The following is a 57,671-nucleotide window of genomic DNA, read 5'->3' as shown; positions in this document are numbered from 1 at the left end:
TTAGACTTGGAATTGCTAGAGCTTTATTATCTGCTTCAGAAGATTATAAAGCTAAATTAAAAGAGTTTAAAATGCTTACAAGAGATGCAAGAAGCAAAGAACGTAAAAAATACGGACTTAGAAAAGCTCGTAGAGCAAGACAATTTTCAAAACGTTAATTTTAAAAAATATACAATATTTTTTTATTTTTTTGTTATAATATTAAAGCAATTTTATTTTTGCTTTAATTATTTAAGGGAGCGTAGCTCAGATGGTTAGAGCACACGACTGATAATCGTGAGGTCGATGGTTCGATCCCATTCGTTCCCACCATTTCAATTTATTGACCAACACAATTTATTTAAATTGTGTTTTTTCTTTATTTTTTTTAAAAAAAAGTTATAATTTAAAAGCAAATAAAAATTGCAGAAAGTAGATTCACTTCTCACCTAAGGGATCATTCCCTGGGTTTACTACAATTATTATTCAGTATATTTTGAAAATTAATCTTATTATTTTTTAAATATATTATTTTATTTATAATTAATTGTTGGTTTAAAGAAGTGGAAAAATCCACTTTTTTTAGTATATTTAATTTTTTAAGGAGTAAATATTAATAAACTAAATAATAAAAAGAAACCGCAACCAGAACATATGGTTAATGATGCTATTCCTTTCAAAAAAATGTTTGTTCTTAGTCAAGAAAATGAACAAATAGGTGTATTAAACAAAGAAGATGCAATTAAATTAGCTAAAGAAGAAAGATTAGATTTAGTTATTATAAACATTGATAATTCAAGCGGAACACCAAGACCTATTGCAAAAATGATGGATTATGGCAAATTTAAATACGAAAGAAAGAAAAAGCAAAAACAACAAAAAGAAAAGCAAACTTTTGTTAATAATAAAGAAATAAGATTATCAGCAAGAATTAATATTAATGATATCGAAACAAAAGCTAAAAAAGCAAGAGAATTTCTTTTAGATGGTGATAGGGTTAAGGTTTCATTAAAATTTAAAGGTCGTGAAATGTCACGTCCTGAATTAGGTAAAAATATTCTTGATAAATTTTTTGAATTTGTTGAAGATATCGCTAAAATCACTAAAGATAGTCAACCTAATGAGAGATTTTTAGATATGTATATCGAAAGAGATAAAAAGAAAAAACCAAATTTAACAAGTTCAAAACAAGAAAAACAAGAATTACAAAAAGAGAAAGGGACTATTGATTCAAATGCCAAAAATGAAAACTAAATCATCTTTGAAAAAAAGATTGAAAAAAACTGGAACTGGTAAAGTAAAAAGAGGTAAAGCATATACTTCGCACTTAGCACAAAATAAGTCTACTAAACAAAAAAGACAATCTAGAAAAGCAACCTTATTATCAAAATCAGATTTCAAAAGATTAAAAGGACTTTTTTAAAATATATTAATTAACATAAATATATTTTAAAAAAGATAAATTATTAAAAATTATAATAAAAAGGAAAAATTATGAGAGTAAAAGGCGGAACTGTCACAAGACAAAGAAGAAAAAAATGAATAAAATTAGCTAAAGGTTATTGAGGACATAAATCAATCGGTTTTAAAGTAGCTAAACAAGCAGTTGTTAAATCTTGAACTTATGCTTTTAGAGATAGAAAACAATTAAAAAGAGAATTTAGAAAACTTTGAATAGCTAGAATTAATGCAGCATCAAGACCATTAGGTGTTACATATTCTCAATTAATTAATAATCTTAAAAAAGCTAATATTGAAATTAACAGAAAAATGTTATCTGAATTAGCAATCCATCAACCTGAAGTATTTAAATCAATTGTTGAACAAGTTAACAAATAAAATAATTTATAAAAATAAAGGAGAATCATGGCAAGAAGAGATGATATCACTGGAAAAGGTCCAATGGTTGGTAATAACAGATCACATGCATTAAATGCAACTAAAAGAACTTTTAGATTAAACTTACAAAAAATTCAATATAAAGATATTAATGGCAGAGAAGTTACTTTAAAAGTAAGTGCTAAAACTGCAAGAACCCTTAGAAAAAAAGGTATTATTAACTAAAAAAATATAACTAAAAAATAAGCGTTTTATAATAAGTTTTTTAAAATATTTATAAAAAGCTTATTTTTTTTATATAATTTTAACTATGAAAAAGAAAAATTTATTAAATAAAAAAATATTATTAACATTAGGTTCTTTAGCATCAATAGCTACTATAGCTACTGTTGTTTCATGTGGAACAGATAAAAAAGTAGAAAAACCTACAACTAATGTTGCTGGAATTACTGAATTAGTCAATTCATCATCACAAGCTATTAAAACAGCTTCCCAAGATGAAACTAAACACAATAAATTAAAAATTAAATTAATTACAGCAGCAGGAAGTGTTGATGATAATAGTTTTAATCAATCAATTTATGAAGCTATTAGAAATTTTGCTGCTTTAGCTAATTCAAAAGAAAGTGAAGCAGGATATTTTAATGCAACATCTGATGAAAAACTTCATGATGCATATGATAAATTATTAACTGAAGATATAAATGTTTGAGTTTTATCAGGGTTTACTCATGGATTACCTGGAACAGGTTTTCTAAATTGACTTAAAAAAGAAAATAATAAATCAAAATTTGATAATAAGAAAATAATTGTAGTAGGTGTGGATTGAAACTTACCACCTAATGATACATCGATGAGACCAGGTAGTTTTATTTCATTAATGTACAAAACTAATGAAGCGGCTTGAGTAGCTGGTTATGCAGCTGCTAAATATTTAACTGATACTGAAACAGATGCATCTAAAAGAACTTTAGCTACATTTGGAGGAGGGAGTAAAGCAGGAGTTACCGACTTTATTGCTGGATTTTTAGGCGGAATTTATTCTTGAAATCAAGATAATACTAATAACAAAGTTAAATTATCACATGAAACACTAGATCTTGATATAGGTTTTGACTTAAAAGCTTCTGATAAAATAACAAAAGTTAATAACATTGTTGCAACTAACAAACCAAAAATTATTTTACCTGTTTCAGGTCCATTTACCGATATAGTATTAGAAGCAATTAAAAAAAATAACATCGATCAATTAGTTATTGGAGTTGATACTGATCAAAGTAAAGAATATATCGCAAATTCCGATAAATTCTTTACATCTATTGAAAAAAGATTAGGTTCTACAGTATTCAGAGTTTTAAGAGATTTATATTTAAAAGAAAATTTACCTAGCGATAGCTTAATTAATGAATTTAATAGTAATTCAAAAAATTTAACTATTTTCGAAGGCATAAATAAACAAGCAGTTGATGTTTCGGATAATTCATTTAAAGATATTCAAAAGAAAAACAAAGCGCAAGAAGCATTAAATTATGCTAAAGAAAAATTTATAGAATTAACAAAAAACAATTCTAATTTAAACATTATTGATGTTTTTATAGGCGCAACGGATGATCAAGTTAGTAAACTGAATGAACTAGTTAAAAAAATAAACAATGAATCAAATTAAAATTTTTAATTTAAATAACATTTTTTATATATAAAAAACATATTTTTACTAATTAAAATTTTAAAAAAAATATGTTTTTTTTGTATAATTTTTTTATGAAAAATAAATTTTTTAAGAAAAAAACACTACTATTTTTAAGTTTTATTGGTGGCGTTTCTACAATAATGACAACTGTTTCATGTTCCCGGTTAATTAAAGATAAAATTGGTAATATCTCTTCAAAAATCAAAAAAACAATAGGTGTGTCAAAATCTGGTGATTTTATAACTAATCCAGGTAATTTCCAAAGAAAAGATAATGATAATAATCAAAAATTAACTTATGAGATGAAAGAGCAAATATTAAAGGAAGAATTAAACAAAATCATTGATAATTATGGTTTTTATAAATATGAGTTTTCTGAAATAAAATTCCAATTAAATAACAAACTTTATCAAAGAGGCTATGAAAATTATCCTGAAATTTTTGAAAGTGATTTAATAAGTTCTAAAATAAATGAAGTTATTGAAAATGGAAGATACAAAATTAAATTAGTTAAGCCTCAAGAAAGTATTTACGACGAAAATATCAACAACTCACTCTATAGAGGAATAGAAAGATTTGCTGATTATAATTCTAAAACTTATTTTGATTATGTTGATTTTTCAAGTGAATATAGCCTTCATGACACTTATAATCAATTATTAACTGAAGATATAAATGTTTGAGTTTTGGCAGGGCCAGAACATGGAAATTTATCAACAGGTTTTTTAGATTGAATTAAAAAAGATGATAATAAATCAAAATTTGATGAAAAGAAAATCATTGTAGTTGGTGTGGATTGAGATTTTGATAAAAACAAATCAACAATAATGAGAGCATCCAGCCTTTTTACATTGAAATATAAACTAGAAGAAGCTGCTTGAATAGCAGGGTATGTAGCTGCTAAATATGTGGCTGAAAACGAAAGTAAACCTGAGCAAAGAACTTTAGCAACATTTGGTAAATCTAGTGAAATTGAAGTTACTAACTATATAAAAAGTTTTTTAGTTGGAATTCACCTTTGAAATGAAACAAATGATAAAAAAGTAAAATTATCGCATGATGAATTAGCGCTTGATTTAAGCCCTAATTCACATGATTTTAGTTTTTTTTCAAATTTAGCAACTTCTAAAATTGATAGAATCCTTAAAAAAAATAATCCAAAAATTATTTTTCCTGTTGTGGATAATTATTTCAGACATACGATACAAAAAATTAATAGCCAACAAAGTATTGTGGGAATTCTTCCTGATCAATTAAAAGAGTTTAAAGATTATAAATATAGTGGTAAATATTTTGCTTTAATAGAAAAAGAATATTCTTCAACAATATTTAAAATTTTAAAAGATTTATACGATTCAAATAGTTCAATTAATTCCAATGATAGTTTAATTCACAAAACACCGGAAAATAATGGTAATTTATCTATTTTTGTAGGAATTAAGAATAACGCTGTTCATTTTTCAGATGATTTTTATGATAATTATAATGTTAAATATACTTTAGATACTATTAAAAATACTTTGAATAATTATTTAGATGAAAGTTCAAACGATACAAATATTAATGATAATTTTTCTGAATATGATCGTAAAGAAGAATTAAATGAATTAATTCAAAAAATTAATTCTCAATATGAATATTCATTAAATTCCGAAACAGCTGATACACATGATTATAATGATTATGAAACAAAAGTAAGTCACTATGAAGATAAAAATATAACTGATACATCAAGTGAAGATTATGATGATAGTGAAGAAGAATATGATGATGAAGCTGATTACGTTAGTGATGATGAAGAGGAAGCTGATTACGTTATTGATGACGATGCTGATGAAAGTGATTACGTTACTGATGACGATGAATAGCCAGTGCAAAAATCAGAAGCTTATAATTTTGTTATAGAAATATCAGAAGCATCTTCAAGCCCTACTCAGTACAAATCATTTCTAAAAAAAGAATGAATAATGTAATTTCACTACAAAGATAACAACCCTTAATTCTAAAAGTAAATGCAACACTTTATAATAAAAAAACAATAAAATTATAAAGGGGCGCATTTTTTTTGAAAATTTATTTATTTCATTAAATTCTTAAAAAAAAAAAAAAACCTTCCTCTGAAGGAGAGGTTTTTATGGAAAAAAATATAAATAATTTTTTTCACTTGAATCAGCAAAATAGATTAATAATTGAAAAACTTTTACTTAATAAGTGATCTCATCGTAGAATCACTAAAAAATTAGGTGTAAGTAATTCAATAATTAGTCGAGAAATTAAAAGAAATTCCGATAGTAATTTCAAATATTCTGCTAAATTCGCAATTTAACAAAATAATTATAGACAAAAAATTAAATTTTACAAACGATTTGATGATATGAAAAAATATAAAGAATTTAATCTTTTGTTTAAGAAAAAATATAATAAAAGATTTTTTTGATATTAAAGTATTTACAATTGAATTAAAAAAAATTAAAATTTTAAAAAAAAACACCAAAAAAATTATTGTGCTATTTTTTTGGTGTTTTTTTTTAAAAAATGTTAAAACAATGATATAAGAGCATTTTTTAGGGTTTTGTCACAACACGTGACAAACGTGATGTATTTATTCTTGCACTTTAGGAAGTTTTTAATTAACTTAATATAAATTTTTAATTAACATCATAAAATTTTAATTTTGCTTTTTTTAAAAATTCAAAATAAAATTCAAAAAATTAAAACATAAACATTAAAAAAATATAATGTTTTAATAATTTTTTAAATTATTAAGCCAATAATATTAAAACATAAATACAAAACAATAATTTTTTACTTATTTTTTTTATATTTAAAAACTGTCCCATTTTTAAAAATTTTGTCCCTAATATGATATAATAAAAATATTAAAATGAAAGGGTAAAAAATGAAAAAAGGTAATATTGTTAATTTAATTAAATATTATGCAGAAGAAAATGATTCTGCATTTAGAACTGAAGCATATGAAATAGCTAAAAATTTTTATGAAAAAGGCGATATACAACTAGCAGAATATATAATGTCATTATTAGCAAATAATAACTTATATGTTCCACAAATATACGAAGAAAAAACTCATTTTTTAAAAAAACATTTTTTTAAAAAAAGCAATTTAACATTTTCAGAAGAAATAAAATTTGATATTGAAGGAATAATAAATGCAACTAATAAAAAAATAGGAGTTAATAAATTTTTATTTATAGGTTCACCAGGAACTGGAAAAACTGAATCAGTTACATATATAGCTCGAGTTTTGCAAAAAAATTTATTTGTAGTAAATTTTTCTCAAATAATAGATAGTAAATTAGGGCAAACTGCAAAAAATATATTTAATTTATTCGAAGAAATAAACAATTTAAATAACCCTGATAAAGCTATTATACTATTTGATGAAATTGATGCTCTGGCTTTAGATAGAATTAATTCAAATGATGTAAGAGAAATGGGAAGAGCAACAAGTGAATTTTTAAAAGGCCTAGATAATTTAAATGAAAAAGTAACAATTATTGCTACTACAAATTTATCAGACAAGCTTGATAGAGCTTTAACAAGAAGATTTGACACTATTATAAATTTCAATCGTTATTCAAAAGAAGATTTATTAAAAATAGCTGAAAATATTTTAAACAGTTATATTTTAAAAATTAAAAATATTTCAAAAAATACAAAATTATTTAAAAAAATTATTTTATTATCTGAAAATATTCCTTTTCCAGGTGAATTAAAAAATATTATTAAAACTTCTTTAGCTTTTAGCGACATTAGTATTTCGCTTGATTATTTAAAAAGATTATATAAAACAATAACTAATGAAACAGTTATAAATATAAAAACATTAAAAGAACAAGGTTTTAGTATTAGAGAAAGTGAAATTTTAACCAATACATCAAAAAGCAAAATATCAAGAGATTTAAAGGATAATTTTTTAAATGAACAATAAAAAAAATAATGTATTACAACTTAAAGGAGTTTTATTTGAACAAAAAAAATCGGAAAAAAAACCCGGATTTTTAAAGCTTCCTAAAAATGCAAAAGTAAAAGTTGAACATCTTAAAAAATTACTAAAAGATCTTGAACAATTATTTGATTTTTGACAAAATCAAAATTTAGAAATAAATCCATTAATTTCAGTTTATTACAAAAAAATAGTTGCAAAAAGTAATAGAATTAAATCGATTTTAGAAAGTAGTTTAAAAAAAAATAATGAATCAATAGTGGGTTCTAAAATATTAAATTTTAAACATGTTTTTATACATTCAATAAAGCTTAAAACACTAGCAGAATCCATTTCTAATTTGAAAAATGTTATTGATATTATTTTAAATGTTTGAAAATTAGATGAAATAAATGAAAGTCATATTAATGGAATAAATAAAAGTAATTTGCTAAAAAAACATTTTACTAAAATCACTAGTTTTATCTTTGTTAACATAGTGGTTGATGCCTATTATGTAGAAGCATTTGGACTTCAAGAATACAACAATGATGATAAAAACAATAAAGATAAAGCGATTGTATCAATTTATGATCTGAAAATAGATGTTATAAAATTATTGAAACAATTGGATATTTCAATTAATTTTAATCAAATAGCAAACAACACTACATTGCTTTTATCAGAAAAAGATTTTTTTATTTTAAAAACTAAAGCCCCATTTTTAATTTCTATGGTTTTTAATGATTTTAATAAACTTGATGATGTTAGACTAAGTAAAAAAAATATTGATAATAAAAAATTATCAATTATCGATCCAAAAAACGAACCCATTATAGGTGTGATTGATACAATGTTCGATAAAAATGTTTATTTTGGAAAATGAGTACAATTCGAAAATAAATTATCTCCAGAAATAAAATTAAAGAATGAAGATTTTATTCATGGAACTTTAGTTTCTTCTATTATAGTTGACGGCCCTAATTTAAATCCTAATTTAGAAGATGGTTGTGGAAAATTTAGGGTAAAACATTTTGGAGTATCTAGCCAACGTGGTTTTAGCAGTTTTACTATTATGAAACTTATAGAGGAAATTATTAAAGCTAATTCTGAAATAAAAGTTTGAAATTTATCTTTAGGATCTCTTTATGAAATAAGTGAAAATTTTATTTCTCCAGAAGCTGCTATACTTGATCAAATTCAGTTTGAAAATGATGTTATTTTTGTTATAAGTGGAACAAATAAACCAGCGAATTTTGACATAAAAAAAATTGGCTCTCCAGCAGATTCTTTAAATTCAATAGTGGTTAACTCTGTTACATTTGATAATGAACCCACCAATTATACAAGAGAAGGTTTGGTTTTATCTTTTTTTCAAAAACCAGATGTATCTTATTATGGAGGTAGTTTTGAAAAAAAAATTATTGCATATGGCCCACAAGGAAAAATTGAGGTAATGGGAACGTCATTTGCAGCTCCTTGAATTACGAGAAAATTGGCTTTTTTAATTTATGTATTAGACTTACCAAGAGAAGTTGCTAAAGCACTTATAATCGACTCAGCAATTGGTTGAGGAAAAGAAAAATATGATAATAAAAAAATAGGTTATGGTATAGTCCCAATTCATATAAATGATATAATTCAAACTCCAAAAGATGAAATTAAATTTTTAATTCAGGATGTTTCTAGAGAATATGATAGTTATAATTATAAAATACCTGTGCCTATATTTGAAAATAAATATCCTTTTAAAGCAAAAGCAACAATGTGTTATTTTCCTAAAGCTTCTAAAAATCAAGGAATTGATTATACAAACACAGAATTAGATCTTTATTTCGGAAGGATGAAATTAAATGAAACAAATAAGCCAACGATTGTATCAATAAATAAAAATAAACAAACACATGATGATGGTTTTTTATTTGAAAAAAATGCAAGATTACAGTTTAGAAAATGAGATAATGTAAAACATATAAGAGAAATTATTACAAAAAAAAATTTTGCAAAAAAAATGTTTGAATTTCCATCGTGAGGAATAAGTGTAAAAACCAAAGAAAGATTAAATCCTAATGATGGAAAAAAATTACCCTTTGGAATAGTTATTACTTTAAAAGAACTAGAAGGTAAAAATCGAATTGAAAGTTTTATTCAACTATGTAATTTAAATGGTTGAACTGTTAGTGAGTTAAATCTAGAAAAAAGAATTGATATTTTTAATAAGAAAAATGAAAATATTGAATTTGATTAAAAATTAAATAAGGCAGTACAAAACATTACATCGCCTTATTTTTTTTTAATTATATTTTCTATATGTTTTAAAATAGAATCTTTTATTTTTTCTTCTCTAATAGAATAATCAATATTTGCTTTTACAAACCCTTCAATAGAACCTAAATCATATCTTATTCCATCTAATTGATAAGCATAAATTTTTTGACTTTTCATTAATTGATCAAATGCATCTACTAATTGAATTTCGTTATTAACTGTTGGTTTGATATTTTTTAAAATATTTAAAATTTCTGGTGTAAAAACATATCTACCAATTATTGCTTTATTACTTGGAGCGTTTTTAACTTCAGGTTTTTCAACAGCACCAGATATTTCAAAAATTTTGTCATTTTTTTGTTCATTATTTTTTGGAATAACAATACCATATTGATTGACATTTTCTTTTTCAACATCAGCAACACCAATAATTGATGAGTGTTTTTTTTCAAATTCATCAATTAATTGTTTTATAGCAGGTTTATCTTTATTATAAATTAAATCATCTCCCAAAATAATCCCAAAAGGTTCATTATTAATAATTTCACTAGCTACAGCGATAGCATGTCCAAGACCTAATTGTTCATTTTGATAAACTACTCTTATAAATTTTTCTTTGTTAGTTTTTTTAACTAATTCTAATAATTGATTTTTATTTTTTGCAATTAATTCTTCTTCTAATAGATCATAAATTTTAAAGTAATCTACCACTTCATTTTTTCGTGGCGAAATAACTAAAACAATTTCAGTTATGCCAGCTTCAACACATTCATCAACTAAATAACTAATTGCGGGTTTATTTAAAATTGGCACTAATTCTTTATGAATTGATTTTGTTAAAGGTAAAAATCTTGTTCCTCAACCAGCGGCGGGAATAATAACTTTTTTTATTTTCATAATAAAAAATTTTACAATAAAAATAAAACTTTAAAAAAAATTGGCAATATTTGTTGTCGAGTGCTAATTTTGTGGTACAATAGTTTATAAGCTGAGAAAAAGCTTGAAAACAAACAAATATAACTATAAAATAAAAATATACAAGGAGCAAATTATGGCAAAAGAATTAATTTTAGGTATTGACTTAGGTACAACAAACTCTGTTGTTTCAATTATCGAAGATAAACAACCGATTGTATTAGAAAATCCAAACGGAAAAAGAACAACTCCTTCAGTTGTTGCATTTAAAAATGGCGAAACTATTGTTGGAGAAGTTGCGAAAAGACAACTAGAAACTAATCCAGATGCAATTGCATCTATTAAAAGATTAATGGGAACAAATAAAACTGTAAAAGCTAATAACAAAGAATATAAACCAGAAGAAGTTTCCGCAATGATTTTAAGTTATTTAAAAGAATATGCAGAAAAAAAAGTTGGTAAAAAAATAACTAAAGCTGTTATTACAGTTCCAGCATATTTTGATAATTCAGAACGTGAAGCTACTAAAACTGCAGGAAAAATTGCTGGTTTAGAAGTATTAAGAATTATTAATGAGCCAACAGCTGCTGCTTTAGCTTTTGGACTTGATAAATCAGATAAAGAAATGAAAGTTTTAGTATTCGACTTAGGAGGAGGAACATTTGATGTTTCAATTCTTGATTTAGCAGGTGGAACTTTCGAAGTATTATCAACAAGCGGAGATAATAGACTTGGTGGTGATGATTGAGATAATGTTATTGTTGACTGATTAATCAAAAAAATAAATGATGAATATAAATATGATGCATCTAAAGATAAAATGGCATTAGCTAGATTAAAAGAAGAAGCGGAAAAAGCGAAAATTGCTTTATCAGGACAAGCTGTTGCGATTATTTCATTACCATTTTTAGCCGTTTCAGAAAATGGGCCAATTAACGTTGAAACAGAATTGAAAAGATCAGAATTTGAAAAAATGACAGCTCATTTACTTGATCGTACAAGAAAACCAATTATTGATGCACTAAAAGAAGCTAAATTAGATGCTAAAGACTTAGATGAAATTTTATTAGTTGGAGGATCAACTAGAATTCCTGCTGTACAACAAATGATTGAACATACATTAGGTAAAAAACCTAATAGATCAATTAATCCTGATGAAGTAGTAGCGATTGGAGCTGCAATTCAAGGAGGGGTTTTAGCTGGTGAAATTGATGATGTTTTATTATTAGACGTTACACCTTTAACTTTAGGAATTGAAACAATGGGAGGTATAGCTACTCCTTTAATACCGCGTAATACTACTATTCCTGTAACTAAATCCCAAATTTTTTCAACAGCTGCAGATAATCAAACAGAAGTAACTATATCAGTTGTGCAAGGTGAAAGACAAATGGCTCATGATAATAAAAGATTAGGACAATTTAATCTTTCAGGGATTGAAGCTGCTCCAAGAGGAATTCCACAAATTGAAGTTTCCTTTTCAATTGATGTTAACGGAATAACAAAAGTAACAGCTAAAGATAAAAAAACAAATAAAGAACAAACAATTACAATTCAAAATACAGGGCAATTATCTGAAGAAGAAATTGAAAAAATGGTTAAAGAAGCAGAAGAAAATAGAGAAGCTGATGCTAAGAAAAAAGAAAAAGTAGAAACAATTATTAGAGCAGAGACTTTAATTTCACAAATTGAAAAATCAATAACTGATCAAGGTGATAAAGTTGATCAAAAACAAAAAGAAATGTTAGAAAAACAAGTTGAAGAACTAAAAACATTAATGAAAGAAGAAAAAATTGATGAACTTAAAACTAAATTAGACCAAATAGAACAAGCGGCTCGAGCATTTGCAAATCATGCAGCAAATAGTGCTCATACTAATGATACAAGTTCATCATCAGATAACGATCCAGTTAAAGCGGATGTAGAAGAAAAATAACAAATAAAAAACTCAAAAAATTTATTTTGGGTTTTTTATTTTTTTTATTAATAGTCAAAAAATTAAGAATGATAACCACTTTTTAAAAAACTTTAATTAAATATTTTTTTATTTTTAATTAAATGTGTTTTGAATAATGCTATTAATTAAATAATAATATTTTTTTATTTTAAAAATTTTTTAATATATTTAATTATATTGAATATTAAAAAAGTGTATAATTTAGATGTATAATAAAAAGTTTATACATTTAATTTATTAATCAATTTTAAACGGAGGTTTTCCATGGAGTTAATTTTAAATAATAGCATTCAAAATGAAACTACTATTTCTCAATCATATGAAATTAAAAATAATAATGTAAAAATTATAAAAAATATTCCAGATAAATATATTGTTTTTTATAACCAATTTAAAGATAGAATAGAATATTTTAAAAATATTTTTTCATCCATCAATACAGAAAAAGAATTTAATGAAAAAATTCAATCATTACCTATTAACGAACAAAACGAATTTATTTTTTTACAAAAAGAGGGGATGAAGAACTTAGAAAACATTTCAAGATTTAAAAGAAGAACTCACACTTGACATTGACAATGAGCAGAAATGTGAGTAAATTTAAATAAATACGAAACTGATAAAGCTTTAAATGCATTTAAAATCATTAGCGATATTTCTTCCAGTGTTAATGATTTTACTTCTGAATTACCAGAGGAAGAATTTAAAATTTTTTTAGCATTAAAAGGAATCGGAATCACCACCGCTCTCCTCACTAATATTAATGTTGCTCAAATGGAATACTTGATTAAACATTCTGAATTTGGAACTTTAGCATATGCATTTAAATTTGGATTTATTCCTTTTGGCTGAAGATCTGGAATTACAGATGGATATTAAAACAATTTTAAAACTATCTTCAATATTTAGTTTAGTAGCCTTAATTAGTTTTATTTTTTACTTAATATTTTTATATTCAGTATTATTTTCAGATTTAGATTTTGTTTTGTCATTAATATTTATAATTTTTATTTTTTCTATTGTTATTTTAGTGTTTATCCCTTTTGTAGTTTTTTATATTTGAAATATAAAAAATTTATCTAATATATCACAAAATATTATAAATAAAAAACAAAAAATTTTATTAATGTTTTTCCCTATGGTTTACATTTTTAATCAAAAAAAATATTCAAATATTTTTTAAAAAATTTTAAAAAAAGCACATTTTATGCTAAAAAAGCACTAAAAATGTGCTTTTTTTTCATTTTTTTTAGTAATTCTTTACAAAAAAAAAAAAAAAGTATAATAACAATGTAGACTTGTTTTTTTGGCCAAATCTTTAATTCTACATCATATCAACTTAAAAAACAAGGAAAAAATGAAATTTTTTAAATCTATATTTGAAAAAATAACGCCAAAACAACTTTTTATTTTGGTGATTTTAGCTGCAGCTGATGTTTTTGTTATTGCAGCGCCTTATTATATTAAAAACATCATCCCTAATTTACATACATATTTAAATATTAAAGAAGATGATATTGCTAAATTAACTGCTATTATTGGTTGAGTAACTTTAGCAACACAACTTCCTGGCGGCTTTTTAGCTAATAAATTTAGATCGAAATATTTATTAGCACTAGCTACTTTATCAACTGGTTTAATTACTATTTGATTTGCTGTAAATATTTTAAAATCGCAAGAAATTAGTCCTGATTCATTATTATTACAATATAAAATAATGTTTGGACTATGAGGAATTTCTTCAACATTAATCTTTTGAACTCCACTTTGAAAATTAGTTTCACAACAAACATCGAAAGAAAATCAAGGTTTAGCATATGGAATACAAGGGGTTGCTAATGGGGTTATTGGGTTTGTTTTAGTTTTCCTTTTAGGACTTTTAATAACAACAGCATGAGCTCCAAAAGCAAATAATTCACCAATCCCATTTGCTACATACGCCTTTTTAGTTGCTATCTTTTTAATCATTACAACTGTTTTAGTTGTAGTTTACGTGCCTGAAAAATTCACTAAATCCACTGAAAGTTTTTCAATGGAAAAAGTTAAGAAAAATATTATTCATATTTTTAAAGCAATGTCAAATTGAAAATTGTGAATGTTATCATTCTTTTTATTAGGAATGTATACTTTCCAATCTGTTTTTGCTTTTTACCTTTTACAAATGATTCAAAATGCCTTTTTAGCTCCTGTTATTTTAGTAACGATTTTAGGAGGATTTAGAACTTATGCAATGAGAGTTGCTATATCTGGTTTTGCTGGAAGAATAGCGGATAAATTTAAATCTTACGTTTTATTCTTAATTATTGTTTTAGGAATTGGTATTGCCCTTATTGCAGTTATGATTTTTCTACCTTTTGCCGCAAATAAAGCTGGTGAACAAAATATTTTCTTAATAGTAATAAGTTCAATTATCTTTATTTTAATGGGGCTATTATCATGAATAATGGTAACTTTAAGATATGTTCAAGTTGGAGAAACTAAAATTGAAAAATCATCATATGCATCATCAATTGGTATTTTAAGTTTTATTGGATTTAGTTCTGATGCTTGACTATATGAAATAGCTGCTTATGTAGGGAAAAAATATACAGAACCTGGTACTACCAACACATCAATTCAAGGTTATCAAATAATTATCGCCATTTCTTTAGCTATTGCTTTTGTGGGATTGATTGCAGGTGCTATTGTCTTTATCGCTAATACTATTGAGCTTAAAAAATTAGGTAAAACAAACTATCGTTGAAGAGAATTAGAGAATGCCTAAACAATTATTATTAGCTCATAGAGGATATATGGCTATCGCTCCAGAAAATACAGATTTAGCTTTTGAAGCAGCTAATTTATTTGGCTTTGATGGAGTAGAATTAGATGTTCATTTAACTATGGATGAACACCTTGTTATTATCCACGATGAAACTACCAATAGAACAGCACTAACTAAAAATACTATTGCTAAAACTAATTTAAAAAAATTACAAGACGATGATCATGGAAAATTTTTTAATTTAAAAGTACCAAAGCAAACAATTTTAACTCTTGAAGAATTTTTAGATAAATATTTAAAAGTTTTTAGCTTTATTAATGTAGAAATAAAAACAGATGTTTATCATTATCCAAATATTGAAAATAAAATATTAGAATTATCAAAAAAATATTCACAAGAATTTTTTGATAAAATAATTTTTTCATCTTTTAATTTTAAAACACTAGAAATAATGAAAAAATTAGACTCAAGGTTTAAATTAGCATTTTTATTTTGAAAGATAACTGAATTTAATAAAGTAAATAGCAAAAAAATAGAAGAAATATGCGACTATTTAAATCCATGAATTGATATTTATGACAAAATGAAAGAAAAGTTAGATAAATTTAATAAACCTTATTTACTTTGAACAATCAAATCTAAAAAAAATTATGAAAAATATTTAAAAGATAAAAAAGTATTTGCTCAAATATCTAATTATAAATATTAATTTATTTTGAAAATCAGAAATTTAATAATCAAATTTCTGATTTTTTTTTAAATATTTTTCCTATATTTTTTCATTTTTCTGAATTTTTTTCAAAAAAAAATATTATTGCTTGGAGGTGTTATGGAAATTTATAAAATAGGAAAAATTGTTTCCAAGAACAAAAATTATGTTATTTTAGATAAAAATGGTACAGGATATATTATTTATGTATCGGATACAAATATATATAACAAAGGAGAAAATAGAAAAATATATGTTTATAACTGAGAAAATGATTATTCAAAAATAACTTATGGTTTTGATAATATGCGTGAAAGAATTTTATTTGAAGATCTTTTATCAATTAATGGAATAGGTCCGAAAATTGCAATGTCATTTATTGGAGAAGGTTGAGAAACTTGTTCATTGTTAATTTCTGAAGGTAACGAAGAAAAAATTGCTAAAATTCCTTATATAAATAATAAAATTGCAAAACAAATTATTTTCCAATTTCAAAATAAATATATTAGGGTTTTACAAAACTATTCCAAAAATATAATAACTGGTAATGAATTAGATAATAGCATAAATGTAACAAAACATAATTTAGAAGATAAAATAGCTTTTGAATTAAAAGATACGTTAAAAATATTAGGATTTAAAACAAAACAAATAGATTATGCAATTTCTACAATAAAACCTAATGAAAATTTTGAATTACTTGTAGAAGAAGCGATTAAAATAATTTCAAATGCAAGAGAATTTAGAAATCAGACCTAAAAATTTTAATGAATTTATTGGTCAAAATAAAATTTTACAAACGTTAAAAGTTTTAATACATTCAGCAGAAAAAAGAAAACAATCATTAGATCATATTTTGTTATATGGCCCGCCTGGCTTAGGTAAAACAACACTAGCAAAAATAATTTCAGCAGAATTTAATAAACCTATTAAATTTGTTCAAGGCTCATTAATCGAAAAAAAATCAGATATTTTAACAATTTTTGCTTCTATTCAAAAAGATAATATTATTTTTATTGATGAAATTCATTCAATAAATAAAAACATTGAAGAATTATTTTACACTGCTATGGAAGAAAATGTTATTGATGTTCAAATAGGTCCTGAAGGCGAAGCTAAAATTATGAGAATGAAATTGCCTTCTTTTACAATTTTTGGGGCTACAACAAAATTCGATAGAATATCTCAGCCACTTAAAGATCGTTTTGGGTATGTAGGAAAATTAAATTTTTACAATAAAAACGAAATGATAAAAATTTTTGAAAATGCAATTAATAAATTAAATTTAAAAATTGACTCTTCGTTAATAGAATATTTGGTGAGCTTTGCAAATAATACACCAAGAATAGCTATAAACATCATTAAAAGAATTAGAGATTTTTCTATTTATGAAAACATTAAAATAATTGAAAAAGATTTAATTGACAAAACTTTAGAAAGTATTGGGATATATATGCATGGCTTAAGTAATATGCATCTTGAATACATAAAATTACTTTCTAATATTTTTAGAGATAAATCAACTTCCTTAAATGTTATATCTGGTATTTTAAAAGAATCTAAAGAAAACATCATAAATAATATTGAACCAAAATTACTAGAATTAAATTTAATTGAAAAAACAAGTAAAGGAAGAAAAATTACTCATAAAGGCAAAGATTATCTTAAAAGTATAAAAACGGAAACTAATTAACGTAAAATATGGTTATTATATAATTTATATAACATTATTTTTAATTTTTATATTATAATTTAAAATTAAATTATGTTTAAAACTTTTATTAAGAATATTTTTAGAGCGAAAAATTGAAAAAGATGATTAATTCTCTTTTTCACTTTTTCTTTTGCGATAATTTCAATATCTTTTGGCTCAAAATATTACATTTCCCAAAATATTAATAAATCTATTGAATATGGTGGAGGTGCTGAAGTTTTAATTCAAGTCACTGATTCTGAAAAAAGTGAAACAAATAAAATTGATGATGCCAAACTTAAAAGAATTGATAAAGCTACTTTTGAACGTCTATCAGGTAGTGCAGGTTTGAATGGAACAAGAGTTTCTAATGAAGGTGATGGTAAGATTAGAGTTTCTAGAAGTGGAATTGAAACTAATGAACAATTAAACTTATTTATTAATGAAATTGTTTCCAAACAAAGAATAATTTTAACTGATAATCAAGGTAATCCTATATTTAAAAATGGGAAATTTGATAATAGCATTAAAATTGACTTTTCAAATAAAAATGAAATTGAAGAACTTGATGAAGCTATATATGTTCCACCTTTTAAACAAGGATCAGCGCAAGATCAGCTGGATTCTAATGGTCAGCAACAAATTAAAATTGAATTAGCTGATAAAAATGCACAAAGAGAATGATCTAAAGCAACCGAATATATTTTGGGTTTAACAAACAACAACGTTATTTTAATTTGACAAAATTATAAAGAATATTTATTAAAAGCATTTAATGAATTCCCGGATGAATGACAAAATGCTAATTTTAAACCATTAAATTTTGCATATGTTGGTGAGAAAAGTGAAATTGAATTCAAACCAAACGCAGAAAATAGAAACACACCTTTAATTCCTACATTAAAAACTCATCAATTTGATGCAAAAAAATATTTAATTTCATCGGCGCAAGTAAATAGCATTCTTTCAGATTCTTCTTTTGTAATCCAAGGAAATTTTAAAGCACCAGAAGCAAAGCAATTAGCTTCAAATATTAATTTTGGAATTGATGATTATTCACTTAGATTTTTATCTTCTTCATTTGTAGAAAAAGAGTTGGGTGATAATTCGTTTAATCTAGCTTTAATAGCGGGAATGATTTCAATTATCATCATTGCTATTTTTATGATTGTTAATTATGGATTGCTTGGTGTATTAACAACTATTTCACTGAGTTTATATATATTTTTAACCTTGTTATTTTTTACAGTTGTAAGAGGAGAATATTCACCTTCTTCAATAGCTGCGCTAATTATAGGGGTAGGGATGTCGGTTGATGCAAATATTATTTCATTTGAAAGGTTTAAAAAAGAAATTTTTAATAAATCTAGTATAGTCAAGGCTAATGCGCAATCGAATAAGTTTTCATTTTTTACAATAATTGATTCAAATATTACAACTTTATTAGTTGCAATTGTTTTATTTTTCTTTGGTACAAAAGAAATTAAAGCATTTTCAATTACTTTGATGTTTTCAATTTTATTTACATTGTTAATGATGTTGTTCTTTACAAGATTTTTATCTAATTTATTATTAAAAACAGGTGTTTTTGAAAAAAAACTTTGATTATTAGGAATAAATAGTAAGTACATTGAAAAATACTCTAAAGGTTATATAAGTTATTGAGAAAGGCCAAACTATAATAGCAAAATTAAATACTATAGTTATGGGATTATTGCTTTTATAGCTATCGCTTTAATAACTTTTGTCGTTTTTTGAATAATAAACAAAAAAATTTCAGCTGGTTTTCAATTATCATTAGAATTTAGTGGTGGAACTAACATTTCTATTAGTGCTAACAATTTAGATCAAGGTGGAATAACACTTGATAAAGCTAATGAAATTAAACAATTTTTAATAAATGAAAAATTAATTGATAATGTTAATGATATTTATGTAAATAAATCTGACAGTATAAATGATTTTTATAATGTTACAATTAAAACACAAAAAGATATTACTAATGATTTAAATTTAATAAATGATAAATTAATTAATCAATTTAGTAATATTAAAACCACTAACTATAGTATTTCGTCAATTGAAGCACAAAATTTAACAAATAATGCAATTATTTCAATTGTTATTGCGTTGTTTATTGTTTCTTTATATATTTTAATTAGAATGAAATGAACTTTTTCAATTGCAGCTATATTTTCATTAACTTTAAATGTGATAATAGTTATTTTATTCTTCGCTATAACAAGACTTACTATTTCTCCGATATTTATTGCAGGAATTCTTTCAGTTATTGGTTATTCAGTCAATGATACAATAGTTGTATTTGATCGTATTAAAGAGTTGTTGAAAAGAAATGAGTATAAAAAATATCATACTAAAGATGATCTTAAAAAAATTGTAACAACTACTATAAAAGAAACAATAAAAAGGTCTGTTTATACTTCTTTAACTACAGTAATCATTATTGTTATTTTGATGTTTTTCAAAGATTCAACAAACATTTTCTTTAATGTTTCACTTTTTGTTGGTATTGTATTTGGAACATTTTCATCATTGTTTATCGCAACAAATGTTTGATTATTTTTTGAAACTTTAAGAAATAAATGAAAAAAATCTAGAATTGATAACAAATATTGAAATGTTCAAAAAATTAATGAGCAAACTTTTATTAATATTAACGATTTTAAAGATTAAATCCAAAGGAATAAAAAATGTATTTTAAAGTTAAAGGTACTCGTGATTTTTTTAAAGCGGATGCAATACTTTTTGAAAAAATAAAAAATATTTTTTTTAAAAAAGCGAATATTTATAATTCAAGTTTAATTGAAACTCCTATTTTTGAATATTATAATCTTTTTTCTCGTACATCAGGTGAGCAATCAGATATTGTTAATAAAGAAATGTATAGTTTTAAAGATAAAGGTGATAGACTCATAGCTCTTCGCCCAGAAGGAACAGCCCCAGTAGCAAGAGCTATTATTGAAAATAAATTGTATTTAACTAATCAAAAATTTCATTATTTTGGTCCACAATTTCGTTATGAAAGGCCGCAAAAAGGAAGATTTAGACAATTTTATCAAGCTGGAATTGAATTTTTATCCCCAAAAAATATTTATTTAGATTTTGAAGTTTTACATTTTGCAGTTAATTTTTTAAAAGATTTAAAAATTGATGGTTATACGCTAAAAATAAATTACTTAGGTTCTAAAGAAGAAAAGCTTTTATATATAAATATTTTAAAAAAATATTTCACTAATTTTAAAGATCAATTATCCGATATTTCTTTAGAAAGAATTGAAAAAAATCCACTTAGAATATTAGATGATAAAGTAGAACAAGATAAAGAATTTGTAAAAAATGCACCTAAAATTATTGAGGTTTTAAGTGATGAATCGAAAGATTATTTTAATAAATTAACTAATTTATTGAAAGAAAATAACATTAAATTTGAAATAGATTATTCACTTGTTCGCGGCCTTGATTATTACAATGATCTTGTTTTTGAATTTGTTTCTCAATCAAAAGCATTAGGAACAAAAACCACACTAATTGGTGGCGGTAGATATAATCATTTATTTCAAGAACTTGGTGGCCCTGAAATTTCTGCCATTGGTTTTGCAATTGGAATTGATCGAATTTTAGAAATAATTAAATACAATTCAAATATTTTAATCAATGAATATATTGATTATTATGTGGGTATAATAAACGAAAATGAATATGAATTACTTTTAAAAGTTATAAATAAGTTAAGAGATTTAAATTATAAAGTAGAATTTAATAAGAAAAATTTAAGTCCTAAAAAAATATTTGAACAAGCTAAAAAAAATAATGCAAAAAATATAATATTTATTGAAAAAAATCAAAATTCCTTTGAATTCACAGTAAAAAATCTAATTAATGGCAAAAAAGAAGTTTTCACATTAGAAAAAATAAATTAAAATAGGTGGAATGATGAAAAAAATTAATAACAATCAATTACGTTTGGAAGATACTGGCAAAAAAGTTGTTTTATATGGATGAGTTCATAATTTAAGAAAATTTAAGAACTTAATTTTTTTAGATCTAAGAGATAGGTGAGGTATAACTCAAGTTGTTTTTAATCCTGAAATTTTAAAATTATCTTTAGCTAAAGAATATGTAATCAAAGTAGAAGGTATAGTAACTGAGAGAAAAAGTTATAACAATAATATCGATACAGGACAAATAGAAATAATAGCTGAAAAAATTGATATTTTTTCAAAAGCTAAAGAACTTCCATTTGAAATTGACGATGATATTAATGTAGCTGAAGAAACTAGATTAAAATATCGTTTTTTAGATTTAAGAAGAAATAAAATCAAAAACAATATTATTTTCAAACATAATGTTTTTAAACACTTAAGAAATTTTTTAGATGAAAATGATTTTATTGATATTGAAACACCTATTTTATCCAAATCAACCCCTGAAGGGGCTAGAGATTTTTTAGTTCCAACTAGAAAAAAAGGCCAGTTTTTTGCTCTGCCTCAATCACCACAATTATTTAAACAAATATTAATGATTTCTGGTTTTGAAAAATATTATCAATTTGCAAAAGTATTTCGTGATGAAGATTTAAGAAAAGATCGCCAATTCGAATTTTATCAATTAGATTTAGAGTTGTCTTTTGTTGATGAAAAAGATATTCAAGATTTTATTGAAAAAATGATGAACTATTTATTTAATAAATTAGGTTTAAAAATAGATACACCTTTTATAAGAATTAATTATGATGATGCAATTGAAGAATATGGTAGTGATAAACCAGATTTGAGATTTGAAAATAAATTAATTAATGCTAACGAATTAAACGATAAAAATGAATTTTTATTTTCTCAAACTACAACAAAAGCATTATTTTTAGAAAATATTGAAATTACTAAACAAAATTTTAAACATCTAGATGAAATTGTAAGAAAAAATAAAGCTAATAGACTTTTATATTTAATTGTGCAAAATGGGCAAATTATCTCTAGTTCCTTTAAATTACAGTCCTTTTCAAAAATAAATCATTTTATTTTACAAAATAAATTTAAATCAGGTACTTTATTTATTATAAATGATGAATACGGCAATACTTGTCAAGGACTAGGTTCATTAAGAGTTGAATTAAATAATATGTTTGATTTAGTTGGTGAAAATAAAGATTTATATAAATTTGCTTGAATTGTTAATTGACCTATGTATGAATATGACGCTGTGACTAATAAATATAGCGCTGCACACCATCCATTTACTATGTTTCAAGAAGAGTCACTAAAATTTTATAAAGATAATCCAGCTTTAGCCAAAGCTAAAGCTTATGATTTAGTATTAAATGGATTTGAAATTGCTGGGGGTTCTATAAGAATTAATGATTCTGAAATTCAAAAATCAATGTTCGAAATTATAAATATGGATGAAAAAACAATTAATTCACAGTTTGGTTTCTTTTTAAAAGCTTTAGAATATGGCGTTCCCCCTCATGGCGGAATTGCTTTTGGTTTGGATCGTTTAATCATGATTTTAACTAATTCAGAATCTATAAGAGATGTTATTCCTTTCCCTGTTAATTCAAAAGGAGCTAATTTAATTATAGAATCCCCATCTGAAGTTACTGAAGAACAACTTGATGAATATTTTTTAGAAATCAAAAATTAAATAATTAAATTTTCAAAATAATTAATAGGAAAAATCTTTTTCCTATTTTTTTTTATTTTTTTGATTTATACATTCATATTTTCTATTAATAATTAACAGGAGGAAAAATGAAAAATCAAAAAATGCTTTCTTACATAGAAAAAAGAAATTTTGTAGCAAGTTTATATGTTATGCATAAAAAAATAAAATTTAGTCAATCTCTAGAATTAAATCTAGGAGAAAAAATTGGCAAAAGCACTCCACCATCTATGCTTAGAGATATAAAACAAGAATCTACATTTGAAAAAATTATAAAATTATTAGAACCTGAATATGTTTATGTTATTAAAAAAGAATTTATTGAAAATGATAAAAACTGATTTAAAGATCGTTGATCAAAAACAACATATTATAAAACAATGAATAAAGCTTTAGATAGATTTTTATTTTATTTATATGGTTAATGTTCCTATTGTAGTAAATAATCAAGAATTACAATCTGAAAAAAATATTGTTTTTAGTGATTCAGATTTTAAAAAAGAAATAATTTTTAAGTTTGATAATTTTAATAGTCATAAGAACTTTATTGAAATAAAAAGATATTTAAAATCAGATGCTTTTTCAATCAAAATCACCCATTTTACTAAATTAGAAAAATTTATAAAAATAAATATTTACATAAATGATCAATTAATTGAATATAAGGTTATAAATAAAATTCCTAATGATGGTTATGGAGTTTTTGTATTCCCTTTTTCACACTTAAAAAAAGAATTTTCAGAAATTAAAAATATAAAAATAATTGCTAGTGAAGTTGAATTAGATGATAAAAATCAGGAAATCTCAGACAACATAGTTATTCAAACTAATTTAACAAAAATAAAAAATTTTAACAAAATAGTTGAATTCGACGCTCATAAACCTATTGAGTTTAAAACTGTTAAAGTTATTAGAATAGAAAGTAATAATAAATTGTCAGAATATTATGAAAGTGAATATGAAAAAAAATATTACAATAATATTTATTTTTTTCCAAGAAAATTAATCAACGGTTTACATAATGAAGTTTTGTTTGATGTAGCAACAAATAATGATATTTATCCTAATGAAATTTTTGATAAAGATTTTGATTTAAAAGCTTTTAATTTAACTGATATTCCAATTGAAAATAATGAAAAATTAAAATTAAATTTTGAAAAAGTAAGCAATTACAACAATAATCTGGTTATAAACGGTAAAAAAATTATTGGACAAATTAAAATTGTAGATTTCACTTATTACGATATATTAAAACAAAAAACCATAAATGAAAATAATATTTATTCAAAAAATGGCTTTTTAATTCCGTATAATTTTCAAGGTTTGTTAAAATTAAAAAGCGAAATATTTTTAAATAATGAATTTAAAAATATTTTTTTAAATTATAGTCAAAAAATCGAAAAACCTTTTTTAGATAAAAATAATGGGATAGTAAAATTACATCTAACATCATACAAAAACAAAGAATTAAATGAAATAGATCATTATTTATTGGAGAATAAAAAATTAGATTTTATCTTAAATGATAATATTGATATCAATGGTTTAAAAACATTATATAAAAAAGAAGAATTTGAAGAAAATAGTGATGATAATGAGTAATTTTTTCAAAAAAATTAGTTCTTTTTTTAAATCTAAAAAAAATTTATTAATAATTTTTATATCTTTCTTTTTTGTCATTTCAGCTTCGAGTATTAGTTTTTATTTTTTTTATTGGAAACCAAGTGGTGAAATAAGCTCAAATAATAATAAAGATAATAAAAAACAATTAGATCCTAATAAATTAGATGATAAAAGTGAATTAATAAACAATATCTCAAATTATTCGGAAGATGAAATTTTTCCTGAAATAAATGAAAGATATTATTATGATTATATAGAAATTGAAAGCGGAAAAGGAATTTTAAATGAAAAATTTGTAACTTTTTTCGTAAAAGACATTATAAGAAGAAGAGGTGTTCAATTTGGAGATATAAAATTTGATTATAAAATATTTGACGATCAAAATTTAAAAGTAGAATTTGTCTGAATTTATGAAGATGAAAAAGTTTATAAAAATTATTATTTTCATATTGAACATAGTGTATAATTTTTTTTATGAAAAAAATTGTTTTTGATGAAATAAAAAAGCTAACTAGTAAAAAATTCGATGAAAATTCTCTGATTTCTAATTTAGATATCGATTCACTTGATTTATTACAATTGATTACTGAAATTGAAAATAAATTAAATATCTATATTTCAGATGAAGAATTACTAGAAATTAAAACTATTTCTGACGTAATTAAAATTTTAGAATCTAAAAAAAATAATTAAATTTATTAAGACTATCAAAAAAAAAGTTATAGCACATATAGATATTGATTCATTTTTTGTTTCAGCGGAAAGAAAATTAAATCCCAAATTAGAAAACAAACCAATTGTTATTGCATCTAAAAGAAAAAATGCAATTAGTATTTCATCATCATATGAAGTAAAAAAAATGAATATACCAACTGTTTATCCAGTGGAAATTTTATTAAAAAAATTCCCTGATTTAGTAGTTATTAATCCTCATATGAATTTATATTTAGATGAATCAGAAAATTTTTTTAATTTTTTAAAAAAAAATATAACTAAAAAAATTGAAAAATTTTCTATAGATGAATGTTTTTTAGATTTAACTAATTTTTCTAAAAAATTTTCATCAAAAAAAAATATGGCGCTTTTTATTCAGAACGAAATAAAAAAAAATTTAAATTTGCCAATTTCTATAGGAATTTCATACAATAAAATTTTAGCTAAACTTGCAACTAATTATGCTAAACCTTTTGGAATTAAAATTTTTGAAAAAGAAGATTTAGCTAATGAAATAAGTGGACTAGATATTAGTTCAATAAACGGAATTGGGAAAAAATATTTAATAAAATTAAATAATAATTCCATTTTTAAAATTAAAGATTTTATAATTTTTTGCAAAAACAATAAAAAACTAGATAAAAATTTATTTAACATTTGTAATAATTTTATTTCTAAAGGTGATGATAAAATTATCGAAGAAGAAAAAAATCCTAAAATAATTTCAAGACAATATACTTTAGAATATGAAGAAAATCAAAATAAAGAAAAACTTCTAAGTATACTTAAATTATTAACATTAGATATTAGCAACAAAATGCAAAAAAAATTAATGGCATCTAATACATTTTTTTTGAATTTATTGTTTTTTGATAACGAAGAAACAAGTAAAAAAATAAAATTTTCAACCAATATAAGGGATTTTGATTTTTTTTACAATAAAGTTTCAATTCTTTTTGAAGAAATTTGAAATAAAAAAAATATAAAAAGAATAACAGTAGGTTTTTTAAATCTTACTTCATTAAATAATCAAAAAGATTTGTTTGATTTAAATAATGATAGTGATAAAATTTCAAATATAATTAAATTAATTAATATAAAACTTAAAAATAAAAGTTTAACAACACTTAAAGATTTAAAAAACGTTAAAAATAAAAATAAATTATAATTTTTAAAACCCCAAGTTAAATAAAATTTTTAACTCGGGGTTTTAAAATGATTAATTTTTTATTTTTTTTCTTTTTTTAGAATTTGTAAAAATAATAACAATCTGAATTAAATATAAAACCATAGCGATAATCTGTACTATTAAAATATAAATAATAGATGCTGAAAAATTGCCAATTAAAAATCAGAAAATCTCTCATAAAAAGTTTATAAAAAATCCTAAAAAAAGCATACCAGATGATATTCCTATAACATTTCATTTATATATGCTTTTTATTGTTTGTGGTAAAAAAGCGAACGAAGTTCCACTTACTGCTAAAATAGAAAATAATAAACTCATTCATTCTTTTGCTTGTAAATCTTTAATCAAAGCAACTATATCAAAAACTGTCACACTTGATGAAAGCATAGTCGATAAAAATGTAAAAATAAAAAAGTTTTTCTTTTCCTTTCTATTTTTTAAAATAAAAATTATTGTTAGTTGTAATATTCAAAAAGATAAAATATTTGAAACAACTACATTAATTGCTTTTTCAACAAAAGTAGATCCAAAAATGCTTCATAAAACAATTGAAAAATATAAAATATAAAAACCTAATAAATTAATAGTGTTTATTTTATGTTTTCAAACTTTATATAATTGAGGTAAACCGAATAATATCGTCAAAATAGCAGCCATTCATCCAATTATTTGCGTCACTATTTCTGTTGCCATCATAAACCTACCTTTAAAATAATAATTATATACTTATTTTTAAGCAAAAAAAGCGTTTTTTTATATATTGTGCTAAAATTTAAAATAATAAAATTTAAGAAAGAAATTATAAATAAAAAAAATATGAATTATAAAAAAATATTATTAAAATTATCTGGTGAAAGTTTAGCTAATAAAAAAGAAAGTCTAGCAATTGATTATAATTTAATAAAAAATATTGCTCATCAATTAAAAAAAATAATTGAATTAAAGGTAAAAGTTGCAATAGTTGTTGGTGGCGGTAATTTTTGAAGAGGAGTTTCCGCTGAAAAAAATGGTTTAGGTAGAAATAGAGCTGATTATATTGGAATGTTGGCAACCGTAATGAATGGGTTAGCTTTACAATCAGTTTTCCAACAGGAAGGTTTAAATGCAAGAGTTCTTTCATCAATAAGTATTGATAAAAGAGTTTCAGAGTATTACATTAAAGAAAAAAGTGATAAATATTTAAAAAATAATGATATATTAATTTTTGTCGGCGGGACAGGACGTCCATTTTTTACAACTGATACAGCGGCAACTTTATATGCTTCAGAAATGAAAGTTGATGTTATCTTAGCTGGTAAAAATGGGGTTGATGGAGTTTATGATAAAGATCCTAATATTTTTTCTGATGCAAAGAGATATGATGTAATCTCATTTGATGAAGTAATAAGAAAAAATTTAAAAGTAATGGATTCAACTTCAATTTCAATGGCTAGAGATAATAATATCGATATTTTAGTTTTTGATATTAACGAAGATAATTCAATTTTAAAAGCAATAGAAGGAAAAATAAAACATACAAAGGTGACTAAATAATGGAATTAGAATTATATTTAATAGAAATAGAAGAAAAATCTATTAAAGTTTTTAAACATTTTGAAAAAGAATTAGCAAAAATTTCAACAGGTAGAGCAAATCCACAAATTGTATCATATATAAAAATAAATTATTATGATTCGATGACACCTATTGAACAACTAGCATCAATTTCTATTCCTCAACCTACACAAATTTTGATCAAACCATTTGATCAAAATATTGTAAAAGAAATTTATTCAACAATATTAACGCAAAATTTATCAGTTCAAACTGTTAATGAAGGTTCGCAAATAAGATTGACATTTCCACCTTTAACAACAGAAAGAAGAAAAGAACTTGTAAAAAGTTTATCTAAAATTATTGAAGATGCAAAAGTCGGAATTAGAGCAATCAGACAAGAAATAAATAAAAATATTAAAAAAGATGAAGAACTGAATGAAGATAGCGAAAAACAATATTTAAATAAAATTCAAGAATTAATAAATAAAAAAATAGATAAAATTAACGAAATTGCAGCAAACAAAGAAAAAGATTTAATGACAATTTAATGAAAAATTTTTTTTATAATTTAAATACAACAAGCAAAAGAATTATAATAGCATTAATAATTTTAGCTTTTTTTATCCCGATTTTTACACTTCCTTTTTATGGTGGATTTTTTGGGAAAATTATATTTTCTACATTTTGCATTTTGTTTTGTATATATGGAATTTTTGAAATAGTAAGGCATTTGGAAAAAAATAAAATCTTAGTATTTATATTTTCGTTTTTACCAATAATTATTTTTTTTGTTAAAAAAGATAATATCTTAGAATTTTCAAAAAATAGTCAAAGTTTCAAAAATTTTGTTCAATATTTAAAATTTGATTACATAGAATTTTTAACACTAATTTTATACACACTTTCAATTAATTTTTTATTTTTTATTTTCAAAAATAAAAATCAAATAAAAAAAATAAAATTATTTTTAATTTTAAATTTTGCTATTTTATTTATCCCTATATCTGCAAAATTTTTAATTTTAACCACACTTTATAAAACAGAATTAGCTTTTTTATTTATTTTTCTTTCAGCAATTAGTGATACTTTTGGTTATTTTGGCGGAAAATTTTTTGGTAATAAATTTATTAAACAAAAACTTGCTCCAAAAATTTCACCTAAAAAAACATGAGAAGGTTTTATTTTTTCATATTTAGGGAGTTTTAGTTTTATATTTTTTATTTTGTTTTTTAGCCCAATTTTTAATGATATCAATAATAAAAATATTTATATTTGAATTTTTGTTTTTATCCTTCCTATAATTTCTGTTGTGGGCGATCTTGCTTTTTCTTATATTAAAAGAAAATTAAAAATAAAAGATTTTTCAAATTTATTTAGTAATCATGGCGGCTTATTAGATCGCTTTGATTCAACATTATTCATATTTTTTGCTGCTAATATATTATTTATATTAATAGCATAAAAAGGAGAGAAATGAAAAAAAGTAAAAAACCCCAATATTTATTTGCGCTTGATTTAGATGGAACGGTTTTATCCAATTCAGCAACAGGGGAAATTCACCCCGAAACAATAGAAGCTATTAAATTAGCAAAAGAACAAGGGCATATAATTTGTATAGTAACTGGTCGTCCTTGAAGATCTAGCAAACCTATTTATGATTTATTAGAATTAGATACAGTAATTGGTAACTATAATGGAGCACATATCCACAATCCCAAAGATGAATTTTTTATCCCAAGAATTAAATATTTAAATTTAAATGAAATGTTATACATACTTGGTGATAAAAAAATTAAAAAAGAAATTTCTAACGTTGCAATCGAAGGTCCGGGTTGAGTTCAACTTAAAAAAAGAGATAGCGATATTGAAAAAGTTTTTGGATTTAATGAATTACCTAAATTTAAAGTAGGTTTAAATTTAAATAAAATACCTTTAAAACCAACAGGAATAGTATTTGATGTTAAACCAACAACTGATGTTTATGAATTAAAAACATATTTAGAATCTAAGTATGGTGATTTAGGAGAATTTTCTTCTTGATCAAAAGGGGAAGGGTTAACCCCGGTTTTTGATATTACATCTGTTGGGGTTAATAAAGCAAAAGTCATTTCTTTATTAATGAGATATTATCATATTGAAAGAGAAAATACAATTAGTATTGGTGATGGTTTTAATGATGTTACTATGTTTTCAGTCACAAATATAGCTGTCGCAATGGCTAATAGCGATGCTAGAGTTAAAAGAACAGCAACTGTCGTATTGAAAAAATCTAATAAAGATGGCGGTGTTGGTTATTATATTAAAAAGTTTTTAAAAGCCCCTGAAAAAGAAATAGCAAAAAGCTTAAAAATTAGACAAGCTAGAGATAATAAAGAAGCATCTATAACTTAAAATTATGACTATCAGTGAAAATGAGTTTTTAATAGGATGTGATGAAACGGGAGTTGGAGATTACTTTACTCCTGTTATTTTTACATGTGTTTTTTTAAATAAAAAACAAAGAAAAACTTTAAAAAATATCGGTATTAATGATTCAAAAAAATTAAGTTCTAGACAAATTAAAAATTTAGCTAGTGTTATTGAAAAAAATAGTTTTTATAAAACTGTTGCACTTAATCAAAATAACTATAATAAAATGATAGAAGCTAAAATTAATGCTAATGAAATTAAAATGATTTCATATTTAGAATTAATTGAAAAATTTTTCAATTCTTTTTATGAAGATATTAAAGATATAAACTTTAAAATAATAATTGATCAATTTTCAACTACAAACAGTATTGAACAATATATTAAAAAAATAATTCATAACAAAATAGTTAAACTAAAACATTTTAACCAATTTAATCTATTATTTTTTGAAATGAAAGCAGAATCAAAATATTTGGAAGTTGCATCAGCTTCTATTTTAGCTAGAAATGCTTTAATAAATTTAATGAATAAGCAAAATTCTAAGTGAAATGAAAATTTTCCTCTTGGAGCTTGAAATCCTATAATTGAAAATTTTGGTAAAAAATTTATTGAAAAAAATGGTTGAAATAATTTTTCAAAAATAGCTAAAATCCATTTTAAAAACACTGAAAAACTTAAGAAATGAAAGGAGAATGATGTCTAAATTAAATAAATTATCTGAGAAAAATTTTATTTTTTTCGGCTTAAACTATATTATTGGTTTTGGTTTTATAGTTACGATTGCTAGTATTATTTCAAAAGGAGCTTGGGGAATATTAATTTTTATTCTAACTTCATTTATTGCAATGATTGCCATGCTTTCTTATTCTAGAGGTGGACAAGCATATGGTAAAGAATTAGGTGGAGCATACGCTTATACTAAAAAAGCATTTCCTAAAAATAGATTTTTAATATTTTTTTCAGGATGAAATCAATTCGCACAAGTACCTTTATTTGCAGCATCTACACCACTTTTACTTTCAAATTTACTTAGTGATTTTGATAGTTCAAATCAATTTCTTTACCAAATACTTTCTATTAGTATTTTTGTAGTTATTACGCTTATTAGTTTATTAGGATTAAAAATTTCTAAATGATTTGTTTTTATAACAGGCTTTTTTAAATGATTAATTGTTTTTATAGGTTTTTTTATTATTATTTATTTAGCTTTTGGCAATTATAAATTTGCAAGCATTTTTGAATCAAATGATGAAATAACACCAGCAATTATTGCTTCTAGTATTTTATTTTTCTTTTATTCATTTGGGGGAATTGAAGGTTTAGCTGGCATTTCAAGTGATGTAAAAACAAAAAGATTTAAAACTTTATTATTCATTATTTTTATTTTAGTTTTTACTTTTTATTTTATTTTCTATTTAGTATTCCTTTTTCTTGATGTAGATAAAATTCAAATTGGGGATAATTCAATTTCATTTAGTAATTTAATGAAAAAAGTTTTTGGACTAACAGGGTCTATTTTATTTTTAATAGGTTCATTTTTTAGAAGTTTTTCTTCAACATTAAGTAGTGGAATTTATTATTCTAGAATTGTCGCTTCAATAGCAACAGATGGTTTTATACCAAGTATTTTAGAAAAGAAAAATAAAAATAATGAATATAAATTTGCAACTTATTTTGTAATTTTTGTTTCAATAATTTCGATGATAGTGTTAGGAATTATACCTTTTTATTTAAATTTAAAAGATCAATTTGCCACAATTATTGAAGCGGGAGTTATTGTTTTTTTCACTCAATATATTTTTTCTATTATTTCAATTTTAGTTATTAGTATTAAAACAAAAGAAATTAAAATTTTTATTTTAGAAAAAATTCTTTATGTTATAGGGGTGATTTTAATATTTTTAGTTATATTAATCAATATTTTTCCTTTTATAGTAAACGAGCCTTTTAAAGCTGATTCTATTTTAAAACTCGTTAGTTACTTTGCTGTTATGGCTCTAGGTTTTATTTTTTGACATGCAACTTATTTATACAATAAAAAAAGAAACAAAAGAAAAAATAATTCAATAGTTAATTTTTAAAATGTTATATTCAGATATCGATCCTACTTTTAAAAAATTTTGTCAAGAAATAGACTTTGAAATAACTGAAGAGTTTCAAAAAATTCAAATTACAAAAGTAACTAATGAGAAAAATATTTTTTATATTTATTTAAAAATTAATCAAATTTTAGATATTACAAGTTTCAAAAAATTTTATTATAAAATTAAGCAACACCAAAATCTCCAATTTGAAATAATTATTGAATATTTTGATGATTCAAAAAAAGAGTTAATAATTAAAGATTATTTTGAATTTGCTTATCTTTTAATTAGTGAAAAAGAATTTAATTTTCTAGAAAATAAAAAATTCAAACTAATTGAAAATGACTTTTATATATTTTTTGAAAATTTCATTGAAGAAGAAAAATTTAATTCAAATAAAGAACAAGTTTTATCTTTTTTAATTAATTGAGGTTTTAAAAATATAAATATTCAAACAAAAATTAATAAAAAAATTAATTTAATCAAAGCTAATGAAAAAGAATTGATAAAAAAACAAGAAAAAGAATTAGAATTAAGAAGTTTACAAAATAAAGAAGATAATAAAGAAACTAATGTTAAATATAATTTCACAAAATTTAATAAATATAATTTTTATGTTGAATTAGAGATTGAAGATATTTACATCACAGATGAAATAAATATTTCTACTAAAGGGGAAATATTTAAAATTGAAACAAAAGAAACAAAATCTGGATTATGAATCACTAATTTATCAATTACTAATTATATAGAGGCTATTAAAATAAAAACTTTTTCTCGTACAACAACAGAAAAAGATAATATTAAAAACTTTAAAATTGGTAATTATATAGCTGTTCAAGGAATTCTTGAAAATGATACATTTATGAATGGGAAAATCATAAATGCTAAAAATTTAACAATTTTAAATATTGATAATAATCTTGTAAAAGATGAAGAAAAAAATAAAAGAATAGAAATATTTGCCAAAACCAACATGTCAACTATGGATGGACTTGCAAGTATTGATGAATATGTAAAAAGAGCAAATGATTTAAATCACAAAGCGTTCGGAATTGCTGATTTAAATTCAGTTCAAAGCTTTCCAAAATTTTACGAAATAACTAAAAAAAACAATTTAAAAGCAATATATGGATGTTCGTTTAATGCAATAAACAGCAATATTAGACCTATTATTAATGCTGGTGAACAAGAATTATCAACAGCCAAATATATTATTTTCGATCTTGAAACAACTGGTCTTAGTAGTAAATATGATGAAATAATTGAATTTGGAGCAGTAGTAATTGAAAATAAAAAAATAATCGAAACTATTCAATTTTTTATTAAACCTACAAACCCTATTCCTGAGCATATTGTAAAACTTACAAATATAACTAATGAAGATGTACATGATGCAATATCACAAAAAGAAGGAATAATAAAAATAAGAGAAATTTTAAGTCAAGGTATAGCAATAGCGCATAATGCTTTTGAATTTGATATTAATGTTGTAAATGAAAAAATAAGTTTTTTTAATCTTGAACCTTTAAATTCTCCGGTAATTGACACCTTGGTTTTAGATCATATTTTAAATCCTGAAAGAAAAAAACATGGTTTGAAATTTATAGCTAAAAAATTAAATATATTTTTCGATACAACTTCTCACCATAGAGCAGATTATGATGCTAATGTTTTATCTAAAATATGATCAATTTTTTTAGATCAATTAGAAAATAAAAATATTAAAAATGCTAAAGATTTAGAAAAACTAACTAATAATAGTGTTTATGCAAATTATTCAAGAAATAATAGGAATGAAATAGCAATTTATGCTAAAAATCAAAAAGGTTTAAAAGAATTATTTAAACTAATTTCTTTAGCATCAATTGATAATTTTTATGGTGGCCCAAAACTTTTTATTGATAAAATTGAAAAATCAGATAACTTATTTATAGCTTCAGCTACAATAAATTCTAGAATTATCAATAAAATGATTTATGGAACTAGTCAATCATTGATCGAGGAAATTAAATATTATGATGTTATTTTAGTACCCTCACCTAGAGCTTTTAGTCATTTAATTAGAAGAAATGTTATTACATTGGAAAATGTTAAAAAAGCTTTAAAAGAATTAATTATTGAAGCTAAAAAACAAAATAAACTTGTGATAGCAACTTCTGATTGTAAATATATTGATAAAAAAGATAAAATTTTTCATGATATATATATAAACGCCAAAGGCTTGGGAGGAGTTAGACATTATTTATTCGAGTTTGATGATATAAATCCTGATTATCCTTTACAAAATTATTTAACTACTTCTGAAATGTATGAAGAGTTTAAATTTATTGGTGATATTAAAATAGTTGAAGAAATAGTAACTACAAACTCAAATTATTTTGCAAGTCAAATTGAAAAAATTGAAGTAATTAAAAAAGATTTATTTGCACCTAATTTTGATAATTCCAAAGAAAAATTAAAAGAATTAGTATATAAAACAGCTAAAAACATTTATGGTGAAAATTTACCTGAAATAGTTTCTAAACGTTTAGAAAAAGAGCTTATCCCTATTTTAGAACATGGTTTTCATGTTGTTTATTGAATAAGTCACAAGTTGGTATCCAAAGCGAAAAAAGATGGCAGAATAGTAGGTTCAAGAGGTTCGGTAGGTTCTTCATTAGTTGCTACAATGGCTGGAATTACTGAAGTCAATCCTCTTATTCCTCATTATATTTGTAAAAAATGTAAATTTTCAAAATTTTTTGATGATGAAAAATATTTATCTGGTTTTGATCTACCTGATAAAATTTGCGAAAATTGTAAAATTCCTTTAACCAAAGAAGGGCAAACAATTTTATTTGAAACTTTTTTAGGTTTTAATGCAGATAAAATCCCTGATATTGATTTAAATTTTTCTGGTGAATATCAACCTATTTTACAAAATGAAGTTAAAAAAATGTTTGGTGAAAATAAAAGTTTTAAAGCAGGAACTGTACTCGCTAATAAAGAAAAAACTATTTTTGGCTACATTAAAACATTTTTAAAAGATAATAATAAAACTTTATCATTTGAATTTATGGACTTTTTGGCTAAAAAAGCTTCTGGAACTAAAAGAACATCAGGACAGCACCCTGGAGGAGTTATAATTATTCCTAAAGAATTTGAAATTGAAGATTTTAGCCCAATTAATTATCCGGCTAATGATGTAACTTCAAGCTGAAAAACAACACATTTTGATTATGATGCGCTTCATGATAACTTGCTAAAATTAGATATTTTAGGCCATGATGATCCTAGTGCGATTGAAATGTTAGAAAAAATTACTAATATAAATTCTAGCGATATTCCAACATCAGATCCTAAGATTATTAGCTTATTTTCTTCAACTGAATCATTAGGTATAAAGCCAGAAGATATTTTTGGTGAAACAACGGGAGCGATGGGAATTCCTGAATTTGGAACCTCATTTGTTAGAGGGATGCTTAAAAGTGCAAAAGTTAATAATTTTGCTGATTTAGTTGCAATTTCTGGACTTTCACATGGAACTGATGTATGGACTAATAATGCTGATAAATTAATCAAAGATTTAAAACTTTCATTTAGAGATATTGTTTCTTGTCGTGATGATATTATGGTATTTTTAATTCAAAAAGGACTAGAACCTTATTTAGCTTTTAAAATAACTGAAAATGTTAGAAAAGGCAAATCTATCACTCAGGAAGAAGAAAAACTTTTAAAAGCTAAAAATATTCCTGATTGATACATTGAATCAATCAAAAAAATTAAATATTTATTTCCTAAAGCTCACGCTGTTGCATATGTAATGATGGCTTGAAAAATTGCTTATTTCAAACTTTATCATCCACTAGAATATTATGCAACTTATTTTACTACAAGAGCTGATGTAATTGATATTAATACCTTAATAGCTGGTGAAAATTTTATTGCTGAAAAAATCAAAGAATTAAATTATAAAAAAAATAATACACAAACTGAAAAGCTAGAAGCGAAAGAAAAAGAACTAATTCCTATTTTATTAATAGCAAAAGAAATGTATGCTCGTGGTTATAAAGTTGAAAATGTAAACTTAAGAAATTCAAAAGCTAAAACTTGAATTATTAATCACCAAAATAAATCACTGATTCCACCTTTTATTTCGATTGATGGACTTGGAGAAGTTGTTGCAACTAACATTGAAAAAGAAAGGGAATTAAAATTCTTTAGTTCCATTGAAGATTTAAAAAACAGAGTTTCACTAAATAAAACATTGGTAGAAAAAATGAAGGATATGAAAATTTTAGATGATTTACAAATAAGTGATCAATTTTCATTATTTTAAAATAAAAAATTAAATTTAATATATAATGTAAGTAATTTTATTAAATTATTTTTAGGATAAAAGGTTGCGAAAGCAGCCTTTTATTATCTTAATTTAATTTTTTATTGGATATATTAACTAAATAAAATAAAAAGGAGAAAAAATGAATAACAAAAAAACACTATATAAAATTTTTCAAGAAATTTTTAATTCTAAAAAAATCGAAGATACGGAAATTGTTGCTATTTTAAAAGATACTGTTAAAAAATTTATCGAAAAAGAAATTGATCCCGATGTTGATATTGATTTAGTTATAGATTTAACAAATAATGATTGAAAATTTATTAACAAAAATTATAAAATTATTTCAGATGAAGATTATAAAGAACTATTGGAAGAAGAGAAAATTTCTTTCACCACAATTTCTATTGCTAATAGTAAAAATATTAAAAAAATTACTGATGATGGTGAAGAAAGAAGTTTAAAAATAGATGATGTTATTACTATGGAATGTGACATTAAAGACTTTATCCCAAAAGATAAATTAAAGATAATTCACCAAAGTTTAATTCAAAAAGTTAATGAAATTTCAAGGCAAAAAATATTTTTAAAATATTCACAACTTAAAGGTAGTGTTGTAAAAGCTAAATTCATTTCACATAATAAAGCGGGAAAAAACTATGAATTAGTAGATGAAAATATTAGCGCTTTTATGCCTAAATATTTATCTTCAAATAAAACATATGATATTAATAGTATTAATAACGAAGAAGATGTTTATATTTATGATGTTCATGAAATATCTAAACGTAGTCAAATTATTATTTCTGACATATCTAATAAAATATTATTCGAAATTTTAAATAAAGAAATTCCTGAAATTGTTGTTGGAAAAGTTAAAATTGAAAACATATCAAGAAGAGCTAATGAAAAAAGAGCTAAAATTGCTATCTCTTCACTTGAAGAAAATGGAACTGAAAATGTTTTAGGTTCATTAATTGGGATTGATGGCAACAGAATAGAAAATATTTCTAATTATTTAGATAATGAAAAAATTGATATTGTTCTATTTTCAAAAAACAAAGAAAAATTTATTATCAATTCATTAGCTCCTTCCAAAGTTATTTCAATAATTTCGGAAAAAGATAAAAAAAATAAATATAAAGTTGTAGTGCCAAATTCTCAACATACATTAGCTATTGGGAAAAAAGGAATTAATGTTATATTAGCGGGAGAGCTTGTAAATAGTAAACTTGATATTATTTCATATAGTCAAGCAATAAATGAATTTGGTGAAAACAATATTATATGAAATGGTAATATCAAAGATAAAGAAGAATTAGAACAACTTGAAAATAGCATTAAAACTAAAGCAGAATTTAATAATAAAAATAATAACAACTATAAAAATAGATCTAATAAAGCATTTGCATCATTTTTAATGGAAGAATTTGATAAAGAAATTGAACAATTTAATGAAGATTTTAAATTTAATAGTGATTTTTCATACGGTTTTGATGATAATGAATTAAATTTAGACGATCCTGAGATGGATGAACTAGAACAAGTTGAAGAACAAATCAATGAAAATGAAACAGATTCATTAGAAGTTAAAAAAGAAAATTTCACCGAAGATGACATTAATCAAATTAAAAAAGAAATTAAAAACTATAAATATGATAATGATTTAAATGAATTTGCAGGAGTTAAAGAAATTGATATTAAATGAGATGATGATGAATGAGGAGAAGAATAACTTTTGAAATTAAAATATAATCGTAAATGTATTGTTACAAATCAAATTTTACCTGTTGAAAATTTATTGAGATTTTCAATAAATAAAGAAAAAAAAATAAGTGTTGATTTTAACAAAAAACTTCTAGGTAGAGGCGCTTATGTTGAAAACAAAAAAGAAGTTATTGAGCTTTTATTTAAAAAAAAATTATTAAACAAAGCTTTTAAAAATAATTTTACCAAAGAAGAATATCAAAATTTAATGGAGGAAATAATAAAACATGGCTAAAAATAATAATAAAAAAAAGAGTAATTTAGAAACTATTAAGAATCAATTTACAAGTGCAAAAATCGAACTAAAAAACGGTGTTTTCAATTTTACAGGAGCAATGTCAATTGCTGATTTTGCCGAAAAAATCAATAAAGATGCAAAAGAAATAATTATGATTTTTTTCAAAAAAGGAAAAATGTATAGTTTAAATTACATCCTTAATGAAGAAGAAATAGCTGAATTATGTATTCATTATAATTATGATTTTCAAAAACATACTGAACTTAATGCTTCTAATTTTATGGAAGAATTAAAAATAGAAGATGATGAAGAAGAATTGGAAAAAAGACCACCTATTATCACAATAATGGGTCATGTTGATCATGGTAAAACAACTTTATTAGATAAAATAAGACAAACAAGTGTAGTTCAAACTGAATCTGGAGGAATTACTCAACATACAGGTGCATATCAAATTGTTTATGATAAAAGAAAAATAACTTTTTTAGATACACCAGGACATGCTGCATTTGCTGAAATGAGAGCTAGAGGTTCTAAAATTACAGATATTATCGTTTTAGTGGTGGCTGCAGATGATGGAGTTATGCCTCAAACTGTTGAAGCTATTAATCATGCTAAAAATTCAGGCGCTCCAATTATTGTATTTATCAACAAAATTGATAAACCTATTAAAGATATAGAAAAAATTAAAGCTGAACTATCACAACATAATATTATGAGTGAAGAATGAGGTGGCGATAATATTTTTGTTCAAGGATCAGGACTGACAGGTAAAGGGATAAATGAATTATTTGAAGCTATTAATTTACAAGCTGATATTTTAGATTTAAAAGCTAATAAAAATCGTGAAGCAATTGGAGTTGTTATTGAATCTAAAATTGAAAAAGGTAGAGGAACTGTGGCTAGTTTAATTGTTCAACACGGAACATTAAATAAAGGTGATTTTATTGTTGCTGGTTCTAAATATGGAAGAATAAAAACCTTAGAAGATTCAAATGGAAAATCACTAAAAAAAGCAAAACCTGGAACACCTGTTTTAATTACAGGATTAAATCATGTTCCTTTAGCGGGAGATAAATTTTTTGCATTTGAAAATGAAAAATTTGCTAAAAATTTAGCTAAAGATAAAGCTATTTTTGATAAAGAAATCTCATTGAGAGAGAGAAAAATAATTGTTAATAATGAAGGAGAAAAAATTTTAAACTTTATTATTAAAGGTGATGTTTATGGAACAACTGAAGCAATTAAAAATTCATTAGAAAAATTAAAAAATGATGAAGCACAAGTGCAAGTTGTACATCACGGGGTGGGTGAAATCAATGAAAATGATATTTTATTAGCTAAAACATCAAATTCAATTATTTATAGTTTTAAATTAAATATTAATGCGGGAATTAAAGAATTAGCTAATGATGCAAAAGTAGAAATTAAGCAATTTGATGTAATTTATAAAATTATTGAAGATGTACAAAATCAATTAGATGCTCTAAAACCTCCTAAATTTGAAGAAAAAATTATTGGTGAAGCTTTAATTTTAAAAATATTCTATTATTCCAAAGTAGGTAATATTGCAGGATGTAAATTATTAACTGGTAAATTTAAAGCTAGAACAAAAATTAAAGTTATTAGAAAAAATAAAGTTATTCATATTGGTGAATTAGACTCTTTAAGAAGAACAACTGATGATGTTAAAGAGGTTTTAGCTGGTAATGAATTTGGATGTCATATATACAAATTTAATGATATTGAAGTAGATGATACACTTATTGCTTTTGAACAAGTGGAGATAAAAGATTAATGGCTAGTGTAACAAATAAGAAAAAAGAAAATCATTTTTTAATTACAATATCTGAAATTTTGCAATACGACCTAGAACATTCAGACGTTATTGATGTTAATGTAACTGAAGTTAAATTATCAAAAGATGGCTCATTTTTAAAAGTTTATTTAACTTTTTTAAAACGAGAGAAAAAAGGACTTTTAGCAATTGAAAATGCTAAAGGTTTTATCAAAAGATTATTAGCACAAAAAAGCAATGTTAGAAGAGTTCCAGAATTGCAGTTTTTTATTGATGATGTACCTGAACAAGCTAATAAAATTGAAAAAATTTTAGATCAAATAAAAGAAAAGCCTCAATCCTAAAGTCAAATTCATCCCTTTATAATTTTATTGTTTTTAATTATAAAGTGTTGCATTTATTTTTGTACTTTGGGATTTATGTATAACATTAGTTTAAGTTTTTTAATAAATTTAGCAAAGGAAGGATTTGATGTTGAAATATTTTAAAAAAAATTTCAAATCAACATTTTTAATTGTTTTATTTAGCATATTGAATTACATGATTCTCACAGGAATTTCATTTTTAATTGCAGATTTAGTTAATGATATTTCTAATAGAGAAAAATTTAAAATTTATTTTATTGTTATTTTTCTTCTAATATTTTTTTCAATAATTTTTAATTTACTATCAAATTTAATAAAAAACAATTTTATTACCAAAGTTAATATGGATATATCAAACAATACTTTAAAAAATGCTTCAATTCAAAATTTAAGTGAAATTGAAGAAAATAAAGGTAAATATATATATTGAATTTCAGAAAGAAGAGATGAAATAGTAAGGTATTGTTTTAATTGAGGAATTTTTGCATTTGAACAAATTACACTTTCTATTTTCAGTATAATAATTAGTTTTGTGATAAGTTGAAAAATAGCTTTATTTATCGTTTCTTTTTTAATTATAAATTTTGTTATATCATATTTCACAACAATTAAAGCTGGGAAAATGGAAGAAAAATTCTTTAATATTTATGAAAAACAAAACAATTCATGAATTAAAAATTTTGATAGTTTTATTTTTTATTGACAAATAGGAATTGAAAAGGCATTTTTAAAAAGTATGATTTTTTAATAAAAAAAATGGAATTAAATTTTAAAAAAAATAAATTAAAAGTTATTTTATTAGAAATATTTAACTCATCTATAACAATTTTATTTAATTTTTTAATTTTATTAATAACATTAATTTTTATAATCAATAAAATTGAAAAAATAGGAATTATTTTCGTTATTCCTAGTTTAATTTTTATGACAATTCAAGGAATAAGAATTGCAACAATTTCATATCAAAAGTATCTTGCGCATAGAAAATTTTTAAAAAATATCCTTCATTTTAAAAAAAGAAAAATTTGTTCAAATCAAAGTATTGATATTGAATGAATACAAGTTAAAAATTTAAATTATTCTATTGATAAAAAAGATATTTTTAAAAATATCAATTTAACTTTTGAAAAAGGGAAAAAATACGCAATCATCGGTTCATCTGGAACAGGTAAATCCACATTAATAAAAATATTGACTAAACAAATACAATCCGAAAAATTTAATATTTTTTTTAATGATATAAAAATAAACGATATTGATAATTGTATTTTGAATAATTCATTTGGTTATCTCGAACATAAAAATTCATTTTTTAATTCTAGTATATATGAAAATATCACGCTTTGGGAAAATATAGAAACTAAAAAAGTTTTAAATTCTTTAGAAAAAACTAATATTTTTTTAGACGAAACAACACTATTAAAAGAAAATAATAATTTATCATCAGGTGAAAAACAAAGAATAAATTTAGCAAGATTTTTTTTAAATAAAAAAAATATTTTAATTTTAGACGAAGCATTTTCTCAGGTAGATCGAGAAAATTTAAAAATAATTTGAAAAAAAATCAATGAGAATAAAGATTTGCTTTTAATAAATGTAACGCATCATATAAATGAATTTGAAAAATACGATGAAATAATTAATTTGGAGGAAATAAATGAAATTAATATTTAGACATAATAAATTTAAATTATTTATTTTTCAAATTAGTGTTATTTTAATGACGATTTTACCTATTATAATCTTATATTTAGAATCATTATTTATTAACTATGTAATTGATAAAACAGGTGTAAATGATAAAGATGCAATTATAAAAATTTTAATTATTTCAGCTATTTTAATTATTTTTTATATATTTAATTTAATATTCAATTATTTTTATTATAGATTAACGCTATTTCAAATGTTATTTGTTTATAAAATAATAATAAAAGATTTAGTCAATCAAATTTCTGATTCTAAAAATTTAGAAACCATGAAATTCAATCAAAATATTTTTATTGAAAAAACAATAAATGAAGGTAATCAATATTACAATCTAAATTATATAGCATGAATGGAAATGCTTGCTAATTCATTAGTTATTTTTACGGTGTTAATTTATTGAGGAGTGACAAATTATTATATTTTAATTATTTTGTTATTTATAATTTTTTTATATTTAGTTTTTAATTTTATTTTTCAGAAAAAAAATACTAATTATTTAAACAAATTCAAGAATAAATATAATATTTTGTTAAATTCTATTAATAATTTTTTTGATAATTTTCATACTTTGTATTTTTCAAATAAAACAGATTTATTATTTGAAAAAAATAAAAAAATAATAAATAAAACATTTAATTTAGAACGTAAAAAAAAGAATTGATCATTTTTTACTGATTATTCACAAAATATAATTTTTTTATTTTTTCAAAATTTAACAATTATACTTATGGTTTATTTTTATTTAGAAAATATTTTCGATATTTCTATTGGTACTATTTTTTTATTTCACTATTCAATAGGTAAATTTAAGGACAGTATTGAAAATACTTTTGAAAATTTTAAAAATGTATTATCAACTAGAAATCTTGTTAATTCATTTAACTTAAGTTTAGAAAAAGATTTAAATACAAAAAGCATTGATGAAATAAATAAAATTGAACTTAAAAATATTAATTTAAAATTTAATGATAAAAATATTTTTACAAATTTAAATTTAAAATTTGAAAAAGGTAAAAAATATGCAATAGTTGGAAAATCAGGAAGTGGTAAAAGTACATTATTTAAATTATTAACATCTAAAATAAATAATTATGAAGGCGATATATTTATCAGTGATACCAACATAAAAAATATTAATAATTTGAATTTAAGAAAAAAAATAACTATTTTTGAAAACAAATCTTATATTTTTGAAACTAACTTAAAAGAAAATATTAGTTTATTTGATGATAATATTAATGATGCTGAATTGGAAAAATCAGTTGAATTAAGTAATATTTCAAATAATATTTTAGAAACAAATGATTTATCACAACTATCAACTGGGGAAAAACAAAGAGTAAATATAGCAAGAATTTTTTATTTAAAAAAGAATTTTTTACTTTTAGATGAAGTGCTTGCAAATTTAGATGAAAAAAACGCTGATGAGATACTTAAAAATTTATTAAACACAAATTCAACTATTCTTTATATTTCTCATCATTTAAGAAAGGAACAAATGCAAATGTTTGATGAAGTAATTAATTTTAATTTATTCTAAATAAAGTTAAGATAAAATAAAATGGAAAAATTTAAAAATTGAATTAAAAATTTATATAGTTTTTCATTCGAAACATTAAGTTGAAATTTTCTAACCTCTAATATTTTAAGATTTATAGCTGTAATAACAATGTTTGTTGATCATTTTGGATTTATTCTTTTTCCTACTCAAACAGAGTTAAGAATAATAGGGAGAATAGCTTTTCCTATTTATGCTTTTTTAAGTGGTGTAGCTATAAATAAAACTAACACACCTTTAAAATATTTAGCAGAACTTTTTTTATTTGGGGCAATAATACAAATAGTTTATATTATCTCTAGTTTATTCATCGATATAACCTTTGATGTTTTTACTTTAAACATTTTTTTTCAATTATTTTTAGGTACTTTAACATCATATGTTTTTATTAAAAATAAAAAATTGGGAATATTATTATTTTCTATATTAACATTTTTTTATTTATTTATTGAATTTAAAAATATTTCTTTATCACTAAATAATAAAACATCAAAATTTGGAATTGATTATAAATTTTATGGTTATTTAATAATTGTTTTTTCGGGTATTATTTTTAATCTAACTTTTAAATATTTTAAATTTAATAATTTTTTATTTTTTAAAATATTTTATATTTTATTTTTTATAGTTTTAAATTTGATTTATTTCTTTATTACAAAAATATCTGTTAATGATGTTCAAATTTATTCACTTTTAGTTATACCGTTTTTATTATTTTATAGTCATAAAAAACCTCATAAAAATAAATTGATTAAAATTTTCTTTTGAAGCTCTTACCCATTAAGTTTTATTATTCCAAGTATTTTTTTAATTTTTTAATTATAAAATAAAACACATTAATGACAATTTTAAATCATTAATGTGTTTTTAAATTTGGTTTCTAAACGATTTTTTATTTATTGGTTGTAAAAGAACAAATATAAAAAATGTTTCACATAAAACTTTACTTTAAAAAATATCTACTATTAATAAATGTTATTTTATTTAAAAATAAAAAAATTTTTTTTAATTTTAATTTAAAAATTTAATATTACTCTTCAATATCTATATTAAATTTTTCTTTAAAATCTTTTTTGTGGAAAGATTTTAACATTGAAACATCAGTTTTTAGTACTGCTATATCTTGTTTCATTTCTTTCACATCATTTTCTAAAACAGTAACTCTTGTTTTTAATTCGGCAACATCTTGTTTTAGAACAGCAACATCTTGTTTTAGAACAGCAACATCTTGTTTTAGAACAGCAACATCTTGTTTTAATTCAACAACATCTTGTTTTAAAATAGCGACGTCTTGTTTTAATTCAACAACATCTTGTTTTAAAATAGCGACGTCTTGTTTTAATTCAACAACATCTTTTTTCAGTGATGTTACATCTTTTTTAATTTCTACAATCTCGCCTCTCATTTTTGTTAATTCATTTAAAATTAATGCTAATGTATCTTGAGTTTTGATTTTTGACATTTTAACTTTTAGTACACTAAATTCAGTTACTAAAGCTCCTTTTTCATTTTTTCCAAAACAAATTGTATATTTTTTATTTTTATAATTATACAATATTTTTTTAGCTTCTTTTTCATTAATTTCATTACATTTTGTTTTGTATTCAATCATATATTCCCTTTATATTTTTTTAATATTTTTATATATTAATATATGTTTATTTTTTAAAAAAATAATAAAAAAAAATAAAAAATGGGAAAAATATTTTATTTAAAAATTTATTTTAAAAAGACATTGATGATAATTCCAAGCAGTTAAGGTATTTTATTTAATTTTGATACAATTTATTTTTTATAAAACTATATTTTACATTGAAATTTTCATCAATTACAACAATATTTGCTTTTTGATTAACCTTTATTGTGCCAAATTGCTTAGTTTTCTTTATTTTTTTAGCAATATTATAAGATGAAAATAAAACAATTTCATTTCAAGAACATTTTGTTGTTTTATGAAAAATATTTAATATTTTATTATAGGGCATTCCGCTACCAGCGATATTTTTTAAATTTTTTAAATAAAAAATATTCTCTTTTTTAATTATTTCTAATTCACCTAATAAATATTCGCCATCAACTAAACCTTTAGGTGATAAAGAATCTGAAATAATTATTAAATTATTTTTATCAATATTTTTATATGTAAAATTAATAATTTCTTTAGATGTATGAAGCGAATCGCTTATTAATTCTACCAAAAAATTTTTTGCTAATTTATTATTTAAAATTGTATTTACTAAAGATTCTTGTCTATGATCGAATGATGAACAACCATTATAAAAATGAGTAAAAAAATGAAAACTATTTAAATTGTATTTTTTTGAAAAATCATAACAATTAGAATGTCCAATGGTAAAAAATAACTTGTCATTATATTTTTTTATCAGCTCAAAATCATTATTTTCTGGAGCAATAGCAACTATAGGTTTGATATTTTTTAATTTAGTTAATAAATTTAATTTTTCATCACTTATTGGAATAATAAATTTATCATTGTGAGCGCCTTTTTTTTCTTTTGAAATAAAAGGTCCTTCTAAATACCAACTTAATAAAGATAAGTTTTTATAATTAGATAAATTATCGGCTATTTTTTGAATATTTTCTCATTTATCTGTTACAGTTGTAGCATTAACGGCTACTACACCTTCTAGTTTGTGTAATTTTTCAAGATATTTTTCAAATTTTTTTTCTCAATCATTTTCCAACATAGATTGAAAATCGAATCCATATCCCCCATGTGTGTGAGAATCGATAAATGCAGGCATTAAAATATTTTTCTGACAATCAATGCCCTTTTTACTGGTAGTTCCTTTTTTAATATTTAAAATTTTTCCATTTTCATTTATTTCAAGATAACCTAAAAATTGTTGATCTTTAGTTGTTATTAAAGCATTCTTAAAAATCATTATTATCCTTTTTTATTAAATATTTCTTTTCCTAATTTTATAAATTCATTTAAGTATGAATTTAATTTTTTAAATGCTAATTCATATAAATCGCTTTTTGTTAGATCGATTTTTGCTTTAGTTAAAATATCTAAAGTCCACTTGCTTCCGCCTAATTTTAAAAAACTTTCAATATAATTATTAATATTTTTATCTTCTTGATATTTTTCAAAAAAATAATTTGCAATCAAAAAACCAAAAGCATATTTACATAAATAAAAATCAGCATAATAATGTGGCACATCAACTGAATGAATATAATTTTCTTTATGCTTAGATTTTTTTGAAAAAAACTTTTGTTCATTTTTTTGATAAATTTCGACCAACTCATCAAAACTTGATAAAGTTTGCCCTTTATCTAAAATATTAAATAAGTCGTATTCATAATTAGATAAAAATGTTGAATGATAAACAATATCTGTAAAATTTTCAATATATTTTGATATCATTTGAAATTTTAGCTTTTTATTTTTATTAGTATTAATTAAATAATCTAGCAATAATAATTCATTAAAAGTGGAGGCAACTTCAGCTATAAAAATTGAAAATTCAGAATTCTGAATCTCTTGATATTTATTTACATAATAATTATGTAATGCATGTCCTAATTCATGTACTAAAGTAAAAACAGAATCAATTGTATAATCTCAGTTCATTAAAATATAAATTTTATCAAGTCCATAACTATTACTTATTGTATAAGCGCCAGAAACTTTATTTTCAGCGGAAAAATAATCAATTCAATTTTCATTAAAAGCTTTTTTAATTATTTCTAAATATTCATCACCCATGACACTTAAAGCTTTTAGAATAATTTCTTGTGCTTGTTCGATGGTATATTTTTGTTTAATATTAATCAACTCTAGTCAATTATCATAAATTTTAGGTTTAAAGCCGTATTTTTTCTTGAAAAAAAGATTATTATATTTTTTTATTTTACTTATTATATTTTTCTTTTGAGAAATAGTTTGAAATAAATTTTCTAAAATTTTACTATCAATTTTATCATCAATAAGCATTGATTCAACGCTAGAGTTAAAATTTCTAATTTTAGCAAAATTAGCAGTTTTATTAAAATGATCAATTAAAAATTTCGCCATTAGTTCTTTGTGCTTATATTTATTTTTATAATATGTATAAAATATTTCTTTTCTTTGTTTCTCATCTTTAGATGACATCAAAAAATTAAAATTATTTTCAGTGATTTTAATTTTTTTGTTATTTTTTATAAAATAGCCATAATCTAATTCAGAATTTACTAAAATTTCAAAATAGTTTTCTAAATTGATTTCACTTTTTTCATTCTTAATAATAAAATTTTCAATTTTTTCTTCTAATCGATATTTTTGAGCTTGAAAAATTTCTTCAAAATATTTTTTATAATTTTGAAAAATTTCTAATTTAGCTCATTTTTTTAATTTAGCAAAATATTTATTTTGCCTATTTAATTCTGAACCATTTTTTTCATAAATAAAATTCAGCTCATTCTCTAAATTTGCTATTAATTTATTAATTTTAGAATCAATTAAATTTAAGCTTAATTTATTAGTTAAATAATTATAAATTCGATTAAAAATCAAATCATTTTCTTGCTCAATTTTTAGATATTTTAAATAATTTTCAGGATTATCATATTTTGTTTCTTTTCAGTTTAAAATCCGCTTTTTTTGAATAATAAAAAATTCAATTTCTTGTTCAATTGAATTTTTTAATAAACTTTCTAAATCAAATTTATATTTACTTGGTATATTTTCGTATTTTTTATAAAAACGCATTTATTTTTTGAAAAATTCTTTCAATAATTGTTCTACTTGTTCTTGACTTTCCATATGAAGAGCTTTATGCATTAATTTATGTGCATCGCTAAAATTAATTTCTGAAATTAATTTTCTAGCTTCTAAAACACTTGAGGATGACATTGAAAATTCATCTAATTTCATTCCTAAAAGTAATGGAATAGCATTCATATCCCCAGCCATTTCACCACACATACCAACTCATTTACCAGCTTTATGAGCCCCGTCAATTGTCATTTTTATTAATCTTAATATTGAAGGATTTAAAGGTTGATATAAATAAGAAACTTTTTCATTCATACGATCAGCAGCCATTGAATATTGCATTAAATCATTTGTTCCTATTGATACAAAATCTGCATAATGACAAAATTGTTCAGTTAAAACAGCAGCAGCTGGTGTTTCCACCATCATCCCAACTTCAATTTTATTTTTTAATTCTAGTCCTTGAGCAACTAATTTTGCCTTTTCTTGGTCAAAAATAGCTTTAGCTTGTTTAAATTCGTTAATTGTAGAAATCATAGGAAACATAATAGCTAAATTCCCATAAACAGAAGCTCTAATTAAAGCTCTTAATTGAACTCTAAAGCTTTCAACCATATCTAAAGACATCCTTATTGCTCTATATCCTAAAAATGGGTTCATTTCTTCAGGGAATTTGAAGTATTTTAAGGTTTTATCTCCCCCAATGTCTAAAGTTCTAATAACAACTTGTTTAGGTGACATTTTTTCAATTACTTGTTTATAGGCATTAAATTGTTCTTCTTCGTTTGGTCAATTTTCTGAATCCATATATAAAAATTCACTTCTAAATAAACCAATAGCTTCTGAACCAACTTTAATAGCGTTAGTAACATCTACTGGAGAACCAATATTAGATGCTATTATAATTTGTCTTCCATCTTTTGTAATTGAAGGTTTTGATGCAAATTGTTTTAATTGTTTTTTATATTCAATATATTTTAAATACTCTTGTTCAAATAAATGAATTTCTTCTTTAGAAGGATTTATGATTAATTGTCCGCTATTACCATTTATTGCAACTACATCATCATTATTAACAATTTCAGTAATGTTTTTCAAACCTAAAATGGCAGGTATTTCTAAAGTTCTTGCCATAATAGCTGAATGAGAAGTTCTTCCTCCGATATTAGTTAAAAATCCTTTTACATATTTTTTATTTAATTGAGCTGTTTCAGAAGGTGTTAGATCATCAGCTACAATAATAACTTCTTTATCAATAGCGGATAAATCAGCAATTGGAATTTTTAAAAAGTTTTTAATTATTCTTTCATAAACATCTTTAACATCAGCGGCTCTTTCACGCATATATTCATCATCCATTGAAGAAAAAATTTCAACATAACTTTCTTTAACTTGATTTATAGCTTTTGGACCATTAAATTTATTAGTTTCAATTAATTCTTTGATCTGATCGAAAATAGCAGGATCATTTGCAATTAAAATATGAGAATTTAAAACATCCAGTTCTTCTTCATTTAATGATTTTGCAGCTATATCTTTAATTTTCTCAATTTGAATAATTGAATCTTTTTGTGCTTGTTGAAAAAGCAAAATTTCTCTTTGAACATCATCGATAAGATAATCTTCAATTATTAAAGGTTGATTATCAATTTTATAAACGTTAGCAATAGCAATTCCGTTTGAAGCAGCAATTCCATTTAATTTTTTATTCATATTTTCTCCTTAGTAATTTAATTTAAAAATTTAATAAGATAATAATTTTTCTTTCCTTTTTTTAATAGTGAAAATTTACCATCAAACTTATTCTTATCTAATAATATAGTATTTTCATCTTCAATAATAAAATTATTAATTTTTAATGCTTTTTTAGCAATAAATTCGCGCATTTCTCGTTTAGATAACACAATTTTATTTTTAATTAAAAAATCTGGTAAATTTTCTTCATAGCTAGCAATAAATGTGGGGATAGCTTTTTCTAATTGCCCTAAATCAGAAGTTGTAAGAAATGAAAAATCTTCATTATTAAATAATATATCACTTATTTTTATAGCGTTTTTTACATGTTCTAAGCCATGAATATCTTTAATCACTTCATATGCTAGTGCTTTTTGAGCTATTTTTTTGAAGCTTTCTTTATTATGTTCATCCATAATATTTTTGATTTTTTCTAAATCTAAAAAGGTTAAATATTTTAATAATTTTTCAACTTCCATATCTTCTTGATTAATTAAAAATTGATAAAGTACATATGGAGAAGTCAAATTTGGATCTAATCAAAGCGAACCGCCACCTGTTGATTTGCCAAATTTAACATTATTTTTATCTGTTAATAAATTAGTTGTTATTGCAAAACTATTCGAATCTTCACCATGAACTTTTTTAATCATTTCAATTCCAGATGTAATGTTTCCTCATTGATCAGAGCCACCTAATTGTCCTTTAACATCAAAATTAGAATATAAATATTTAAAGTCCCAAGCTTGAATTAGTTGATATGTAAATTCTGTAAAGGATAAACCTTTTTCAATTCTTGTTATAATTGATTCTTTAGCTAACATATAAGCTATATTTATGTTTTTTCCAACATCTCTTAAAAAATCTATAACATTCATATTTTTATAAATTTCATAATTATCAAAAACTTCTAGTCCAAAGTTTTTAAGTTGTTTAACAATGGCGTTTTTGTTTTTGATAAGCATTTCATTATCTAACATCATTCTTTCAGAATTTTTAAAAGAAGGATCACCTATTAAACCGGTAGCCCCACCTACTATTGCTATAACTTTAATCCCATTTTTTTGAAATCTTTTTAAAGTTGCGATTTGAATATAATTACCTAAATGTAAACTTATAGCTGTAGGATCAAAACCAGCATATATTTTATCATCAATTTTTGAATTTAAAAATTTACCTTCATTTGAAATATTGTTTAAAATATTTCTTTCTTTTAACTCTATTAAAAAGTTTTTTTTATCTTTCATAATTTACCTTTATTTAAAATAATATAATTAAAAATTATAAATTAAAATTAATTTTAACAACTTAATTTTATGAATAATTTTCATATTTTTTTTAATATTTAATTAGTTTTAAATTTTTTAAAATTCATTAAAATTATTTTAAATTTTATTAAAATAAAAAATATATTAAAAAATCTTTCTTAACTTAAATCGATTTCTTTAATATTAGTGTCTATTTCTAATTTTTTTTCTTGTTTATTTAAATCGGAAGAATAAATTATTTCTATTTTATTTGAATTATTTTCTTGTTTAATAATAGCGCTGTGAGCAAAAGGGATTGAAATATTTAAATTTAAATCTTTAATATAAATTTTTTCTTTTTTTGTTTCAATATCTTTATTTAAACTAAAGTTAGATATAAAAAATAAATTATCATTAGATTTAAAGTCAAAATATTTGGTTAAAATATAATTTTCATTATTTTCTAAAATTTTAAAGTTTTTTAATACATTAACGTATTGATTTTTTTTATCTTGTTCAAAATTAGGAATGATTGAATATGCAAAATTTTTATTTTTATCATTATTTAATATTAGTGAATGAAAATTAGCTGAAATTTTTTCAATTTTATTTGTATTTAAACGATTTATGTTAGAAACAAATGGATATTTTTCGACTTTTTCATTTTTTACTTTATGTTGGCTTTTATCATCTAACAAAATATAACCAATAGATTCATTATTTGTTGAATCTAAAAATCTATATAAATCTTTTTTATTATTTTCTATAAAAATTTCATCTTTTATAAAAGCATTTTTTAGTTAAATGATTAGCTATAACAGTTTTAGCATTTTTTTGTGAATTATTTTTTATATTACCAACAATTATTATTTGGTTATCAATCATAAAATAAGTTTTTGTAGTTTCTAATTGAAAACTAAAATTTTTAACAAAAGCCTTTATAAAACCTATGTTATTTATTTTAATTCCATTATTATAACTTTCATCATTTTTAATTTTCTTTTCAATATTTTTTTGTTTTTCTTTTAACAAAAATTTAAACTTTTCAAAGTTTTGTTTTTCTGTTTCATTTAATTCAGCTAATTTTTTATTTTTAGGAAACTCATAACTATATAATTGGTTAAATTCTTCATTTTCAATAGAACTAATTCCAGGAATTTTATCAAAATCAATTATTGCTCAATAATCATTATCATAAGGATATAAATTATTTTTTGTATGAAGTAGTGTTGAACCATCATTGTGATAATAAGCTTCTAAATTTTCACCAAGTAAAGCTTCGAAAAAAGCTATTTTCTTACTATGTAAATTTATATTAAACATAAAATAATTAGTTTTTCAAACATATCGATCTTGGTTTTTAGTGAAAATAATATTATTTATTTCTTTTTCTTTTTCAATATTATTACCTAAATTTTGGTTATAAAAATCTATAATATTTTGTGAAAAAGCGCTATTGATTTTATATTTTTTTAAATCATCGATTAATAAATCTATACTTTTTCAATGTTTTAATTGTTCTTTTAAAAAGTTAACTAAATTTAATTTATATTTTTCTGGAGCATTATCCATAAAAACAGTTAAGTAAGATAAAATATTTAAACCTTTTTTCTTATCGCTATGTCCTTCTCTAACAATGGCTCTTCCGCTAAGACCATCACTAATTGAACCTGCAAACATAAATGGCATTACTGATTTCTCAATAAATTTATAAAGATTTTCAATTTTTTCGTTTTTAGCTAAGTCTAAAGAACTAGATTTTAAATAAGTAAATAAACTAGCAAAGCCATTAAATAATACTTCGCCATAAGAACCTATATATGGAACATTATCATGTTGAATAAATGAGCCATCTTCATAAAACCCATCACCTGAAATTACATAATCTTTTAATAAACTATCATATAAAGCTAAAATGCTATCTTTTAATAAAACTTCATTTTTTAAAATTACACTTTTAGTAACTGAAACAATTACATTATCAACTAAATTAGCGCCTGTTTGCAACCTTGAAGGTAAGATGGTTTTACTTGATTCACCTCCATATCTTACATTTGGCACAAAATAATCAATAGGCTTAATTCATTTTTGATATTGACTAATATCAAAAATGTCTTTTAAAGAAATAATGAATTTTAATAATGCTTTAGGCATTCCGATTTCATAATGTCATCAATTTATATGTTGTTGTTGATTTTCGTGATAATAATTTGTAGAAAAATCTTCCATTATTTCATTTATAAGTTTTTTTAATTCAGAATTTTTATAAAGTTTGTTATTTTTAACATTAACCTGATATGCTATAGCAAGTGGTAATAACTCTGGAAAAATATCTCTAAGTTGTGAAAAAATAGAAAATATTTTTCCACTTTGTTTTTTATCTTCAACACTAATGATATTATTATTTTCTTTATATCAAATTAAGTCATTGCTTTTTATTTTATTTTTTGTTAAAGCATAAAAAATATTAACAAAAGCACTATCGCTAATTTTATTTTCTTTATAAAAATTTATTATTTCTTCGGCTTTATTTACATAATTTTCTTGTGTTTTAATATTAATTTCAGGCTGAATTAAAAATTCTAAATTAAAATTTTTTAAAAAATTATTATGTAATGAATTAAAATTTATTTTTTGATCATTATTTTCTTGTTTTATTTCTTTTCTTTGTTTATTTAAATCACTTTCATTATTTTTTTTTATTTCTTTATTTTGACAAGCTATAAAAAAAGAAGAAAAAAAAGCTATAGAATTTAGTGATAAAGATAAGTATATTTTTTTTGTTTTCATTTTTTTTATTTTTAACTTTCAATTTTGGAATTTAATATTTTTTTTATTTATTTTATCATTTTTTAAAATAAGAATATTTTGATTTTTCTATATTTAAATATAATATATATTACTTAAAAATATTTTTAAAGGTGGATATGAAAAAAATTATTAAAATTATTTTTTGATTCTTATTATTTATTTTAATTTTTTCAACTATTTTTGTTTTACAACCTTTTTTACTTTTGTTTTCGTTTAATAATTTTAATTTTTTAACACGTTATTTTGAAATATTAAAAAATAATTTTTTCAATATCTCAATTTTGTTTATATGTTTTAGTTTTAGTTTTATTTTTACATTTATTATATTTTTTATTGTTTATTTTAAAAATGTAAAAATAAAAAAGTTAACAAAAAATAATCTAAATTTAAACAAAAAAAACTTGGATTTAAACGAAAATTATCTAAAACTTAAAGAAGAAAATCCTATTTTAATAAAAAATATGATTTTTGAAAAACAAGAATTTAATTTAAATAAGAATGAAATTAATAATGTATTAAAAGAAATTGAAAATCAATTAAAAAAAGAAAAAAGAGAAAATGAAATTGAAAGTTGAAAAAAAATTATTGAAGAATTTATTAATTTATTTTTTATTAATTCAAAAAATAATGATAATGATACAAAAATAAATTTTAAATCTTTATTATTTTCATTTTGAAAAATAAATGAATTATTTAAAACAGCTTCAATAAATATCGATATTTATATCGATGATCGAAAAACTTATTCAATCATTTTAGTTATGATTTATTATATATATCATAAACATTATAAAAATATTATTTTAACTGTAGATGATAAATTAGGCTTAATTTGTTTTTTTACAAGAAGTTTAATTTTGGATATTTTTAATTTAAACACAACAAAAAGATATCGAAAAAATAGGGATTTAAATAATAAAAATCTTATAATTTATTTAGTTGAACAAATTAAAAATTATATTGAATTTAACGATAAAAGAGAAGAAACATTTTTAGAATTTATAAATGGCTTTTCATTTTTAAAAATATATAATGTTAGTTTGATTGAAAATATTATAAATATACCTAATAATTATTTTCTTTTTAAAAATAAGAACAAAAGTGAAGAAGTAATTGATTCAGAATATTATTATCATCATTCTACATATGAAATTTTATATTTATTAAATCGTAAATGAATTCCATTACATATTAAAGATGTTGCAAGTGAATATCATGTTGATCATTTAGTAGCTAAATCACTTTTTGAAAAAGAAAAAAAGACAATTCTTAACAATGATACCAATACTGAAGAAGTTACAAAATTTTGAAACAAATATTGAAAACGTTTGTCTTTACCTAATTTAGCATTAATGCCCAAAAAAATAAATTTAAAAAAAGGTGAAAAAGAATTAAAAAAATTTTGTAATTCACAAAAATGAATAAATGAAAATTTTAAATATCATTATTTTTTAAATAAAGAAATTTGTGAAAATGGAAATATCAAAAATTTTGATGATTTTTACAATTTAAGATTTAAAAAACTTAAAAATCAAATTGTTTTTTTACTAGGGTATATTTATAATAGAAAGCCCAAAGAAAATGCAAAAGATTATGAAGCAAAACTTGAAAAATACAAAAATGAAAAAAAGAATTTAATTAATTATTGAGGATTTTAATTTTAAATACTGTTGATTTTTAAATTAATCAATAGTGTTTTTTAAAAATTTAATTAAAAAAAACTAAAAATTTATTTTTTTCTTTTTTTTAAATTTTTAGCTCATTTACCCTTTAAATTAGCTAGTTTTTTGCATTTTTTTAAAAAAAAAAAAAAAAAAGCATATCTTGTTTTATAATATAAAAAAAATATTATAAAAAGTTATCTTTAAATTCTAAAAATGTTAAGATGTTTTTTATTTTTATAAAAAAAACAAAAAATCGAGGTTATTTTATTATGGCAAATAATAACAGACAAGACGAAGAAAAAAGATCTAAAAAGAAAAGAATAATTGCTTTATTAGCATTCTTAGTTGGTGCGCTAGGTGTTTCAAGTGCTAGTATACCTTTGTTCTTAGAAAGATATAATTATCACGCTTTACCTGATGCAATTAAACCAAAAGTTAAATTTTCTAACGATCATGACAACGGAGGAAAATTATCTCTAGAGTTAACACCTGAATTAGCAGGTAAAAATGTAACTGCTGTGTTTGAAGATGAGCATGGAAATGCACACTTAATAGAAGATTTAACCGTTGGAACAGATGGAAAATTAGTGATTGAACTTCTAAACTTCCAAAAGGTGCGAGATATACCTTTAAACAGCTGCATTCAGATAGTAAATCCGGAAGAAAAGCTTTATTAGACTTAAGTGATGTTCTACCAAAAGATAAAACAGTTAACAAAACCTTTTATTTTGACGA

General features: G+C 22.4%; 50 protein-coding genes and 1 tRNA gene (1 of these 51 running past the window's edge). 42 read left to right on the top strand and 9 right to left on the bottom strand.

The window, feature by feature from the left end; translation table 4 throughout:
* The 11 genes from rpsI to T403_RS0100210 all read left to right on the top strand — a co-directional run.
* Nucleotides 1-158: the 3' end of a 30S ribosomal protein S9 gene (gene rpsI / locus T403_RS0100265; RefSeq protein ID WP_033160819.1), read on the top strand. The gene continues 238 nt to the left of window position 1, outside the view; the window shows 158 of its 396 coding nt (coding positions 239-396); its start codon lies off the left edge, out of view; it ends in the stop codon at nt 156-158.
* 77 nt (nt 159-235) lie between these two features.
* Nucleotides 236-312: transfer RNA gene (locus T403_RS0100260), tRNA-Ile, on the top strand.
* A gap of 321 nt (nt 313-633) precedes the next feature.
* Nucleotides 634-1,233, top strand: a complete 600-nt coding sequence (infC, locus tag T403_RS0100255) for a translation initiation factor IF-3 (protein WP_033160818.1) — start codon at nt 634-636, stop codon at nt 1,231-1,233.
* Entirely contained in the window at nt 1,214-1,402 is a 189-nt protein-coding gene (rpmI, locus tag T403_RS0100250; RefSeq protein WP_033160817.1) for a 50S ribosomal protein L35, read from the top strand. Before infC ends, rpmI begins: the two co-directional genes overlap by 20 nt.
* 68 nt (nt 1,403-1,470) lie before the next feature.
* On the top strand, nt 1,471-1,818 hold the full coding sequence (gene rplT, locus T403_RS0100245; RefSeq protein ID WP_084273822.1) for a 50S ribosomal protein L20: 348 nt from the start codon (nt 1,471-1,473) through the stop codon (nt 1,816-1,818).
* 27 nt (nt 1,819-1,845) lie between these two features.
* On the top strand, nt 1,846-2,043 hold the full coding sequence (gene rpmB / locus T403_RS0100240) for a 50S ribosomal protein L28 (protein WP_033160815.1): 198 nt from the start codon (nt 1,846-1,848) through the stop codon (nt 2,041-2,043).
* Between the two features lie 85 nt (nt 2,044-2,128).
* Nucleotides 2,129-3,484, top strand: a complete 1,356-nt coding sequence (locus T403_RS0100235; RefSeq protein WP_033160814.1) for a BMP family ABC transporter substrate-binding protein — start codon at nt 2,129-2,131, stop codon at nt 3,482-3,484.
* Nucleotides 3,485-3,579: 95 nt separating this feature from the next.
* Complete coding sequence (locus T403_RS04395; RefSeq protein WP_156933522.1) at nt 3,580-5,376, top strand: hypothetical protein; 1,797 nt, start codon at nt 3,580-3,582, stop codon at nt 5,374-5,376.
* Between the two features lie 266 nt (nt 5,377-5,642).
* Complete coding sequence (locus T403_RS0100225) at nt 5,643-5,834, top strand: helix-turn-helix domain-containing protein (protein ID WP_033160813.1); 192 nt, start codon at nt 5,643-5,645, stop codon at nt 5,832-5,834.
* 573 nt (nt 5,835-6,407) lie between these two features.
* Entirely contained in the window at nt 6,408-7,460 is a 1,053-nt protein-coding gene (locus T403_RS0100215) for an ATP-binding protein (protein ID WP_033160811.1), read from the top strand.
* Nucleotides 7,450-9,702 carry a S8 family peptidase gene (locus T403_RS0100210; protein ID WP_033160810.1) on the top strand — a complete coding sequence of 751 codons (2,253 nt, stop codon included), beginning with the start codon at nt 7,450-7,452 and terminating at the stop codon, nt 9,700-9,702. Before T403_RS0100215 ends, T403_RS0100210 begins: the two co-directional genes overlap by 11 nt.
* Before the next feature lie 35 nt (nt 9,703-9,737).
* Here T403_RS0100210 and T403_RS0100205 read toward each other — a convergent pair whose 3' ends face one another.
* A complete protein-coding gene (locus T403_RS0100205) occupies nt 9,738-10,619 on the bottom strand; it encodes a UTP--glucose-1-phosphate uridylyltransferase (protein WP_033160809.1) in 882 nt (293 codons plus the stop codon).
* Between the two features lie 154 nt (nt 10,620-10,773).
* Here T403_RS0100205 and dnaK point away from each other — a divergent pair, with 154 nt between their 5' ends.
* The 14 genes from dnaK (at nt 10,774) to T403_RS0100130 (ending at nt 26,944) form a co-directional block, all read left to right on the top strand.
* Complete coding sequence (gene dnaK, locus T403_RS0100200; RefSeq protein WP_033160808.1) at nt 10,774-12,573, top strand: molecular chaperone DnaK; 1,800 nt, start codon at nt 10,774-10,776, stop codon at nt 12,571-12,573.
* A 285-nt stretch (nt 12,574-12,858) separates the two neighbouring features.
* Nucleotides 12,859-13,473 carry a hypothetical protein gene (locus T403_RS0100195; RefSeq protein ID WP_033160807.1) on the top strand — a complete coding sequence of 205 codons (615 nt, stop codon included), beginning with the start codon at nt 12,859-12,861 and terminating at the stop codon, nt 13,471-13,473.
* A 478-nt stretch (nt 13,474-13,951) separates the two neighbouring features.
* Nucleotides 13,952-15,358 (top strand): MFS transporter, encoded by a 1,407-nt coding sequence (locus tag T403_RS0100185; RefSeq protein ID WP_033160805.1) that lies wholly within the window; start codon nt 13,952-13,954, stop codon nt 15,356-15,358.
* Nucleotides 15,351-16,067 (top strand): glycerophosphodiester phosphodiesterase family protein, encoded by a 717-nt coding sequence (locus tag T403_RS0100180; RefSeq protein ID WP_033160804.1) that lies wholly within the window; start codon nt 15,351-15,353, stop codon nt 16,065-16,067. The genes T403_RS0100185 and T403_RS0100180 overlap by 8 nt, the downstream gene beginning before the upstream one ends.
* A gap of 120 nt (nt 16,068-16,187) precedes the next feature.
* Entirely contained in the window at nt 16,188-16,826 is a 639-nt protein-coding gene (ruvA, locus tag T403_RS0100175; protein ID WP_033160803.1) for a Holliday junction branch migration protein RuvA, read from the top strand.
* Nucleotides 16,798-17,760 carry a Holliday junction branch migration DNA helicase RuvB gene (ruvB, locus tag T403_RS0100170; protein ID WP_033160802.1) on the top strand — a complete coding sequence of 321 codons (963 nt, stop codon included), beginning with the start codon at nt 16,798-16,800 and terminating at the stop codon, nt 17,758-17,760. The genes ruvA and ruvB overlap by 29 nt, the downstream gene beginning before the upstream one ends.
* 72 nt (nt 17,761-17,832) lie before the next feature.
* Nucleotides 17,833-20,454: a protein translocase subunit SecDF gene (gene secDF / locus T403_RS0100165; protein WP_033160801.1), complete on the top strand. Its 2,622-nt coding sequence runs from the start codon at nt 17,833-17,835 to the stop codon at nt 20,452-20,454.
* Between the two features lie 17 nt (nt 20,455-20,471).
* Nucleotides 20,472-21,701: a histidine--tRNA ligase gene (gene hisS / locus T403_RS0100160; RefSeq protein WP_033160800.1), complete on the top strand. Its 1,230-nt coding sequence runs from the start codon at nt 20,472-20,474 to the stop codon at nt 21,699-21,701.
* 10 nt (nt 21,702-21,711) lie between these two features.
* Entirely contained in the window at nt 21,712-23,421 is a 1,710-nt protein-coding gene (gene aspS, locus T403_RS0100155) for an aspartate--tRNA ligase (RefSeq protein WP_033160799.1), read from the top strand.
* Nucleotides 23,422-23,528: 107 nt separating this feature from the next.
* Nucleotides 23,529-23,864: an MG284/MPN403 family protein gene (locus T403_RS0100150; protein ID WP_051619010.1), complete on the top strand. Its 336-nt coding sequence runs from the start codon at nt 23,529-23,531 to the stop codon at nt 23,862-23,864.
* Nucleotides 23,857-25,041 (top strand): MHO_1580 family protein, encoded by a 1,185-nt coding sequence (locus T403_RS0100145; protein ID WP_033160798.1) that lies wholly within the window; start codon nt 23,857-23,859, stop codon nt 25,039-25,041. Before T403_RS0100150 ends, T403_RS0100145 begins: the two co-directional genes overlap by 8 nt.
* Nucleotides 25,034-25,528 carry an MHO_1590 family protein gene (locus tag T403_RS0100140; RefSeq protein WP_169734592.1) on the top strand — a complete coding sequence of 165 codons (495 nt, stop codon included), beginning with the start codon at nt 25,034-25,036 and terminating at the stop codon, nt 25,526-25,528. The genes T403_RS0100145 and T403_RS0100140 overlap by 8 nt, the downstream gene beginning before the upstream one ends.
* 8 nt (nt 25,529-25,536) lie before the next feature.
* Nucleotides 25,537-25,755: a phosphopantetheine-binding protein gene (locus tag T403_RS0100135; protein WP_033160797.1), complete on the top strand. Its 219-nt coding sequence runs from the start codon at nt 25,537-25,539 to the stop codon at nt 25,753-25,755.
* The gene (locus tag T403_RS0100130; protein ID WP_084273821.1) at nt 25,748-26,944 is read left to right on the top strand and encodes a Y-family DNA polymerase; all 1,197 of its coding nucleotides are present in this window, start codon (nt 25,748-25,750) and stop codon (nt 26,942-26,944) included. Before T403_RS0100135 ends, T403_RS0100130 begins: the two co-directional genes overlap by 8 nt.
* Nucleotides 26,945-26,995: 51 nt before the next feature.
* Here T403_RS0100130 and T403_RS0100125 read toward each other — a convergent pair whose 3' ends face one another.
* Complete coding sequence (locus T403_RS0100125) at nt 26,996-27,661, bottom strand: hypothetical protein (protein ID WP_033160795.1); 666 nt, start codon at nt 27,659-27,661, stop codon at nt 26,996-26,998.
* Nucleotides 27,662-27,781: 120 nt separating this feature from the next.
* Here T403_RS0100125 and pyrH point away from each other — a divergent pair, with 120 nt between their 5' ends.
* The 15 genes from pyrH (at nt 27,782) to T403_RS04185 (ending at nt 45,573) form a co-directional block, all read left to right on the top strand.
* Nucleotides 27,782-28,498, top strand: a complete 717-nt coding sequence (gene pyrH, locus T403_RS0100120; RefSeq protein ID WP_033160881.1) for a UMP kinase — start codon at nt 27,782-27,784, stop codon at nt 28,496-28,498.
* Complete coding sequence (frr, locus tag T403_RS0100115) at nt 28,498-29,049, top strand: ribosome recycling factor (protein ID WP_033160794.1); 552 nt, start codon at nt 28,498-28,500, stop codon at nt 29,047-29,049. Before pyrH ends, frr begins: the two co-directional genes overlap by 1 nt.
* Complete coding sequence (locus T403_RS04190) at nt 29,049-29,963, top strand: phosphatidate cytidylyltransferase (protein WP_051619008.1); 915 nt, start codon at nt 29,049-29,051, stop codon at nt 29,961-29,963. Before frr ends, T403_RS04190 begins: the two co-directional genes overlap by 1 nt.
* Before the next feature lie 11 nt (nt 29,964-29,974).
* Nucleotides 29,975-30,892 carry a Cof-type HAD-IIB family hydrolase gene (locus T403_RS0100105; protein WP_033160793.1) on the top strand — a complete coding sequence of 306 codons (918 nt, stop codon included), beginning with the start codon at nt 29,975-29,977 and terminating at the stop codon, nt 30,890-30,892.
* Nucleotides 30,893-30,896: 4 nt separating this feature from the next.
* The gene (locus T403_RS0100100; RefSeq protein WP_033160792.1) at nt 30,897-31,616 is read left to right on the top strand and encodes a ribonuclease HIII; all 720 of its coding nucleotides are present in this window, start codon (nt 30,897-30,899) and stop codon (nt 31,614-31,616) included.
* Nucleotides 31,609-32,994 carry an APC family permease gene (locus T403_RS0100095; RefSeq protein ID WP_033160791.1) on the top strand — a complete coding sequence of 462 codons (1,386 nt, stop codon included), beginning with the start codon at nt 31,609-31,611 and terminating at the stop codon, nt 32,992-32,994. Before T403_RS0100100 ends, T403_RS0100095 begins: the two co-directional genes overlap by 8 nt.
* A 1-nt stretch (nt 32,995) precedes the next feature.
* Entirely contained in the window at nt 32,996-37,318 is a 4,323-nt protein-coding gene (locus T403_RS0100090) for a PolC-type DNA polymerase III (RefSeq protein ID WP_033160790.1), read from the top strand.
* Between the two features lie 142 nt (nt 37,319-37,460).
* The gene (locus tag T403_RS0100085; protein WP_033160789.1) at nt 37,461-39,053 is read left to right on the top strand and encodes a NusA N-terminal domain-containing protein; all 1,593 of its coding nucleotides are present in this window, start codon (nt 37,461-37,463) and stop codon (nt 39,051-39,053) included.
* Between the two features lie 3 nt (nt 39,054-39,056).
* Nucleotides 39,057-39,320, top strand: coding sequence for a YlxR family protein (locus T403_RS0100080; protein ID WP_033160788.1), 264 nt, complete (start codon nt 39,057-39,059; stop codon nt 39,318-39,320).
* The gene (gene infB, locus T403_RS0100075; RefSeq protein WP_033160787.1) at nt 39,313-41,121 is read left to right on the top strand and encodes a translation initiation factor IF-2; all 1,809 of its coding nucleotides are present in this window, start codon (nt 39,313-39,315) and stop codon (nt 41,119-41,121) included. The genes T403_RS0100080 and infB overlap by 8 nt, the downstream gene beginning before the upstream one ends.
* A complete protein-coding gene (gene rbfA, locus T403_RS0100070) occupies nt 41,121-41,465 on the top strand; it encodes a 30S ribosome-binding factor RbfA (RefSeq protein WP_033160786.1) in 345 nt (114 codons plus the stop codon). Before infB ends, rbfA begins: the two co-directional genes overlap by 1 nt.
* Nucleotides 41,466-41,592: 127 nt before the next feature.
* On the top strand, nt 41,593-42,234 hold the full coding sequence (locus tag T403_RS0100065; RefSeq protein ID WP_033160785.1) for an ABC transporter ATP-binding protein: 642 nt from the start codon (nt 41,593-41,595) through the stop codon (nt 42,232-42,234).
* An 8-nt stretch (nt 42,235-42,242) separates the two neighbouring features.
* Nucleotides 42,243-43,160 carry an ATP-binding cassette domain-containing protein gene (locus T403_RS0100060; RefSeq protein WP_156933519.1) on the top strand — a complete coding sequence of 306 codons (918 nt, stop codon included), beginning with the start codon at nt 42,243-42,245 and terminating at the stop codon, nt 43,158-43,160.
* The gene (locus tag T403_RS0100055) at nt 43,144-44,736 is read left to right on the top strand and encodes an ATP-binding cassette domain-containing protein (RefSeq protein WP_033160783.1); all 1,593 of its coding nucleotides are present in this window, start codon (nt 43,144-43,146) and stop codon (nt 44,734-44,736) included. The genes T403_RS0100060 and T403_RS0100055 overlap by 17 nt, the downstream gene beginning before the upstream one ends.
* A 21-nt stretch (nt 44,737-44,757) precedes the next feature.
* Nucleotides 44,758-45,573, top strand: a complete 816-nt coding sequence (locus tag T403_RS04185; RefSeq protein WP_051619007.1) for a TraX family protein — start codon at nt 44,758-44,760, stop codon at nt 45,571-45,573.
* Nucleotides 45,574-45,784: 211 nt separating this feature from the next.
* Here the strand turns inward: T403_RS04185 and T403_RS04180 are convergent, their stop codons facing one another.
* From T403_RS04180 to T403_RS0100015, 7 genes are all read right to left on the bottom strand, one after another.
* A complete protein-coding gene (locus T403_RS04180; RefSeq protein WP_051619006.1) occupies nt 45,785-46,366 on the bottom strand; it encodes a GumC domain-containing protein in 582 nt (193 codons plus the stop codon).
* Between the two features lie 157 nt (nt 46,367-46,523).
* Complete coding sequence (locus T403_RS0100040; protein ID WP_033160782.1) at nt 46,524-47,660, bottom strand: amidohydrolase family protein; 1,137 nt, start codon at nt 47,658-47,660, stop codon at nt 46,524-46,526.
* 2 nt (nt 47,661-47,662) lie between these two features.
* Nucleotides 47,663-49,474, bottom strand: coding sequence for a M3 family metallopeptidase (locus tag T403_RS0100035; protein WP_033160781.1), 1,812 nt, complete (start codon nt 49,472-49,474; stop codon nt 47,663-47,665).
* Complete coding sequence (gene ptsP, locus T403_RS0100030) at nt 49,475-51,193, bottom strand: phosphoenolpyruvate--protein phosphotransferase (RefSeq protein ID WP_033160780.1); 1,719 nt, start codon at nt 51,191-51,193, stop codon at nt 49,475-49,477. It lies immediately after the preceding gene.
* A gap of 17 nt (nt 51,194-51,210) precedes the next feature.
* The gene (gene tyrS, locus T403_RS0100025) at nt 51,211-52,461 is read right to left on the bottom strand and encodes a tyrosine--tRNA ligase (RefSeq protein WP_033160779.1); all 1,251 of its coding nucleotides are present in this window, start codon (nt 52,459-52,461) and stop codon (nt 51,211-51,213) included.
* A 179-nt stretch (nt 52,462-52,640) separates the two neighbouring features.
* On the bottom strand, nt 52,641-53,159 hold the full coding sequence (locus T403_RS0100020) for a hypothetical protein (protein WP_033160778.1): 519 nt from the start codon (nt 53,157-53,159) through the stop codon (nt 52,641-52,643).
* Between the two features lie 58 nt (nt 53,160-53,217).
* Nucleotides 53,218-55,251, bottom strand: coding sequence for a polysaccharide lyase family 8 super-sandwich domain-containing protein (locus T403_RS0100015; protein ID WP_033160777.1), 2,034 nt, complete (start codon nt 55,249-55,251; stop codon nt 53,218-53,220).
* 137 nt (nt 55,252-55,388) lie between these two features.
* On the opposite strand from T403_RS0100015, the gene T403_RS0100010 reads away from it, so the two are divergent.
* Entirely contained in the window at nt 55,389-56,930 is a 1,542-nt protein-coding gene (locus T403_RS0100010) for a hypothetical protein (RefSeq protein ID WP_033160776.1), read from the top strand.
* Nucleotides 56,931-57,205: 275 nt separating this feature from the next.
* Nucleotides 57,206-57,613: a hypothetical protein gene (locus tag T403_RS0100005; protein ID WP_156933518.1), complete on the top strand. Its 408-nt coding sequence runs from the start codon at nt 57,206-57,208 to the stop codon at nt 57,611-57,613.
* Nucleotides 57,614-57,671: the final 58 nt, after the last annotated feature.

It is taken from the genome of Mycoplasma collis ATCC 35278 (assembly GCF_000701825.1).
Taxonomy (GTDB): domain Bacteria; phylum Bacillota_I; class Bacilli_A; order Mycoplasmatales; family Metamycoplasmataceae; genus Mesomycoplasma_A; species Mesomycoplasma_A collis.
Note: the sequence above shows the minus strand (reverse complement) of the source record. Positions and strands in the feature narration are given on the sequence as shown.